General features: G+C 52.1%; 57 protein-coding genes (2 of these 57 running past the window's edge). 28 read left to right on the top strand and 29 right to left on the bottom strand.

Annotated elements, in window-relative coordinates; translation table 11 throughout:
• Positions 1–290, top strand: the final stretch of a protein-coding gene (gene doeB, locus J7J49_RS09475) for a N(2)-acetyl-L-2,4-diaminobutanoate deacetylase DoeB (RefSeq protein WP_215092058.1). The gene continues 727 nt to the left of window position 1, outside the view; only the last 290 of its 1017 coding nucleotides appear in the window; its start codon lies off the left edge, out of view; the stop codon is at positions 288–290.
• Positions 291–298: 8 nt separating this feature from the next.
• A complete protein-coding gene (locus J7J49_RS09470) occupies positions 299–775 on the top strand; it encodes an Lrp/AsnC family transcriptional regulator (RefSeq protein ID WP_064234287.1) in 477 nt (158 codons plus the stop codon).
• 35 nt (positions 776–810) lie between these two features.
• Here J7J49_RS09470 and J7J49_RS09465 read toward each other — a convergent pair whose 3' ends face one another.
• From J7J49_RS09465 to J7J49_RS09445, 5 genes are all read right to left on the bottom strand, one after another.
• Positions 811–1458 carry a DUF1523 family protein gene (locus J7J49_RS09465; RefSeq protein ID WP_215092055.1) on the bottom strand — a complete coding sequence of 216 codons (648 nt, stop codon included), beginning with the start codon at positions 1456–1458 and terminating at the stop codon, positions 811–813.
• A 316-nt stretch (positions 1459–1774) separates the two neighbouring features.
• A complete protein-coding gene (locus J7J49_RS09460) occupies positions 1775–3040 on the bottom strand; it encodes a DUF6638 family protein (protein WP_215092053.1) in 1266 nt (421 codons plus the stop codon).
• Positions 3037–4983 (bottom strand): AAA family ATPase, encoded by a 1947-nt coding sequence (locus J7J49_RS09455; RefSeq protein ID WP_064234444.1) that lies wholly within the window; start codon positions 4981–4983, stop codon positions 3037–3039. The genes J7J49_RS09460 and J7J49_RS09455 overlap by 4 nt, the downstream gene beginning before the upstream one ends.
• 117 nt (positions 4984–5100) lie before the next feature.
• A complete protein-coding gene (locus tag J7J49_RS09450; RefSeq protein ID WP_215092051.1) occupies positions 5101–6222 on the bottom strand; it encodes a hypothetical protein in 1122 nt (373 codons plus the stop codon).
• 143 nt (positions 6223–6365) lie between these two features.
• Positions 6366–7448 (bottom strand): coiled-coil domain-containing protein, encoded by a 1083-nt coding sequence (locus J7J49_RS09445; RefSeq protein ID WP_064234291.1) that lies wholly within the window; start codon positions 7446–7448, stop codon positions 6366–6368.
• A gap of 367 nt (positions 7449–7815) precedes the next feature.
• Here J7J49_RS09445 and J7J49_RS09440 point away from each other — a divergent pair, with 367 nt between their 5' ends.
• From J7J49_RS09440 to J7J49_RS09395, 10 genes are all read left to right on the top strand, one after another.
• Positions 7816–9312, top strand: coding sequence for an NAD-dependent succinate-semialdehyde dehydrogenase (locus J7J49_RS09440; RefSeq protein WP_215092049.1), 1497 nt, complete (start codon positions 7816–7818; stop codon positions 9310–9312).
• Positions 9313–9396: 84 nt separating this feature from the next.
• Positions 9397–10830 (top strand): aspartate aminotransferase family protein, encoded by a 1434-nt coding sequence (locus J7J49_RS09435; protein WP_215092047.1) that lies wholly within the window; start codon positions 9397–9399, stop codon positions 10828–10830.
• A gap of 131 nt (positions 10831–10961) precedes the next feature.
• Positions 10962–11639 carry a haloacid dehalogenase type II gene (locus J7J49_RS09430; RefSeq protein ID WP_215092045.1) on the top strand — a complete coding sequence of 226 codons (678 nt, stop codon included), beginning with the start codon at positions 10962–10964 and terminating at the stop codon, positions 11637–11639.
• Positions 11640–11700: 61 nt separating this feature from the next.
• The gene (locus J7J49_RS09425; RefSeq protein WP_022522330.1) at positions 11701–12048 is read left to right on the top strand and encodes a putative quinol monooxygenase; all 348 of its coding nucleotides are present in this window, start codon (positions 11701–11703) and stop codon (positions 12046–12048) included.
• A gap of 17 nt (positions 12049–12065) precedes the next feature.
• On the top strand, positions 12066–12533 hold the full coding sequence (locus J7J49_RS09420; RefSeq protein WP_007113703.1) for an S-ribosylhomocysteine lyase: 468 nt from the start codon (positions 12066–12068) through the stop codon (positions 12531–12533).
• Positions 12534–12693: 160 nt separating this feature from the next.
• Positions 12694–13305, top strand: a complete 612-nt coding sequence (locus J7J49_RS09415; RefSeq protein ID WP_215092043.1) for a LysE family translocator — start codon at positions 12694–12696, stop codon at positions 13303–13305.
• Positions 13306–13668: 363 nt separating this feature from the next.
• Positions 13669–16005, top strand: coding sequence for a TonB-dependent receptor (locus tag J7J49_RS09410; protein WP_215092041.1), 2337 nt, complete (start codon positions 13669–13671; stop codon positions 16003–16005).
• 26 nt (positions 16006–16031) lie between these two features.
• The gene (locus J7J49_RS09405) at positions 16032–16712 is read left to right on the top strand and encodes a Fe2+-dependent dioxygenase (protein ID WP_215092039.1); all 681 of its coding nucleotides are present in this window, start codon (positions 16032–16034) and stop codon (positions 16710–16712) included.
• Between the two features lie 136 nt (positions 16713–16848).
• Positions 16849–17886, top strand: a complete 1038-nt coding sequence (locus J7J49_RS09400; protein ID WP_064234297.1) for a CNNM domain-containing protein — start codon at positions 16849–16851, stop codon at positions 17884–17886.
• 227 nt (positions 17887–18113) lie between these two features.
• On the top strand, positions 18114–18764 hold the full coding sequence (locus J7J49_RS09395; RefSeq protein ID WP_215092037.1) for a peroxiredoxin: 651 nt from the start codon (positions 18114–18116) through the stop codon (positions 18762–18764).
• Between the two features lie 60 nt (positions 18765–18824).
• On the opposite strand, the gene J7J49_RS09390 is transcribed toward J7J49_RS09395, so the two are convergent.
• The 3 genes from J7J49_RS09390 to J7J49_RS09380 form a co-directional block, all read right to left on the bottom strand.
• Positions 18825–20093 (bottom strand): methyl-accepting chemotaxis protein, encoded by a 1269-nt coding sequence (locus J7J49_RS09390; RefSeq protein WP_215092036.1) that lies wholly within the window; start codon positions 20091–20093, stop codon positions 18825–18827.
• 422 nt (positions 20094–20515) lie between these two features.
• Positions 20516–20719, bottom strand: a complete 204-nt coding sequence (locus tag J7J49_RS09385; protein ID WP_215092034.1) for a zf-HC2 domain-containing protein — start codon at positions 20717–20719, stop codon at positions 20516–20518.
• 17 nt (positions 20720–20736) lie between these two features.
• A complete protein-coding gene (locus J7J49_RS09380; RefSeq protein WP_215092031.1) occupies positions 20737–21306 on the bottom strand; it encodes a sigma-70 family RNA polymerase sigma factor in 570 nt (189 codons plus the stop codon).
• A 380-nt stretch (positions 21307–21686) separates the two neighbouring features.
• Between J7J49_RS09380 and J7J49_RS09375 the strand changes: the two genes are divergently transcribed.
• Entirely contained in the window at positions 21687–21989 is a 303-nt protein-coding gene (locus tag J7J49_RS09375; protein ID WP_215092029.1) for a hypothetical protein, read from the top strand.
• Positions 21990–22148: 159 nt separating this feature from the next.
• Here the strand turns inward: J7J49_RS09375 and J7J49_RS09370 are convergent, their stop codons facing one another.
• The 6 genes from J7J49_RS09370 to J7J49_RS09345 form a co-directional block, all read right to left on the bottom strand.
• Positions 22149–22832 (bottom strand): DUF3047 domain-containing protein, encoded by a 684-nt coding sequence (locus J7J49_RS09370; protein ID WP_251048223.1) that lies wholly within the window; start codon positions 22830–22832, stop codon positions 22149–22151.
• Positions 22819–23025, bottom strand: a complete 207-nt coding sequence (locus J7J49_RS09365; RefSeq protein WP_285222422.1) for a zf-HC2 domain-containing protein — start codon at positions 23023–23025, stop codon at positions 22819–22821. Before J7J49_RS09365 ends, J7J49_RS09370 begins: the two co-directional genes overlap by 14 nt.
• 162 nt (positions 23026–23187) lie before the next feature.
• Complete coding sequence (locus J7J49_RS09360) at positions 23188–23658, bottom strand: thioredoxin domain-containing protein (protein ID WP_215092025.1); 471 nt, start codon at positions 23656–23658, stop codon at positions 23188–23190.
• A gap of 1 nt (position 23659) precedes the next feature.
• On the bottom strand, positions 23660–24226 hold the full coding sequence (locus tag J7J49_RS09355) for a sigma-70 family RNA polymerase sigma factor (protein ID WP_215092022.1): 567 nt from the start codon (positions 24224–24226) through the stop codon (positions 23660–23662).
• Between the two features lie 61 nt (positions 24227–24287).
• Positions 24288–24596, bottom strand: coding sequence for an EthD family reductase (locus tag J7J49_RS09350; RefSeq protein ID WP_215092020.1), 309 nt, complete (start codon positions 24594–24596; stop codon positions 24288–24290).
• 58 nt (positions 24597–24654) lie between these two features.
• Entirely contained in the window at positions 24655–25212 is a 558-nt protein-coding gene (locus tag J7J49_RS09345) for a carboxymuconolactone decarboxylase family protein (protein WP_215092018.1), read from the bottom strand.
• A 208-nt stretch (positions 25213–25420) separates the two neighbouring features.
• Here J7J49_RS09345 and J7J49_RS09340 point away from each other — a divergent pair, with 208 nt between their 5' ends.
• The 5 genes from J7J49_RS09340 to J7J49_RS09320 all read left to right on the top strand — a co-directional run bounded on the left by J7J49_RS09340 (position 25421) and on the right by J7J49_RS09320 (position 29486).
• Positions 25421–26197: a YiiX/YebB-like N1pC/P60 family cysteine hydrolase gene (locus J7J49_RS09340; RefSeq protein ID WP_215092016.1), complete on the top strand. Its 777-nt coding sequence runs from the start codon at positions 25421–25423 to the stop codon at positions 26195–26197.
• Positions 26198–26337: 140 nt separating this feature from the next.
• Positions 26338–27063, top strand: coding sequence for a c-type cytochrome (locus J7J49_RS09335; protein ID WP_215092014.1), 726 nt, complete (start codon positions 26338–26340; stop codon positions 27061–27063).
• Positions 27064–27238: 175 nt separating this feature from the next.
• Positions 27239–27544 (top strand): hypothetical protein, encoded by a 306-nt coding sequence (locus J7J49_RS09330; RefSeq protein WP_215092012.1) that lies wholly within the window; start codon positions 27239–27241, stop codon positions 27542–27544.
• Positions 27545–27633: 89 nt separating this feature from the next.
• Positions 27634–28431, top strand: coding sequence for a prolipoprotein diacylglyceryl transferase (gene lgt / locus J7J49_RS09325; protein ID WP_215092010.1), 798 nt, complete (start codon positions 27634–27636; stop codon positions 28429–28431).
• The gene (locus J7J49_RS09320) at positions 28428–29486 is read left to right on the top strand and encodes a L,D-transpeptidase family protein (RefSeq protein WP_215092008.1); all 1059 of its coding nucleotides are present in this window, start codon (positions 28428–28430) and stop codon (positions 29484–29486) included. The genes lgt and J7J49_RS09320 overlap by 4 nt, the downstream gene beginning before the upstream one ends.
• 207 nt (positions 29487–29693) lie before the next feature.
• Here J7J49_RS09320 and J7J49_RS09315 read toward each other — a convergent pair whose 3' ends face one another.
• The 3 genes from J7J49_RS09315 to J7J49_RS09305 all read right to left on the bottom strand — a co-directional run bounded on the left by J7J49_RS09315 (position 29694) and on the right by J7J49_RS09305 (position 32932).
• Entirely contained in the window at positions 29694–30257 is a 564-nt protein-coding gene (locus J7J49_RS09315) for a hypothetical protein (protein ID WP_215092005.1), read from the bottom strand.
• Between the two features lie 77 nt (positions 30258–30334).
• Positions 30335–30607 (bottom strand): hypothetical protein, encoded by a 273-nt coding sequence (locus J7J49_RS09310; protein WP_215092002.1) that lies wholly within the window; start codon positions 30605–30607, stop codon positions 30335–30337.
• Positions 30608–30664: 57 nt separating this feature from the next.
• Complete coding sequence (locus J7J49_RS09305; RefSeq protein WP_215092000.1) at positions 30665–32932, bottom strand: PqqD family peptide modification chaperone; 2268 nt, start codon at positions 32930–32932, stop codon at positions 30665–30667.
• Between the two features lie 260 nt (positions 32933–33192).
• Between J7J49_RS09305 and J7J49_RS09300 the strand changes: the two genes are divergently transcribed.
• The 3 genes from J7J49_RS09300 to J7J49_RS09290 all read left to right on the top strand — a co-directional run bounded on the left by J7J49_RS09300 (position 33193) and on the right by J7J49_RS09290 (position 35675).
• Positions 33193–34164 (top strand): sulfurtransferase, encoded by a 972-nt coding sequence (locus tag J7J49_RS09300; RefSeq protein WP_215091998.1) that lies wholly within the window; start codon positions 33193–33195, stop codon positions 34162–34164.
• Positions 34165–34268: 104 nt separating this feature from the next.
• The gene (locus tag J7J49_RS09295) at positions 34269–34856 is read left to right on the top strand and encodes a TetR/AcrR family transcriptional regulator (RefSeq protein ID WP_215091996.1); all 588 of its coding nucleotides are present in this window, start codon (positions 34269–34271) and stop codon (positions 34854–34856) included.
• 42 nt (positions 34857–34898) lie between these two features.
• A complete protein-coding gene (locus J7J49_RS09290; protein ID WP_064234446.1) occupies positions 34899–35675 on the top strand; it encodes a ZIP family metal transporter in 777 nt (258 codons plus the stop codon).
• A gap of 17 nt (positions 35676–35692) precedes the next feature.
• Here the strand turns inward: J7J49_RS09290 and J7J49_RS09285 are convergent, their stop codons facing one another.
• Positions 35693–36172, bottom strand: a complete 480-nt coding sequence (locus tag J7J49_RS09285; protein WP_215091994.1) for a MerR family transcriptional regulator — start codon at positions 36170–36172, stop codon at positions 35693–35695.
• Positions 36173–36240: 68 nt separating this feature from the next.
• Here J7J49_RS09285 and J7J49_RS09280 point away from each other — a divergent pair, with 68 nt between their 5' ends.
• Positions 36241–38424, top strand: a complete 2184-nt coding sequence (locus J7J49_RS09280) for a heavy metal translocating P-type ATPase (protein WP_215091992.1) — start codon at positions 36241–36243, stop codon at positions 38422–38424.
• Between the two features lie 44 nt (positions 38425–38468).
• Here J7J49_RS09280 and J7J49_RS09275 read toward each other — a convergent pair whose 3' ends face one another.
• Entirely contained in the window at positions 38469–39482 is a 1014-nt protein-coding gene (locus tag J7J49_RS09275) for an isocitrate dehydrogenase (RefSeq protein WP_215091990.1), read from the bottom strand.
• Between the two features lie 640 nt (positions 39483–40122).
• On the opposite strand from J7J49_RS09275, the gene J7J49_RS09270 reads away from it, so the two are divergent.
• The 3 genes from J7J49_RS09270 to J7J49_RS09260 all read left to right on the top strand — a co-directional run bounded on the left by J7J49_RS09270 (position 40123) and on the right by J7J49_RS09260 (position 43060).
• Positions 40123–41613: a SulP family inorganic anion transporter gene (locus tag J7J49_RS09270; protein WP_215091988.1), complete on the top strand. Its 1491-nt coding sequence runs from the start codon at positions 40123–40125 to the stop codon at positions 41611–41613.
• 19 nt (positions 41614–41632) lie between these two features.
• On the top strand, positions 41633–42490 hold the full coding sequence (locus tag J7J49_RS09265) for a universal stress protein (protein ID WP_064234306.1): 858 nt from the start codon (positions 41633–41635) through the stop codon (positions 42488–42490).
• Positions 42491–42598: 108 nt separating this feature from the next.
• The gene (locus J7J49_RS09260; protein WP_215091986.1) at positions 42599–43060 is read left to right on the top strand and encodes a hypothetical protein; all 462 of its coding nucleotides are present in this window, start codon (positions 42599–42601) and stop codon (positions 43058–43060) included.
• A gap of 16 nt (positions 43061–43076) precedes the next feature.
• Here the strand turns inward: J7J49_RS09260 and J7J49_RS09255 are convergent, their stop codons facing one another.
• From J7J49_RS09255 to cfa (J7J49_RS09235), 5 genes are all read right to left on the bottom strand, one after another.
• Positions 43077–45182: a HelD family protein gene (locus J7J49_RS09255; protein ID WP_215091984.1), complete on the bottom strand. Its 2106-nt coding sequence runs from the start codon at positions 45180–45182 to the stop codon at positions 43077–43079.
• 61 nt (positions 45183–45243) lie between these two features.
• On the bottom strand, positions 45244–45477 hold the full coding sequence (locus J7J49_RS09250) for a hypothetical protein (RefSeq protein WP_007113691.1): 234 nt from the start codon (positions 45475–45477) through the stop codon (positions 45244–45246).
• Positions 45478–45825: 348 nt separating this feature from the next.
• Entirely contained in the window at positions 45826–46293 is a 468-nt protein-coding gene (locus J7J49_RS09245) for an S-ribosylhomocysteine lyase (protein ID WP_215091982.1), read from the bottom strand.
• A gap of 99 nt (positions 46294–46392) precedes the next feature.
• Positions 46393–47616, bottom strand: coding sequence for a methionine adenosyltransferase (metK, locus tag J7J49_RS09240; protein ID WP_215091980.1), 1224 nt, complete (start codon positions 47614–47616; stop codon positions 46393–46395).
• 63 nt (positions 47617–47679) lie between these two features.
• A complete protein-coding gene (gene cfa, locus J7J49_RS09235; protein ID WP_251048221.1) occupies positions 47680–48837 on the bottom strand; it encodes a cyclopropane fatty acyl phospholipid synthase in 1158 nt (385 codons plus the stop codon).
• A 574-nt stretch (positions 48838–49411) separates the two neighbouring features.
• Here cfa (J7J49_RS09235) and cfa (J7J49_RS09230) point away from each other — a divergent pair.
• On the top strand, positions 49412–50572 hold the full coding sequence (gene cfa, locus J7J49_RS09230) for a cyclopropane fatty acyl phospholipid synthase (RefSeq protein ID WP_502793509.1): 1161 nt from the start codon (positions 49412–49414) through the stop codon (positions 50570–50572).
• 27 nt (positions 50573–50599) lie between these two features.
• Here cfa (J7J49_RS09230) and J7J49_RS09225 read toward each other — a convergent pair whose 3' ends face one another.
• Genes J7J49_RS09225 through crcB (J7J49_RS09215) form a run of 3 tightly spaced genes read right to left on the bottom strand, consistent with a single transcriptional unit; the run spans position 50600 to position 52358 of the window.
• On the bottom strand, positions 50600–51556 hold the full coding sequence (locus tag J7J49_RS09225; RefSeq protein ID WP_215091978.1) for an arsenic resistance protein: 957 nt from the start codon (positions 51554–51556) through the stop codon (positions 50600–50602).
• A gap of 29 nt (positions 51557–51585) precedes the next feature.
• Entirely contained in the window at positions 51586–51972 is a 387-nt protein-coding gene (crcB, locus tag J7J49_RS09220) for a fluoride efflux transporter CrcB (RefSeq protein WP_215091976.1), read from the bottom strand.
• Positions 51969–52358, bottom strand: a complete 390-nt coding sequence (gene crcB / locus J7J49_RS09215; protein ID WP_215091969.1) for a fluoride efflux transporter CrcB — start codon at positions 52356–52358, stop codon at positions 51969–51971. The genes crcB (J7J49_RS09220) and crcB (J7J49_RS09215) overlap by 4 nt, the downstream gene beginning before the upstream one ends.
• 236 nt (positions 52359–52594) lie before the next feature.
• Here crcB (J7J49_RS09215) and J7J49_RS09210 point away from each other — a divergent pair, with 236 nt between their 5' ends.
• A complete protein-coding gene (locus J7J49_RS09210) occupies positions 52595–53449 on the top strand; it encodes a universal stress protein (RefSeq protein WP_215091967.1) in 855 nt (284 codons plus the stop codon).
• Positions 53450–53460: 11 nt separating this feature from the next.
• Here the strand turns inward: J7J49_RS09210 and J7J49_RS09205 are convergent, their stop codons facing one another.
• Positions 53461–54657 carry an MFS transporter gene (locus J7J49_RS09205; protein ID WP_215091965.1) on the bottom strand — a complete coding sequence of 399 codons (1197 nt, stop codon included), beginning with the start codon at positions 54655–54657 and terminating at the stop codon, positions 53461–53463.
• Between the two features lie 79 nt (positions 54658–54736).
• Between J7J49_RS09205 and J7J49_RS09200 the strand changes: the two genes are divergently transcribed.
• Positions 54737–55078: a TraR/DksA family transcriptional regulator gene (locus J7J49_RS09200; protein ID WP_215091963.1), complete on the top strand. Its 342-nt coding sequence runs from the start codon at positions 54737–54739 to the stop codon at positions 55076–55078.
• A 102-nt stretch (positions 55079–55180) separates the two neighbouring features.
• On the opposite strand, the gene J7J49_RS09195 is transcribed toward J7J49_RS09200, so the two are convergent.
• Positions 55181–56256, bottom strand: partial view of a 2-isopropylmalate synthase gene (locus tag J7J49_RS09195; protein ID WP_064234316.1) — the 3' portion only. The gene runs 610 nt beyond the window's last position; only the last 1076 of its 1686 coding nucleotides appear in the window; its start codon lies off the right edge, out of view; its stop codon occupies positions 55181–55183.

The following is a 56256-nucleotide window of genomic DNA, read 5'->3' as shown; positions in this document are numbered from 1 at the left end:
AATTGGAAATGCCCGCAGGTGGGCAGATGTACCTCGATATGCCGGATGCCAGCTGCTACGTGCAGAGCCAACACTCTGGTGTTTTAGAACTGTTAGTGGCGTTAGGTGACGAAGTCAAAAAAGGCCAAACCATCGCCTACGTGTACGACATGACCCGTAGCGGCACCGATCCGGTCGCTTACAAAGCGGAGCGCGATGGCATTCTAATGGCTCGGCGCGCGCCCTCGCTGATCAATATGGGGGATACCCTGGCGGTGATTGCCGATGTTGTTGAACGCCTGGAGGCGTAGCCCTCGGCATGATGAAACTTGACCGTTACGATCTGAAAATTCTCGACATCCTCTCCCGCGATGGGCGAATCACCAAGTCGAAGCTGGCCGAGGCGATCAACCTCTCGGTCAGCCCCTGCTGGGAGCGGGTAAAGCGGCTGGAAAAAGCTGGGGTGATCCAAGGCTATAGCGCACGCATCAATACCGATGTGCTGGTGCCCCGCAACCCTGTATGGGTGCAAATCGAGCTCAAACAGCACAACGCCGAAAGCTTCACCCGCTTTGAAGCCCTGGTGATGCAAACCCCGGAAGTTACCGAGTGTGTGGCGGTAGGGGGAGGGGTGGATTACCTGGTGAAATTTGAAGCGCGCACCATCGATAGTTATCAGCGTTTGATGGATAAATGGCTGGTCTCCGAGGCTGGTATAGAACGTTATTTCACCTATATCGTGACGAAGACCGTTAAGCAGGAGCCGTTGGGAATTGAAACCGACGGCTCTATGTAGGTCTTTAAACCTCAGTAAGCTTTAATGCTAAGTGTCTATTTCTTTGTTTTCCAGGTATCCAGCCATGCTTGGAAGCGGTTTCGTTTTCTGGAGATGGCGTCGCCTGCAGCGCTAAAGTTATCGCTGACCCCATCAAAAGCGGGCGATAAGCGGTCACGGCGAAAGCGTCTCCAGCGGTAGTAGCCGTATCCAAATAGGCCGCCAAAGGTGACCAGAAAAAGTGTCGAGAACCAGTTAAAGGGCTTATCTTCAGGGCCATCAACGGGCGTAATTGAAATGGCGTTGGGGAAAATAGAAAAGAAGATGCTTCTCCAGCCAAAGTATCTGACAGCAACCCACTGGGGATCTGTTTTGGTGGAGACTAGGTCGTTGGCCTCGGTGTAAAGGTTCGCCGTATCGAATTTGAAATAGGGTGGCCAGCCCCAGCCGGTATCCTCATTGCGGTACACAATGGTACGACCGTTACTCCGTACACCCTGAATAAATTGCACGTCACGGTTCATCAGCCGCTTCGACTGGGCGGTTGGGTCAGACCAAAAAATCCGTGTCCAATCATCCAGGTCGATACGCTCTTCGTGGGTGTTGACGATACGCACCACATCATATTTGGGTAAGCTGTAGTCTAAAAAGGCAGCGAAAAGTGTCCAGAAGACAAGCAAAACAAACCATTTAACATAGACCATCGGGTCTCCTCACATGTAATTGGTAACGTAGAGGGTAAGCAAGATGGCACTTGGCGGTATAACGTAGACCAAGTGGATCAGCTTGCGTCGTAAAGAGCGGTCGTACTGCTGCATGCCTTGGCGTATAAAGTTGGCACGACATGTGTTTGAAGCTTTTCGCTCCCAACGCTTTTGTAGTGCTAAGCGATGCCTGAAGCGCATATAGACGGCGAGTGCGTTATACAGAAGCGCCAGTGTCAAAATGAACGTCAGAACAAGTCGCATAAAGGGCAACACCGAGTGCTCCTCCGTAGAGCTTGTAAACGGAGGCGCAACATCATTCGTCTGCACCGAAAAGGTATGCACGTGCGCCGGCCTTATCAGGTGCATACTCGCGCGAGAGAAAGTCGCAGCAGTAGGCTTGTTTCGCCTCAGGCCAAGTGCGGTATTGACGGTAAAATTCGTTTTTATGGCAGATGAACAGCTGGCGGGTATCAAGGGGCGATAGCTCGGCTAGCAGCATATTGACGAGGTCTTTGTTCGCCGTGTTCGTCGCACGCATCAAGTAGAAATAGCTGGGGTGTTCCATCTCGATTCTGGGTTTGGCGCCGCGTGTTTCGGCCCACCGCATCATAGCCGCTAGGCCATCGTACTCATGGGGTAACTCGCTTGCATAGCGTGAGGCGCGGCGCCGCATATCAGTATACGAAAGGCCCGTGACGTCCATTCCCTTTTGCGTCAGGATTTCTGCCAGTATAAAGGTGATTTTTTGGCGCAGGATATCGACTTCCTGGGTATCTCGCCCTTTGATAATGGGCTCGGCAAGCTGATTGTCTTGTAAAAATTGCCCTATCTTCTTGCGCTCATCCAGGCTCATTATTTGCTTAACTGGAAATTTCCCTAACGGTTTTTCGGTGCTGGCGATTAAAGCCGTGCTATCGATATCTTGAAAGAGATAAAGGCCGCCGAAATGTGCCGTCCAGAAATTCTTTTGCTCAAATGCCGCATGTTCCAGTCGCACTGGGTTGCGTGAAATGTTGCCCGTACGCTTGACGGTATCGACCATATCGTCAATCAGGCCGTTATCGAACCAGCTGTCCTCTTCCTCCATAAAGCGATCGATTAGGGACTCCAAGCGCTCAGCTTCTGCGATGGTGCCCGTGGTCGTGTCGGCCTCAATGACGATGCGTCGAATATCAAATAGCCGTTCTGGTATAGCAACATCCAGCACAGAGTTTTCCAGCTCGCCCGCCACCGCATCGGTTGCTGTTAAGGCAAAAAGCTGCTGTTCGTTAGCATCGATAAAACGGCGCAGTATGTCTCGGTTGGTAGAGAACTTGGCGTTGAGAAGTGGGCAATACTTCTGCTCGATCGAGAGCAGGATAAACTGCCGATTGACGCCGCCGTGATTCAAATAGTAATGATCTTCTAGCTCATCACCGATCTCCGGCGAATAGCCGGAGATGTCGATATGGAACTCTGTCAGCGCAGTGGTTCTCCCGGTGAGATGCTGCAGTGCACGGCCATAACGCTCGACCAGCGCTTGCGAACTGACATGAAAGAGGTTGCCAAACATCAGCCCCTTTTCGATCAAGCGTTTCATGTTTGCTGCTCCTCCAGGTAGCGCCGACGCGCCGCTTCCTGAAGACCTAGGTCGCGAACCATGGTGTCGATGGCAGCAGCATCGGATTTACCTGCATAACGGAATTCGCTGTCGGCGTAACGGTTGATCTCCTGTAGCACCATATCGGTGGTAATAGGAACCCTCAGCTCGGTAATCATGTTGGATTTTGTATCGTAATCTTTAAACAGGAAAAGCTCTGGGTTCTCCATCCATTCGTCCGGGAGCTCGAAATCCATCGAGCGCACCTTGACGGCATCAGTGATGTTCTTGATAGCGCGTCCGGTGAAGCGCTCGTCGGCCTCCTGAATGGCTTTCAGGTACGTGCCGAGCTTGGCGATGGTATCAAGCTCGCCGACTTGCGAATGAACACGATCAAATACCGCCAGCAGTGCCTCTTCTTGAGGGCGGCTATGGGCTTGAAAAGAGTTGGCCACTGCCTTCTGGATCTCCTGGGCAGCGTAAAGCGCGTGCTCGCCCAGCGGTATCTGGTGATCCTTACCTAGCAGGAGGTGTAGAACATCGATGTAATCTTCGCGGGTTTGCGGGCCATCGACCAAAAAGCGCGCACCGGAACGTTGGCGCAAGGCATCGTCGACGTTTTCGGGGTAGTTAGAAAACATGCCGAAGGAACAGTTGCCGCGCACGACCGTGTTAGCGCCCGCAAAGGCATCCATCAACACAGCAGTCACTTCCTGTTGGCCTGCGGAAGATTGACGATCTCCACGTTTTCCCGCGATCTGGTCGATATCATCGACGGTGCCGAAGCCGATAACACCTGGATCCATCAGGTTGCTGATGAATGCCTTAGCGTTTTGGCCGGATTTCCCCTGATAGCTGTCAATGTTGTCGATACCGAAATTTTGATAACGAAACGGATACCCAGCCGCCTGGCAGTAGTCGTTTAGTAACCCTGCCATCATCTGAATCAAAGTGGTTTTACCTGTCCCTGGCTTACCGTCACCCATAAACGTGAAGATAAAACCACCCATCTCGGCGAAGGGGTTTAAGCGGCGCTCGAAATCGTAAGCCATCAACATTTTGGCGAGCCGCAGCGACTGGTATTTGGCGATATGGTTGCCCACCACCTCATGAGGCTTTTTGAAGGTCATGGTTAGCGTGGTGGATTTAGCTTTGGTGGCAGGCTCAAACCCACGCAGCGTCAGGTCATCGGCCTCTACACGCCAAACTGCGTCGCTAAACGGTGAGAGTCGCGGTGCACTTTGTGCGCGCAGCGCAACTTTTTCCATGCACTGCTCTGCAAAGGCACTGAGCGCTGCTGGCAGTTGGCTCTCATCGGTGGCATGCAGCGTAAGCTTTTGGTCGAGTTCCCAGAGCGTTCCGTTCAGGGCGAGGGGCGCATTGTCAGTTAGTAGCTCCGCTACCTCACCAATTTCGACGCTGGTCTCGTTAGTATGAGGTGCCATCAGGAAGGCCGTGGCATTGGCAAATACGTGCACGACAGCAAGTGCTTCGCCTGCCAGTAGCTGCGTAAATTCAGTTTTACGTGCGGTGTCCAGGGTGCCTGCCAAATTAGCCCGCTTAAGTTCGCTAAGGCCTGATGAATCAGCGTAGGCTTCGCCCACCGCCAATGCGATAGCCAATGCCCGTCTCAGTTGATGGAGAGCGGTGGCTTGGAGCGGTGAAACAAAAGGATCGTCTGTTTCGACCCCTTCGATGCGTGCGCGCAGATGTACGCCATCGGGGCGGGCGGTTGAACGGGTCACCAAGCCAGGCGTGGTTGAGCGCAAACGGCGAGTCTGACCGATACCGGGTGAGCGCTCTGGCGCTGCTGTTTGTTCTGAGGCCTGGGGTTTGGCCAACCGTGGCGTGTGGTCTATTCCTTCTAGCATCGTGGTGGCGGTGCCGTAATGCTTGCGAATATCCTCTTCTCGAAGTTCCATCTGGTCGCTGGTAAAACTCATGACATCCTCGGTTATAGGGCTATCCTGCCCTAATGACATTGCTTCAATACCGTTAGCGCGCAACATTGCTGCTTGTATCTGTGGGCGCCAGAGTCGGTAATTTTGATTTGCGGTGATTTAGTAACCCAGTACTTGCCCCTTCGGGCTAACCACAAACTTGCGCACATCTAGAAAGCCAGGGGGATCAAGCTCGGCAAGCACCTGAAAAGGGTGCTGCGGCAATATAATGGCGCGCTCTGTGCGCGTGGCACCGGTATCAACTCCTCGACTGCCGAAGGGGTCAAGGGCAAAAACTTCGCGCTCTACTTTGCTGAACCAACCAGCGCGCTCCTCGCGCACCTGTTCGCTATTTAATTCTTCAAGCGTCCAAGCGAGCGCCCAGTCTTGGCCCTCCTGGGTAGCTGCCTGTTCAAGCACTTGATGCAAGGGGCCTGACTGCTCGGTATAAGCCGACGAGTACATCGGGCCTAGGTGGTAGCGGCTCAACTGTTTGGGGTGAAGGTCACTGAAATCCTTATCGAAGCCCTGCGCGATAGTAAGTAGCTTCAAACCCACTAAAGATTGCGACATAAGATGTGACTGCACCTGGGGCCATCGGCTTTGATCCTGGGGCAGGGGCGTCTTGCCACTATCTTCCAGCTCTACCAAATAGATGACGGGTAGGTTGACTTGGCTGTCGTAAACCGCCCAATGGATAAGGAATTGGCGGCGGCCATTGTCGCTGGTGCCCTGCCAAACAAGGCTTGGATCATTGCGTGCCCAAAATAGGCCGCCTTTCGTCAGCGTCTCATAGTAAAGACGCTGCGACAGCGCAAACTGTAGCTTGGTGGGTGTTTGTCGTTCAGTAAGAATGGTGTGAAGCATTTGCTTCTTCAGGGACTTCTCAGAAGGCAGGTTGGCAAGATGAAGCGCCGCTTGCTGAACATCATTGCCCATGGTTAACAGTTCGGATGCCACCGGGAAGCCGCTGTCCCGCTTATCCATCGTCAGGCTATCCATCGGAGGGCCTTGCTCATTGCCGACGAGTAGATATTTCATGCTCAATGCCTTAAAAGTACGGTTCAGTCTAATTAGATAGTCCGTTAATACCTTGGCATTGGTTTTGGTAAGCCTTCCTTCTGCCTGCAGCGTGACCGCAGTTCTAGCGAGGTAATGGATAATATGCTCGAACTTGCGAAAATAACGACGCGAGGCAAACGGGTCTGCCAAGTCAGTATGATCGCGGCTAAGCTCTGTCATTGGTTTCCCTCTCGAGAACAGGCGTGTTCTCGATCATCCTTTCGTTGACTTAGAGCGCCAATCGGCGCACTGGGTGGTATTCACCCAATGCTGATTGATCACTCTGTTAATAAGCTGTGTTGGGGGCAAAGATTGGGCGAAGATTAGCCCCCGTACAGGTTCTTATCATGCTTCTCAACGATGGCGGAGAAACGACGGGCAAAACGGTCGTCGGCTTTGGCTTTTTTCTCAATAATGTCGCGAGCAAATACCATGCTGTCTTCATGCGCTTCCATCATGTCGGCCATGCGCTGATTTGTAGCTGCACCAATACCCGCCATCGCTGTTTGTGCTTCCTTGTCGGTCTCAACACCGATTTCGTTGATGCGGTGGGCGACTTCCTGTTGCTGGGCCGTTTTGAGCGACTTCGTCAGTGCGTCATAAAGCACAACGCGCTGCTGGGTATCCGTCTGTAGTTTATTGATTAGCACCATTTGGGTAGCCGCTTGGTTTTGCAAGCTATCGACCCAGGTTTTACCCTTTTCGACATAGCGCTCAAGCGTCTGAGATTTCGCGATTTTGACCTGCTCTAGCTGTACCAGCGCATTATATTTTTCGTTCAGACCGGCCAATTCAGATTCAAGCTGGGTGCGTGAAGTAGCATCCTGCTCTACAGAGATTTTGTTTTCCAACTCAACAATTGCTGGGTCAAGTTTCACTAACTCAGCGCGAGCGGCTTCAAGCTCGTGTACCGTCGCCTCGCGGTCGTCAAGAGTGGAAGTGAGGTTTTGTTGAACTTTTTCCTGCTGTTCTTGTAATGTTTCTAGCTGGTCTTTTAATAGGCTGACAATAATGTCTGATTTAGAAATCAGGTCTTGCAGCTTATCGTCGATATTTGCACCACGAATACGCTCTTGACGCAGTGATTCAGACTTTCCTTTACTGAAAATACCGACAAAGTTTTCCCAGCTTGATTTCGAACGCATGCCGTCAAAATCTTTCGAAAATGCCGCGGTGGTATCGTCCAAACCCATAATAAGTTCGGCGATGTTGGCGTTCATCAGATCAGCGTGAGCCTGCACATCATCAAGAGTGGCATTCTCGATATCAAGACCAATATCTTCACCAGCCTCAATTTTTTCTCGCGCGGTGTCCAATTGCGATGTCACTGCAGATATCTTGGCTTTGGAAGCCTTAACAGTATCTTGCGAGTCCTGGATCATTTTGTCGAATTGAGATGCACTCATGATTTCGTCCTTAATGAAGTATGGTGAAGATCCTTATAAAAGAGGCTTTATAGGTGATTTTAGTTTCACATGTCAATGTTATACAGCTTAAAAGGTCGATGAAATCCGGGCAATTAGTTGCCCGGCAATGAAGCAATAAGCGTATATCCGTAATAATAAAGGCGTGGAGTAACGGCAGAAAAAAAGTCTGTTTATACTTCGTTTACAAAAAAAAATGCAATTTTACGCAGTCTTTTCAAAAACACTTCGTGGCTCCTCTCCGTTAACCTGGGGGCATTCGAGGGCAAGGCTAATGAGCGCTTGCTAGCAATGCCACACAGTTTCTGCAGCGCTAGGTTAGCCTGACTGCATTTAAGGAGAGGTTCCCATGACCACACTTTCGACCACGCTCGCCAAGCGCCTGGAAGATCCGCGCCTGTTCCGGCAGTACGCCTACGTGAACGGCAAGTGGACCCACGGTGAAGGCGGTCGCGAAGAGGCGGTGTACGACCCCGCTACCAATGAAGTGATTGGCCATATCCCGCTTTTAGAAGCCGAGCAGATTACCGCTGCGGTCGATGCCGCGGAAGACGCATTTGTGCAGTGGCGGGCACTGCGCGCGGATGAGCGTTGCGAGAAACTGTTGGCGTGGTACGACTTGATTCAAGCCAACCGCGAAGACCTGGCTACCATTATGACGCTGGAGCAGGGCAAGCCGCTGCCCGATGCCCGTGGTGAGGTCGAGTACGGTGCCAGCTTCGTGCGCTGGTTCGCTGAAGAAGGTAAGCGTACTTACGGCGAAACTATTCCTAGCCATATCCCCAACGCATCACTCGGTACCATTAAAGAGCCGGTCGGCATTGCGGCGATGATTACGCCGTGGAACTTCCCGCTGGCGATGATTACCCGTAAAGCCGCTGCGGCGCTGGCGGCGGGCTGCCCGGTGATCGTCAAACCCGCCAATGAAACGCCATATTCTGCTTTAGCGCTGGCGGAGTTGGCCGAGCGTGCGGGGATTCCAGCGGGGATTTTCAACGTGGTGCTGGGCGACCCGGCGGAAGTCTCGAAGATTCTCTGCGCTGAATCGCGCATTCGGGCGTTGTCATTCACCGGTTCCACCCGAGTCGGTCGCCTGCTCATTGAGCAGAGCGCCAACACCGTCAAGCGGCTCTCCCTGGAGTTAGGTGGCAACGCGCCCTTTATCGTGGGGCCAGATATGGATCCTAAAGAGGCGGCCTTCGCAGCAATCGATGCTAAGTTCCAAACCGCGGGGCAGGACTGCTTGGCCGCCAACCGTATTCTGGTGCACGAATCCATCCATGATGAATTTGTCGAGTATTTCAGCGAGCGTATGCTGGCGCTAACCTTGGGCAACGGGTTGCAGAGTGAGATTGATCTTGGCCCGCTGATTCACCGCCAGGCGGTGGAAAAAGCGGCCGCGATTGTCGATGACGCTGTTTCCAAGGGTGCCACTATGATCGGTGGTGATCAAAGCCAGGCGCCCGGTGAGAACTTCTTTATGCCGGTGATGCTGACCGGTGTGACGGCGCAGATGAAAGTATGGCGGGAAGAGAACTTCGCGCCTGTGGCTGGTATCACCGCCTATAGCACCGACGACGAAGTGATTGAGATGGCCAACGACACCGAGTACGGCCTCGCTGCGTACATCTACACCCACGATATCCGCCGCATCTGGAAGCTAATGCGCGCGCTGGAATACGGCATGGTCAGCGTCAACTCCGTTAAGATGACCGGCCCGCCAGTGCCGTTTGGCGGCGTAAAGCAGTCTGGCCTTGGCCGTGAAGGCGGCGCTACCGGCATCGATGAGTATCTGGAAACGAAGTATTACTGCCTGGGCGCGCTGGGTTCCGTCTCCGGTAGCTAGCGGCGCTTTTATTCCCAGCCGTAAGCAAACCTTTAAAATGCCCTCCCCAAACATTGGGGAGGTTTACTGTATAGAGAGAACGCTATGAGCTTGCATCAGGATTTAATCGAACGCGACCGTAAAGTCACTTTTCACGCCTCTACCCACCTGCGTGATTTCGCCCATGGCGATTCGCCGGGCCGCGTAATTACCGGCGGTAAAGGCATCAATATCGTGGATAAAGATGGCCGTGAATTTATCGACGGCTTCGCCGGGCTTTACTGCGTTAATATCGGCTACGGGCGCACCGAAGTCGCCGAGGCAATCTACAAGCAAGCGTTGGAACTCTCTTACTACCACACCTATGTGGGCCACTCTAACGAGCCGCAGATCGAGCTTTCCGAGCGCATCCTGAAAATCGCCGGGATGAATATGTCCAAGGTCTACTACGGTATGTCTGGCTCGGATGCCAACGAAACTCAGCTCAAGATCGTGCGCTACTACAACAACGTGCTGGGTCGCCCGCAGAAGAAAAAGGTCATCTCACGCATGCGCGGTTACCACGGTTCCGGAATCGCCTCGGGTTCGTTAACCGGCCTAAAAGCGTTCCACGACCACTTCGATCTGCCGATTGATACCATTCGTCATACCGAAGCGCCGCACTACTACCTGCGCGCCGCCGAACAGCACGGTATGACGGAGCTCGAGTTCTCCGCCTACTGCGCCGAGAAACTGGAAGCCATGATTCTGGAAGAAGGCCCGGATACCGTGGCCGCCTTTATCGGCGAGCCGGTGCTGGGTACTGGCGGTATCGTACCGCCGCCGGAAGGCTACTGGGATGCGATCCAAGCCGTGCTGGTGAAGTACGACGTGCTGCTAATTGCCGATGAAGTGGTGTGTGGTTTTGGCCGTACTGGCTCTGATTTCGGCAGCCACCACTACAATATGAAGCCTGATCTGGTCACTATCGCCAAAGGCCTCACCAGCGCCTATCAGCCGCTTTCTGGCGTGATTGTCGGTGAGAAAGTCTGGCAGGTACTTGAACAGGGCACCGGTGAATACGGTCCCATCGGCCATGGCTGGACTTACTCCGGTCACGCCTTGGGCTGCGCAGCGGGCCTTGCCAACCTGGATATCATTGAACGTGAAAATCTGGTCGGTAACGCGGCAGAAACCGGCAGTTACTTCCAGCAGCAGCTAAAGGCTAACTTCGAAGGTCACCCGCTGCTAGGCGACGTACGTGGCGTTGGCCTAATGGCAGCGTTGGAATTCTCGCCAGATGCCAAGCAGCGCCTGCATTTCGACCCGGCCCTCAAAGTCGGCCCCCGAGTTGCCGCTGCCGCCATGGAAGAGAATCTGATTGCTCGTGCCATGCCCCAGGGCGATATTCTCGGTTTCGCACCGCCGCTGACCATCAACCGTGATGAAGTGGACGAGATGATTGGCCGTGCCAAGCGTGCCATCGACCGGGTGACCGATGAACTGGTTCGTTCCGGAGATCTGAAAACTGGCCAGCAAGAGGCGGCATTTACCGTTTAATAACAGCTTGAAGCCTTATGAGCGCCGCTGCCTGTGCAGCGGCGTTTCTGTTTTTGAAAGGGGCAGCTATGCTTAATGGCATGACGCTTGAGAGCGTTATAAGCCATTTAATAGTTAAGGAGTAGCCACTGATGCAGCCGGTCTTAGCCTTCGATGTATACGGTACGCTGATTGATACTCAGGGCGTTACGGTTGAACTGGAGCGCCGCCTAACGGATGCTTCCAAAGCAGTTGACTTTGCCCGCCGCTGGCGGGAAAAACAGCTGGAATACAGCTTTCGTCATGGCCTGATGGGCGCCTACGTGCCGTTTTCGGAGTGTACCCGCGAAGCGCTGGTGTTTGTCGACCGCGCCCTGCAAACAGGGCTTTCGGATAACGATCATGACCATCTGATGGCGGTGTACGGTGAACTGCCCGCTTTTGGTGATGTAATACCTGCGCTCGATCAGCTTCGTGATGCGGGCATACGCTGCGTGGCATTTTCGAACGGCACCGCAGAAGCCGTGTCCAAACTGCTAACGCGTGCGGGCGTTGAGAGTCATATGGACGATGTGATCAGCGCCGATGAGGTAAAACGCTTTAAGCCAGACCCAGCGGTTTACTCTCATCTGCGTAGTCGCTTAGAGACGCGCCCCGAGCACACATGGCTAGTGTCCAGTAACTCCTTTGATGTGATTGGCGCCGCCCATGCAGGGTTACGCAGTGCCTGGATACGCCGCAGCTCAGATGCCCCCTTCGACCCATGGGGAGTCGAGCCGGATATGACGGTTACCGATCTAGAGACATTGGCGGAACGCATCATCCGCTAGGTTGTTAACTTACGTCGACAAGCCGCATAATGACGCACGCTTAACGACTTAGGAGATGAGCATGTCAGAAAAAATTTACTGTGTTGCCGGTTTTAAACCCAAACCGGGTAAAGAAGAAGCGGTATTCAAAGCGCTTCAGTCGTTAGAGCCGAATACCCACCGTGAAGACGCGTGCATTCACTACACCGTGACCCGGCAGATCGATAATCCCTTCGCCCAGGGCACCAGTTACCCGATTGTTTTTCATGAAATCTGGGCCAGTCGTGAAGAGTTTGAAGCGCACTGCCAGCGCAAAGAGATTCAAGACTTCTTTGCCAAACACGTGGAAGCACCGGATGGCGATATCGAAGACGCCAATGTGTGCGTTTACACCGATGAGCCATGGAATTTTGACGCGCCCAAGGTATAAGCTAAAAAGGAGCTAACATGACCGATAAAAAGATGAACGTTGAGAGCTTTAACCTGGATCACACTAAGGTAAAAGCCCCGTACGTACGGTTAGCCGATATCAAGGAAGGCCAGAATGGCGATCGTATCCATAAATACGACCTGCGTATCTGCCAGCCCAACAAAGCGCATATGGATATGCCCGCGCTGCACTCCCTTGAGCACTTAATGGCTGAACTGTCGCGCAATCACACCGATAAAGTGGTTGATATAAGCCCCATGGGCTGCCAAACCGGCTTCTATATCGCGATGATCAACCACGACGACTACGACGGCGTGATCACCATCATCGAACAAACTCTGAACGATGTGCTAGAAGCCACCGAAGTACCTGCCTGCAATGAAATGCAGTGCGGTTGGGCTGCCAGTCACAGCTTGGAAGGCGCCCAGGAACTGGCCCGTAACCTGCTCGCCAAGCGCAGCGAGTGGACTGAAGTATTTGCTTAAGCGTTATGTGAAACTGCTAGCGTAGTCATCAAAACGCCTTCCTTGTGTCAGATATAGCAGGGGAGGCGTTTTTATTGTCTGGGCATTTACGAATGGATAACGCCCACCAACGGTGACATGCTGACACAAGGCACGCATTTTCCAAGGGTGAGGCACCAATATGTTGTTGGACACTTGGCTTTTATACCTAATTGCCTGCATTGGCCTGTCGCTTTCACCCGGGCCTAACGGTCTGCTGGCGCTGACCCACGGCGCCATGCATGGCAGCCGTAAAACCTTGTTTACCATCATCGGCGGCGCGACAGGGTTTATGCTAATTATTGTCCTGTGCATGTTTGGGATTGGGGCGCTGCTTAAGTCGTCGGTGGTATGGCTGACAGTGCTGAAGTGGGTCGGCGGGGCCTATCTTATTTGGCTGGGGATTCAGGTATGGCGCTCACCGCCGATTACTGGCGAGCTTGATATGAAGGCAGGCCAAGCAAGCGGCTGGCAGCTTTATCGCCAAGGCGTACTAGCATCGATTACCAATCCCAAAGTACTGCTGTTTTTCAGCGCTTTTCTATCTCAGTTTATCGACCCGCAACGCAGCTTGATGCTGCAATTTTTCCTGCTGGCCGGCACCTTTGTTGTTATCGAGTGCGTTGTAGAAGGTTTGCTCGCCAATATGGCCAACCGTATTCGTCACTGGTTAAAACGCGTGGGCCGTGGATTCAATCGCACCTGCGGTGGCATCTTCATCGCTATTGGCGCTGCGCTGCCGCTTAGGGCTTGAGGTTGAGAACACGCAATCGGTAAAAGCATCTATATAGAGTGCTCTTCTAATAAGCTCACGCTTCAATCTCCCCTTGCTGATTGGCCTCGTTAATATGCATTGTTGTTAACTAAGCTTTTACGCATATATATCCTTCAGCTATTTCTACACTTAATTAATTAGCTTGTTAATTAGCTACTTAGCTAAAGTATTAATTACGATTCCCTTATGTAAATATAAATTGTTTTTATTTACATAGTGATTACCTTTTGGTAGTTTTGCCGCAAATAAAACAACACGGCATTCCCTTTAGTGGAACAGCGGTGGAAACGTCTGGGTTGGCTCATCGACGTTAATAAGATTCATCTAAGGGAATAAAAAAGCATGCTAACTATTAAGAAAAAGGCGCTACCCTGCGCGATTGAAACGCTCGCTTCCAAGCCCCGCTATTTCTCGTTTAATCGTAAGCTGCTCGCCGCCAGTGCCTGCATGCTGACCGCGATGAGCGTCAATGCACAGGCGCAATCCGATGATGCCCCAGCGGCGGAGCTGAATACCGTAACGGTAACCGGCTACCGTGGCACCTTTATGGATAGTGTGAAGTATCAGCGGGATGTGCTGGAAACTCCCCGTATCGTTACAGTGCTGACGAGCGATCTACTCGAAGACCAGAACGTTACCGAGTTACGCGATGCGTTGCGCAACGTGTCGGGCATCAGCCTGCAGGCCGGGGAGGGCAATCCGCCCGGTGGAGACCAACTGAAGATTCGTGGCTTTAATGCCCGCGACGATATCAATGTGAACGGCTCGCGGGATTTGGGTAATTATTTCCGCGATCCGTTCTATGTTGATCAAATCGAAGTGATTAAAGGGCCTAACTCTGCGTTCTCTGGCCGTGGTTCTGCGGGTGGTACGATTAACTTCGTCACTAAACAGCCTTTGATGGAAGACCGCAACCGTTTGGAAACCTCCGTTGGGTCTGATGAGTTGTTTCGTGTCACCGGTGATTTTAACCGGCGTATCGACGATAACAGCGCGCTGCGTCTGAATGTGATGAGCCACACGCAAGACAATCCTGGCCGGGACGTGGTGGATCAAGAGCGACAGGGTGTTTACGCCGCCTATGTCTGGGGCCTTGAAAGCGATACCCAGGTTGAAGTCGACTTTTTACATACTCGGCAAAACAATACACCCGACCAAGGTATCCCCATTGATCGGGAAGGGTTTAGTGGCGACACCAGTCAGTTGGGCTCCAATGGGCGTACCTCGGGCGGCCAGCGTGCCAGCGACGGCTACTATACGGGAGCATTGCCGCCAGGCATTGATTACAGCGACTATTTTGGCCATGTCGATGACTACCAAGATATCGATGTTAACCAGCTAGGGCTTGCCGTTGAACACCGCTTTAGCGATAGCCTGAGTCTGCGTAACCAACTGCGGGTAAGTCGGGTCGAAAATGATTCATTAACCTCGTCGCCGCGTTTAATTGTTCCTGAAGCAGCCTTTGGCAGCGGTGATTTTTCCCAGGTTCAGGTGCGCGGCGATTTAAAACCACGCGACCAAACGGATACGTCGTTCTTCAACCAAACGGACTTAATCGTCAACTTCGATACAGGCTCGCTGAAGCATGATTTAGTGCTGGGTGCGGAAGTTGGCTATGTCGATATTGAAAACCGTCGCCGCCCCGACGTTAGAGGCCCAGCCACTAATCTTTATAACCCCACACGCCGTACCCGGCCGGAAGTGCCCTATGATGGCACCCGTCACCGCTTGGAGTCTGAGCAGCTTGGCCTTTATGCATTAGATACCATCGCCTTTTCGCCGCAGTGGGATTTACATGCCGGGGTGCGCTGGGATCACGTTGAATCAACCGCGACGGATTACGGCTGGGAAGACCCAATAGGCCCAATTTCGCGTACCGACAGTGAATGGAGCGGTAATCTTGGCCTGGTGTTCAAACCCACCGATAACGGCACGCTGTATGCCTCGGTAGGGACGTCGTTTGATGTCACCGGTACTTTTGACCGAGGTCTTGTCCAGCTTGCCGGGGGTGGCAGCGCCCTAACCGGTAACCGAGAAGACATTGTCGATCTCGATGCTTTCAATACCGACCCCGAGCAAACGGTGGCTTATGAGTTGGGCACCAAGTGGAACGTTGCGGATAACCTGTTAGTCAGCGCGGCACTGTTTCGCACCGATAAAACCAATGCGCGCACCCCCGCTGTGGGTGGCGGTGACCTGCTCAACGTACTGGATGGCGAGCAGCGTGTAGAAGGCTTTGAAATTGGTGCCATGGGTAGCCTGACGCCCGAATGGAAACTATATACCAGCTATACCTTTATGGACTCCGAGGTGCTTAGCTCTAATAACCCATGGGAAGTAGGTTCACGCCTAGGCGGTACGCCTGAGCATACGTTTAACCTGTGGAGCGATTACGCCGTTACCTCTCAGTGGAGCATCGGTGGGGGCATGGAGTACGTCGCTGATCAGGTCAATAACGTCGCGTCTGAGCCGGGAGCACGCCGTCGGCAGGTGGAAATTGATAGCTACACGTTGCTCCATGCGTCGACCGCATACCGCTTTAATGAGGAGCTACAGCTGCGTATTAATGGCTTTAACCTAGCGGATAAAGAGTATATCTCCCAGTTGGCGGAAGGCGGTGCTCAAGGCATCCCCGGGCCGGGCCGTCATGTTATTGCCACGCTACGCTACGACTTTTAAGCATTAGCGTTTAATCAGGTGACATTATGATTGTCAGTTTTGAAAATATTCTGACACCTGAAGAACTGGCGGCGGTGCGCCGCCAGTTGCACAGTGCCGAGTGGGCGCGTGGAATCAGTGCCGGCCCGCAGGCCAAACAGGTGAAAAAGAATCTGCAAATGCCTGAAGGCTCTGAGGTGCTTAGAGAGCTGCGCGTACTTGTGATGCGAGCGCTTAACCGTACTCCTGAGCTGATGAGCGCGGTGATGCCGTTTAAGATCATCCCGCCCAACTTTAACCGTTACACCGTGGACGACAGCCACTACGGTAAACATATCGACAGTACGCTGCGCTCGCTGCCTGATGGCAGCTACCTGCGTACCGATGTGTCGGCCACGCTGTTTTTGTCAGAACCGGATGAATACGAAGGCGGTGAGTTAAAAATCATCGACACCTTTGGTGAACAAACGGTGAAATTACCCGCAGGCAGCCTGGTGGCATATCCATCAGGCTCGCTGCATGAAGTCACCCCGGTGACCAAAGGGGAGCGCTTGGGCTGCTACATGTTTATGCAGAGTCTGATCCGCGACACGGAACAGCGCAGACTACTTTATGAGATGGATACATCGCTGCGTAAGCTGCGTGCTCAATATGGCGAGCAGAGCACCGAGCTTGTGCAACTAACAGGTACTTATAATAACTTGGTTAGAATGTGGTCTGAGTGCTGATGTAAAGGTGTTAACTGTTTCTATCTCTTGGCCAGCAAATAGACGTGCTGGCTCTTTTATTGCGATTAAAAACATTTATTGACAAAGATTAGCCATGCTCCTATAAACGCCTTATAACCCATCACACTAGGCGACCATGTTCCTCCTGATCTCGATTGCTACACTAGCGATTGCCCTGTCTTTTTTGTGTTCCATACTCGAAGCAGCTCTTCTCTCTATAACGCCCAGCTATATTGCGAAGCTAAAAGAAGATAACCCCAAGCTACACGCCTCGCTGACCAAGCTGAAAACCAATATCGACCGGCCGCTTGCGGCTATTTTGACGCTTAATACGATTGCCCATACCGTGGGGGCTACAGCGGTAGGTGCTCAGGCCGCGATCGTGTTTGGTGAAGCCTCTATTGCCATTGTCTCAGCAGTAATGACGATGCTGATTTTGATACTGTCGGAAATTATCCCAAAGACTATTGGCGCGACTTACTGGCGCGGTTTATCACCGTTTCTGCCACGTTTTTTAAAGCCGATGATTATAGGCCTGCTGCCTTTTATCTGGATGTCGGAGCAGATCACTCGCCGACTAGGTAAGTCGGAGCACGATGTTGATCTCCGCGATGAAATTAAAGTACTGGCCCGCGTCGGACTAGAAGAGAAGGTGCTGGATGCGGACGAGTCGCGCACCATTATAAATATGCTAAACCTGCACGATATCGTGGTTAGCAAAGCGATGACCCCGCGCACGGTATGTGAAACCGTGCTACCGGACATGACCGTGAAAACGTTCGATGAACAGTATGGCAAAGCGCCGTTCACGCGTTTCCCGGTGATGGACAACGGTGAGCAAGCCTTTGGCTATGTACATAAAGCGGATATGTACCACGCCGACGATGCCAAAACGATGCGCGAGCTGATGCATCCGATCGGCAGCGTGGACGTCTCACATAACGTTGAGCAGGTATTCACTTCTATGCTGAAAGATCACCTGCACATGCGGGTGGTCTACGACGAGCACGGTACCTTTGTAGGTTTAATCACGTTAGAAGACATTATCGAAACCATTTTGGGACAAGATATTGTCGATGAGACCGACAACGTGGCCAATTTACGCCACTACGCAAAACAGCAGTGGATCAAGCGGGTTAAGCGGGAAGATAAAGACGCCACAGCAGAAGAGTAATCCCTAACAAGGGCCTCACTGTTTGTTGATCTAAAGCGGCGCCTTTGGGCGCCGTTCTGCTTTTTTACAGCTAGTTATATTCAGGCTTTGGCGCCGTTGGGCTACGCTTGGCTGAGCGATTGAACGTTGTGTTACGACTCGCTGTCTTAGCGCAAAATGATCTATAGTGAAGGTGCTGTAAGTCAATTAAGCTATTAGGGCACCCAATGCCCATTAAGGAGGAAAGCATGTCATTACGTATTAATGCCGTCGTGCCCGATTTCGAAGCGGAGACTAGCCAGGGGCCGATTCGTTTTCACGACTGGATTGGTGATAGCTGGGCGATCCTGTTTTCGCACCCGAAAGACTTTACCCCGGTCTGCACGACGGAATTCGGTGCCGTTGCGAAGCTGAGTGCTGAGTGGAAGAAACGTGGCACCAAAGTAATCGGTGTTTCTGTGGATGGCGTTGAAGACCACAAACGCTGGGGCAATGACATCCAAACCGTTAGCGGCAGTGAGGTCGATTTTCCGATCATCGCCGATGACGGCCTAACGGTGTCAAAACTCTATGACATGCTGCCGGAAGATGCTTACCTGCCCGATGGCCGTACGCCAGCCGACAGCGCAACGGTACGCTCGGTATTTATTATTGGGCCGGATAAGCAGCTGAAGCTATCCATGACCTATCCAATGACCGTAGGGCGCAACTTTGCGGAAATCCTACGTGCTCTGGATGCGCTGCAAACCACGTCGAAACACGGCGTTGCTACCCCGGCTGATTGGACAATAGGTCAGGACGTGATTATTCCGCCTAGCGTCTCTGACGCGGATGCCAAGCAAAAGTATGGCGATTACGAAACAGTTTTGCCCTACCTGCGTAAGACGCCGCTGCGTTAATCAAGAGTGGTATGAAAAGCGAAAAGCCAGCGCCGATGCGCTGGCTTTTGCATTGCGCCATCAAGCGGATTCGAGAGCCAGCTGCTCAATCGAGGTCGAAACACTGCGCGCCCCGGTGAGTATCTCATTGACGATAATTTCAATTTCACCAACGCTGACTTGGCTCGATTTGCCTTGTTCCACTACCTGTTGCATGGCCTGGGTAGTGCGTTCCACTAAGGCGCTGTTCTCTTTCAGTACCCGAGTAATATCCTCCACCGCTTCACTCGACCCTTTGGCCAAGCGGCGCACCTCGCTAGCGACCACCGCAAACCCGCGACCCTGTTCGCCTGCACGTGCGGCTTCTATCGCTGCATTGAGTGATAGAAGGTTGGTTTGATTGGCGATTTTGGCAATTGACTCGGTAATGCTATTGATACTCTGTGCCTGCTTGTTAAGCGCAGCGATTAGCTGCTGCGCTTCTGCCAAGGTTAGCGCCGCCTGCTCAGAGTCACGTACCACCCGCTGTAGGTGGCTAAGACCGTTTTGGGCGATCTGCTCTGTTTGCGAAGAGGTGCTTTGGGCGGCAGTGACGGCGCGAGTGGCGGATTCAGCTGCCTGAACGGAACGGGTAATATCGGTGGCGAACTTGACCACTTTTACTACGTTTCCATTGCTATCTTGAATTGGATTATAAGTCGCCTCTAGCCACACGCTGGTGCCACGAGAATCCAAACGCTCGAACTTACCCTGCATGTATTCGCCTTGAGCAAGCCGTTCCCAGAAACGCGGGTTGGCTTGAGAGAAGTTGGCGGGACAAAACATTCGGTGGTGTGCACCCACTAATTCATCATTTCGATACCCCATCGCCTGCTCAAAATTTGAATTCGCATTGAGAATCTCACCGCTGGGGGTAAATTCAATCACCGCCATGGAGCTATTTAACGCGTCTAGCACAGCGTTTTTGCGTTCCGCCTCTTGGTGGGCAGCGGTAATGTCATTGGCAATTTTGAGCACCTCGACAACCTTACCGCGCCGATTACTGATCGGTATGTAGGTGGCCTCTAACCAGATTTCCTCTCCCAGGGCATCCGAACGCCGAAAGCGGCCATGCTGACTATGCCCTGCTGCCAGTACTTGCCAAAACGCACGGTACTCTTGGCTATTGCTCTCTTCAGGAAAGCAGAATACCCGGTGGTGTTGGCCCTTCACTTGGTCAAGGGTGTAACCGACGACGTTTAGGAATTGCTCACTTGCCTTCTTGATAACCCCTTCAGGTGTAAAAGAGATACAAGCGGTATGTTGGTACAGTGCACTGTGTAAACCATTAGAAGCGAGGCGCGTGAACATTGCTAATCCTGTCAAAAAGGCTATTTGAGTCATTTGTACAAGGTTAGAGCAGTCCCGGTTTGTAAGCATCATTTTGTATCTGTATGACACAAAATGTTGCAATTGTGGGTTTTTAGGTGTCTTTTAACATGAGTTTCGGCTAATCATCAGGGCATCTAGCCAGACTGATCATGATAAATAGCGTTAGCTGATGTCACCTGAAAAGCTGCTTGTTCGAGCAATTTGGAAAAAGCAGTGGAGGCCAACCGTTTCTTTTAACTTCTTGTACAGTATGTGTATAATTTTAATTGTAGAGAAAATTATAAACAAAAGCACTTCAATGTATAGATTTTGTATAATTTTTTTGTTGGGCGCACGCAAGATTCTGCTGATGGGAAGCGTAAGAGGGGCGTGAGGTGGTTTGCAGTGACTGGTTGAAGGGGCTAATCGTCTAACGTTTGGCGAGAATTATACTGGCAGGCCGGATGATGTTTGCCAGCTTGATGCAACAGGTCGAATTGGTGGGCGCAGGTGCGGCAGGCCTGGCACATCGACAGATGAATACGCAGCGCCATCTTTTCACGTAACGTTAGGGTTTTGTCCTGCTTTAAGGACATCAACGCCGTGGCTTCGCGGCACATAAGCATATCAGGCTCCTTTTCAACTAATTTAACCAACCATGATCCAAGCACTCTCTTAGCCGCAAACGCGCACGGTGTAAGATAACCCAGCAGTTGGTTTCAGTAATGCCGGTTTCCTTACAGATATCAGCGGTGGAAAGCCCCATGAGTTCACGAAGGGTAAATACCCGTGCAATGCTTTCCGGTAAGGCGATTAGGCAGGCATCAAATACTTGCCAAAAACGCTGGTTTTCTAATACCTGCTCAGGCTCGCCCCAGTGGCTAGGGTGGGCAGCGCTCTGCCAGTGACCATCCTGTTGAAATAGACGATCAAGGGTATCGTCGTCTAAGTCCTGGTCTAGCGGTTGCCAAGTCCCTTGACGGCGCTGCTGACGCAGTTGATCCAGAATTTTGTACTTTAAAATGCCAAATACCCACGTCTCGAACTCGGAGCGACCTTCAAAGGTAGCGCTTTTCTCAAAGGCGGTGAGCAAGGTTTCCTGTACGGCATCTTCAGCGGCGGTTGTATCACGTAGCTGCAACCGCGCAAAGGCCACTAAGCGAGGTCGTAGCTGGGTAAAGTGGGCGGCGGCTAAGGTAGCGGAAAGAGGCATTCAATTCCTTTGAATAAATATTATCCGCTGTGCATGCTGCGAGTGGGGCGGATCACAGCATTTCGCTGTATGGTAAAACTAGGTGCCGCTGAATTGGCTGCCACAATAAATTATTATATATATAAACCTATAATCATCAGGCTTTAAAAGTCAACAGGCCTTGAGCGCTTGTATTGAAAATGTGAAAAGTCCTGTATCAGCATACGGAGATGGTTTTCTTTACCCAACAAGCCTAACGTTCCAGAAATTTTATATAAAGAGTGTAATGATTGTGCATTTCAGAGCACAGAATAGCGTAAGTCAAACAGACGCTGGAAATTTACGTTACTGTGACGTTTTAAAAGTAAGGCGGCTATCTGTAATAAAATAAGGAGATAGACATGTTGTTTAATAATCTAGCGAAAAAAATGTGCGTAATGGGGCTCTGTATGGGCATCGCTGCAAGCCCGCTAGCCTTCGCCAATAACTCGATTGGGCTAAACAAAGATCGCTCTGCAGGCCATGAGGTAATTGTAAAACCACAATCCCATGCTACGTTAAGAACCGATACGTTCACCAAAAATGACCTTTTATATGACAAAGGAGATCGTCAAACAGACCAAAAGTTCATGACTAAAAAGAGCGAGTATTCAGTGAAAGGAACGACTACCTTGGAGCCTGCGGATCTAGTTCTTCAAAGATAATTAGGGTGCGCGTTGATAATATGTATTTTAATTATACTTGGGTCATTTTTAAAATGATCCAGGTGCTTTTTTATAACAATATATTTGGGGTGTTGAAATAATAATGTTTTGCTCTTTCTTAATGTCTGTATAAATCTTGAGGATTTTGACTGGTGACAGCTATTTCGGGCAGATGGGGGTATCTTTTGTGCTTGAAAAGCCAACATGAGTAAACCAAGCCGTTACATTACCTCCTGCATTATCGCCATCGCTCATTAAAGCAACGCCATTAATCAGGTCAGGGGAGCTGCCGAAGAGCGCAGCAAAGTCTGCACGTACATCGCGGACCTCAGCGACCCATTCCCTAACGCGAGATGAGCCTCCTTGCAGTGCGATTAGTTCGGCACGGTCGGTAAATGCGTTGCTCCAGGTGCTTCCAACCTCTTGAGTGGACGACCAAACATAGTTCACCGATTCCACCTGCCAAGGCAATAGCCCGGTTTTACGTGCAACATAAACACGAGCGGGGTAGTCATCGCCCGCTTTAGTCGTTTCGTCCAATCCAGGGTAGGTATTGCTAACTTGCCAGCACCAGTGCAGATAGGGCGTTTCGTTTAAATCAATATCACGTTCAAGATAGCGGGCAGACGCTTGCCCTTGGGATTTTGCTTCCAGTACCCGTCGTCCCGATTTTTCGACAATTGTGTACTGGGTTTCACCTTCAAAACTGCGCGTAGGCCAGGTCATGATTTGGTTAGGGGTAAAATGCACTTCCTGCGCGAGCGTGATGCCTACCATCAAAGGTGCACTGCATAAACTACTCACTATCATCAACACCACTTTCATGCGCTTAACGAGTGTCATGATAGCTATCTTTATTGAATGATGTGCTCAGGGTGGGGTGGTGATGAACGATCTGGTGGAGCAGGTCGAATTGACGCGTGCAGGCACGGCATGCTCCGCACATTGAAAGATGAAACCGGAGGGCGGTGTTTTCTCGAAATGTCAGTGTTCTATCCTGTTTGAGCGACATTAAGCGCGTTGCTTCACGACACATAATCATAGTGTAACCTCTTACGAATAACGATAGGCGCCCGGAATGGGGCTCATAGAAGATACGCCCGTGGCATTTCATCGCTTAACGTTTAGTGCCTTTTAAGCCAAATGCTTTACAAATTTAAGTGTTAGTAAAACATATAATGAAGGTGATTGGTTAGGCTTAGCGGCGTGAAGCTACCAACTGTTCAAATGCGTCGCGCAATGCGTTAACACTCGTGACCCCTTGGATCGTTTCTTGGCGATTGCCTTGGGCATCAAAGAGTAAAATCGTGACGTGGCCGACACCCTGTTGATTGGCGAAATCAGCACCTTTGGTTGTATTGATATCCACAACGCGCCAAGCTGGTGGCTCGTTTATCTGCGCCAGTGCATCTTCGGCATTGGCTTTTAAGCGTTGGCAAAGTGGGCAACTATGATCATGAATTTGCACGGCGACCGGCGTTCCGCTGCCAATAACGCTAAGATCTGATTCTGTACGCACGTTATGTTCGTTAGCTATTAGCCAAGCAATCGGAACGGCTAGAAACGCAAGTGCAATAAGTATTTTTCTAAACATTGACGTTATTTTTTTTGCAGGATTGCTCGGTGCTTTTTTTTGCCTAGGAGGTAAAGTTTTACGGGTTTTCTTCATATTACGTTAACCAACCTTTTTCAATACAGGCACGTAGCCGCAAGCGTGCACGGTGCAAAATCACCCAGCAGTTTGCCTCGCTTAACGTTAACGCTTCGCAAATTTCCTGGGTGGTTAGCCCCATTAATTCGCGCATAGTAAAAACCCGCGCAATATTGTCGGGCAGCACCATCAAGCAAGTGTCGAGCAAACGCCAAAACGCCGCGTTTTCGAGTACTTGTTCGGGTTCCCCCCAGGGCGTAGGTTTGCTGGCGGCTTGCCAACGCCCATTGTCTTTGAACAGGTTTTCAAATGAATCTTCATCGCTCAGCTCATCGTCTTGCCAAGAAAGGTAACGTCGCTCATGACGGAATCGCTCAAGTATTTTATTTTTTAAAATACCAAACACCCATGTTTCAAAAGCCGAACGCCCTGAAAAAGTCTGGTGCTTCTCCAGGGCGGTGACCAGCGTGTCCTGCACAATATCCTCAGCAGCGGCATTGTCGCGCAACTGTAAAAGCGCAAAGGCAACAAGCTTGGGCCTCAGCGTAGCAATGTGCTCTTCAGTAGAAGGCGTGGCGGTCGTCACGGCAGTCCTCATGGGTAAAATAAGCTAGCAGCAATGTGTTTATTTATAGTTGTATGGCGATCTATGCAGGCGTATCAATAACTTCATTCACCTGCATGACGGGCTCTACGTTGGTGAAGTTGGCAATGTCGGCAAGCAGTTGGTCACCAATAGCGGCAAACGCGGATTCAAAGCGTTGTGCTGACTCAAACCCTAGGTGTGCTACCAAGTGATAAGTGGCTTGAGAGTCGATACAGTGATGTACGCGAAGGTAGCGCAGTCCGTGCTCAGCAAGCAATGAATTGACCAGCGGCGAGTGTTTTTCGATGTAATACGCATCGTCAAAAGCCAAGGTGTCGGAATTAGGGTAAGCGACCATAACGTCGATCATAACTGTCTCCAAATTAATTAAGCCTGTGACCGCATCGACGGCCACAGATAAGCATGGATTATGACGCAGGCGCTTCCCAAGCTAGCGGCTTAAGTTCTTCATTAAGCGGGGTGCCAGCAACATGATTAGTGTAGTTGGAAAGTGTTTTTAGTGCGCAAGCGATCACCAGCTCAAGTACCTGTTGCTGGGTAAAACCTACCTCAAGAAAAGCATCCAGCTCGGTTTGCTCAGCCCAACCACGTTGTGCATTTAGGTGCCGGGCGAAACGCGTAACGGCCGCCAGCTTGGCGTCGTTAGGCGTGTTGCGTGCGCGTAGATCTTTGATGATCTCGTCATCGGCACCGGCTTTCTTAATCCCACCTGTATGCGCTGCCACGCAGAATGCGCAGTGGTTATCAGCACTAATGGCGAGCAACGCTGCTTGTTGTTCAACAGGGCTTAGGCTGGTTTTAGCGAAGATGCCGTCGAGTGTTAGATAAGCCTCAAGCAGCGTGGGGGCTTCTGCCATTTTGGCAAAAAGATTAGGCAGGAAACCCATCTTTTTTGCAGCGACTTGAAGGTTCGCTTGAGCCTCTTTGGGTGCGCTCTCAACAGTATGTAAAGGGAAATCAGTCATTTCAAACTCCTTCTGATCAAAAGATGATCGTTTACGTTGTGCATTTAATTGGCCTGAATGATTATGGAACAATTGATCCATAAATGGCAATGGTGATGTCAAAAATACCCAAAACAAATGATATGTCTGCTTGTTTGATGATCAGACTGTAAAGATAGTGGACTGTTGAGCACCAACCTTTACAAGTGCTAGATAAGACGGGGGCGATATGAAAAACGTGTTGCAGAAAATTGGCTACATGATGAGTTGCTGGTTGTCGTGCCCTCGACATGAACAGCCGAGCGCGGGGCCAATTGAGGATCATATTGCCACTTTTTTAAAACCTGGTGATGTTTTATTGGTGGAGGGTTCGTCGCGGTTCAGTGTGGTTATTAAATATTTGACGCAGTCGTCCTGGTCTCATGCAGCGTTATACGTGGGGAGCGAAAATGCCCGACATTTTGGCGCTCAAGGCGGTGAGTGTTTTATCGAAGCCGACGTGGCAGAGGGTGTCCGTTTGGTCGGACTGAGTGAATTTAGCGGCTGTCATTTACGTATATGTCGGCCTGTGGGGCTACAGGTGAGTGAAGTTGAAGCGTTAGTTCAGTTTGTCGGTAGCCGCCTTGGGTATCGATATGACTTGCATAATATTATTGATTTGGCGCGTTACTTTTTTCCATTACCCCCCGTTCCCCAGCGTTGGCGTAAGCACTTTTTGACGCTAGGCAGCGGTGATCCCACACGAGCAATATGCTCAACTCTGATTGCACAAGCCTTTCAGTCGATTTATTACCCTATATTGCCTATCGCGGATGATACTCCAGCCATTAGCGCTGATTTCATAGCAAACAGTGATCTTTTACTAACCCAGCGCCACTACTCGTTATTTACGCCGCGTGATTTTGATTTGTCGCCTTACTTTGAAATCGTGAAGCCCAGATTAATGGGTGGGTTCGATGCCCATCAGTTGCACTGGCGGCAATCGACAGATTCACCCTCATTGTGATCTTGGCTTGTAAGGAAGTCATGCGTTCGATCACTGATTGAATGTTGTACCAAAAAAATCAAACAACTATTTATATGCTGGGTTGAGGCCGAGCAAGGCGCGGCCCTTCACAACAAGGCTGACTTCGAGAGGTGAACCCCATGTCGCTAACTAAAAAAACACACAGTGATTTGCTGAATAAACTTCGTCGCCAGGTTCGTTACACCGCACCTGTCTTGGTGCTTGTGGCAGGCGGCGTCGCGCTAGGCGTTTCGGCCAATGAGCAAAACGTATTTGCCAACGATCAATCCACTACCAGTGGACTAATGCTGGCAAGCCATCATGCAGAGGCAGAGGCGCAACCTGAAGGCGAGGCTAGCGCTGAGGGCGAAGCAGAGGCAGATGGCGAAGGTGAGGCAGAAGGCGAGGGCGAAGCGGAAGGAGAGGCTCAGTCCGAGGGGGCAGCGGAAGGAGGCGTACAGCCCAATGAGCGCACACAGTTAGTATCCCGACCCGAAGGTTATGTGCCCGGTTACGATGAAAATGGCGACAACCCTAAATCTTTGATTGAGCGTGGTGAAGCCCTGTTTAACGACACATCACTGAGCACGAATGGTCTTTCCTGCGCTAGCTGCCATGGCAGTGACGGCCAGCAGGGCTATCAGGCATCGTTCAATCAATCATTTCCTCATCCGGTTGCCATGGGCACCAATATGTTCGGCATGGAAACCGTCCATGCAGATGAAATGGTGCAGCTGTGTATGGTTGCCCCCATGGCGGCTGAACCTTTAGATTGGGAGTCAGAGGATTTAGCAGCCCTGGCGGCGTATGTGGTTAATGCCCGTCAGCGTTTCGCAGGGGAGGCAGACGGTCACTGTAATATGTAGACCAGCATGATTGAGAAGAGCAGGGCGGCTTTTGGTATCCAGATGAAAGCCGATTTTGGGACTGATTGTTCTTTTTGTGCTAAAACGCTTGCGTTTGCTGATACATGAAAGAGGGGTGGGATGTTTGCTGAAATAGCGAAAGATGCATAATTTGATTGCCAGGCAACTGACTGTTATGTTGCTGGTGGTTTTGGTGACGCTTTCAGGCGCTGGCTTTAGTAGCGCCGTAAAAGGAAGCTGCCTAGTTGATGCGCCTGTCTCGGCGACTGTTAGCATGGATAGCCATTGCCTCACTCCCTCGCTGTTAGAGCAAGCCGGAGAGCATGCGGATGCTTCCTGTTCACCCTATGCGCCTGCAGGCACTAGCGCCATTTCAGGCACTATTTTGACGTCTTCCCCTCAGTGGTTGAAGTATGTGCCTTACCCCCAATCGCACCCCGAGCGTTTAGAAAAACCTCCCCGCCTTTCATTGCATTTCTGAAGACCTACACGCGTTTTCATACCGCTTTTTAATCATGAGTGCACCTCATGAGCTGACGGTATGTCTGTAAGACATGAATGGAGAAAGCAATGGAATACCCTGCGATTGAACCTATTGCCGTGGCGATTGGGCCACTGGTTATTCATTGGTACGGATTAATGTATGTGGTGGGCTTTGTGTCCGCTTGGCTGCTGGGTCGTTGGCGTGCTGACTACCTTGGCCTCAATAAAGAAGACATCAGTGACCTGATTTTTTATAGCGCCGTTGGCGTCGTTATTGGTGGTCGATTGGGCTACGCCATTTTCTATGGCATGGAGCAGTGGTTAAGTCACCCATTGTGGGTCTTTCAGGTGTGGGACGGAGGCATGAGCTTCCATGGTGGTCTAGTGGGCGTCGTCGCTGCGATACTATTTTTCGCACGCAAAAAGCGTATCGCTTTTATCGATATGGCTGATTTTATTGCTCCTCTAGCCCCTATTGGCTTAGGCGCTGGTCGGTTGGGTAACTTTATTAATCAAGAGCTGCCTGGTCGTATCACCGATGTGCCGTGGGCGCTGATATTCCCGCAGGTAGGGCCTGAGCCACGCCACCCTTCAGCGCTATACGAGATGTTTTTGGAAGGGGCTTTACTGTTCGTCGTGCTCTACTGGCTATCACGACGCCCCCGCAGTAGAGGCCTGTTATCCGGCGTCTTCTTACTGGGTTATGGCCTCCTTCGATTTGCTGTGGAGTTTGTACGCATGCCAGATGCCCACCAAGGGTTTGTCGCCTTCGACTGGGTCACCATGGGCCACGTGCTTACAGTGCCCATGATAGTAGGCGGTGTGGGGTTACTTATATGGTCACGCTACCAGCCCGCGGCCAACGTACAGGAGGCTAAATCATGAAGCCTTACATGAACCGTATTGTGTTGAAAAACAGTGTGAAGGCTGTGCGAAAAGCGCCACTTGTGAGTGTGTTGATCTGGCCGATATGGGCCCATGCGAACATGTCCACAGTGCCTGATAACCATTATCCGTTGCCTGAAAGGGGGGATATCATTGGTCAGAACTATCAGGTGATTGCTAACCAAGAAGATACGCTGATTGATATTGCCCGCGTGCACAACGTTGGTTATGAAGAGATCAGGTCAGCCAATCCTGATGTGAGCCTCTGGGTCCCGGGGGAGGGAACCACGGTCACGATCCCCAGGCAACATATTCTGCCACACGTACCGCGCACGGGAATTGTCATTAACGTTGCGGAGTTAAGGCTTTATTACTACCCGGATGTATCTAACGATGAAACGCCATGGGTAGAAACGTATCCCATCGGTATTGGCCGTGAGGGCTATAATACGCCGTTGGGGATCACGGAAACGACCATTCGATTAGAGAATCCTGCTTGGTATCCCCCGCGCTCAATGCGTGAAGAGGCCGCCGCTCGTGGTGAACCCGCCCCAGCCGTCGTGCCACCCGGCCCTGAAAATCCGCTTGGTGATCATGCGATTTTGCTCGATATTCCCGGCTATTTAATCCATGGCACCAACCAGCCGGATGGCATTGGTATGCGCGCTAGCCGCGGCTGCATTAGGATGTACCCAGAAGATATTGAGTCTATCTTTTACAATATTCCAAGTGGCACTCAAGTCAATATCATCGATCAAGCAATTAAAGTTGGTGGTAATGAGGGTGGCGATGCATTTGTGCAAGTCTTCAAAACCGTTGACACTGAGCAGGCAAACATAGATTCGTTAAAAGCGATGTTGCTCTCCCAGTCACTTGCTGAAGAAGTTGAATTAGCGATGCTGGAAAACCAACGGTTAAATGATTTGTTTGAGCAGCCAGATGATCAAATTATTTCGTTATCAACATTTTATCAATCTCAAAACGAGAATGATGAAGAGGCAATAGATATGGATATCTATCAAATGATCACGCAGATTGATCAGCGTCATTGTTGATCTATTCATTGCTGCTTTTAACACCTTCATGGCACTGACTCGTTATGAAGGTGTTACAAAGAACTTCTTAATTTAGCTGTGTATTGCTTGGACATAGCCGATGAACCATCCAAGTTTCTGCTTTCTTAATCTTGATGAAGACATGTGATTAAAACGAGCTAATACCTACCGTTTAACTGCTTATCAGTTAAAACAAAGTGTGCGCTTTTAAGAAGCAAAGCGCTGCTGCGCCCAATAACGAAGCGTCGACGGGTGAACGCCAAAATGGGTTGGTAGCACGATATCAAGCTGTGCACAAAGAAGGCCTAGCAGCGCCATATGGTGGATGCTATGGCTAGTTAAAAATGCCAGCTCGCGGCCGAGGGTAGTGGGTAGCGGTAGCGCGTTATTCATTTCACTAATCGCCACACCTGTCTCAACCGGATAGCTGAGCGTTAATGGCGTATTGTGCGGCATGGCTGCCAGCGCACTTAGCCCAGCCTGTAATGCTTCAACACGACTTTGAGCGCAGCTAGGTTGGGTTTCTAATACCGCTTCTCGTTGACGCTGTTCATAGTCGAATGTTGCCGACTCGGGTGACGCAGCGCAGGCATCCAGCAAGGTTTGATAGTGTTCAATGATATGGCGAACGTGTTTACCCAGCGTTTGCGTAGCTTTTGCGCCGAGTGGGCGTTGATAGTCTTGAGTAGAGACGCTGCCTAACAATTGATTAAGCTGGTTCAATGTTTGCACGTTTTCGTCGATCAAGGGCGGTATTAATGATGCCGACATATAAGTTGGCCTCCCGTTAAAATGTGCCGGTGCGTACACCGGCACAGTGGTATTGACGTTAGCGTTAATACCTGGCGCTAACCGGCTTCGGCGCTGCCTTCACCTTCACCTTCACCTTCACCCTCGCCTTCCATCTCTTCTTCGCCTTCACTCTCTGCTCCGCCTTCAGCATTGTGGGCTTCGGCCAGCATTAGTGGCGCTTCTTGCATATTGGTGAACCCTTGGGTGGGCTCGTCGGCCTGGGCCTGAAAGGCAAGGCCGCTGGCTACCAGCGCAAGGGCAGGAGCGGTGTAGCCGAACTGACGGCTTAGACGGCTAAGTAAACGACGTTTAGCTTCGTGTTGAGACATGATGCTTCTCCTTAGTGTGTCACAAGCAAATGCGCCAAATGGCGCAACTTCCTGCCGCTATACCGCGGCCTGGGAAGAGGATAAAAGCGGTGTTTGGTTAAGCCACTGCGTGATCGCTTCGACCTCCGTGCTGGCAAGCCGTGTGCGCTGACTTAAATGCTGCAGTGCGTTTAACCCCGTATGACTTAGCCCGTGGTCGCCTTCCATCGCAAAGGGCAGTAGCGCGCCTAATAGCGTCAGCGACGATAGCGTTTCGGAGCTCTCGGGCTGATGCTCGTCAAACCATAAAAGCCCGCAACAGTGACTGCGCTCTTGAAACAAAAACGTAGTGCCTTCTAGAGGGAGGTTGAGCGGTTCCAAAATGTCGGGTGTATCCAACGAGAGGCGTGCCCCGCGTGTAAGGGCGAGCCCATGCTGCTTGGCGAGTGCTTGAAGCGTGGTCAACGCCTGCGCTGAAGAGTGAGCAGGAAGAACGCAGGCAATGTGCCCTTCCTGTCCACTTAGTAGAGCAATATCAACAACCAGATGTTGGTCAAGCGCGGCGCTAGACAAGCAGAATAGCGTGATGGCAGGTACTATCTCATCGAGATGAAGACGCGAGCTAATCACTCGGCTGTCGCTGGTCAGGCAGTAGCCGTTGGCGCCTTCCAGTACGTGCAGCGACGCGTGGGGGGCGTGGCCGTCGGCGTCGAGCAGAGGTGCCAGGGCGTCGGTTATGCGCTCTCCTACGGGGCCTTGGGGCGCGCTGATTGACCAGCGGCGACGATCAAAAAACAGCGTATTACGCCAGGTAGCGGGTTGCTCACGGGCGGGAAATGACGTGCCGGACGCTAAGATGTCGCGATCCTCGGGGGCGAGCAGCCCGTGCTGCCACCATAGCGAGAGCGTTGCCCACAGATCGTTGGCAAGGGTTTGGGTGTCGACCTGCCCGCCGCTTGCCGCTTGGAGGTGATCGATAACGGTCTCGATCGGCTCGCCTTCGCTGATCAGCAGCCAGATCAGAGCCGCGCTGTCGTTAAGCTGGAAGTAACGACCACTTGTGTGGTGGTAAAGCGCCAATTGCTCACCGTCGATAAGCTCACTGACCTCCTGACCATGAAACGATAACGACAGTGGGGTAAGCTCAGACGCCAAACGGTAATCTGCCAAACTGGGTAGGCCAATAAAGGGCAGGTAACGACCAATGTCCTGGTTTGGGTAGAGCGACATAAATCCACCGGCACGCTCACGCTCGGCAGCCAGCGCGGCGGCATCGAAAGATTGCGTATCGCGGGGTGGTTGATCCAGACCGGTCAAAGTAATCATATCTCTTACCAGTGCACCTTTGACGGCTTCCTCAACCACGCCGCCGTGCTCCGGCTTGGCGCAAATGCCTAGCGATGGGCTTAGGTTGCACTCCAATATCCACGCTTTGAGCTGATCGTCGACTAGGCAGTCCAGGCCGATTAGCTCGTAACAGCCGCGCGGGTCGGCCCCATCTTCCTGAGAGCGTGCACGCATCGCTTCGGCCCCGGAAAGAGCGGTCAGCGTGGCAAGGTCCTGCAACTGGTTAAACAGTGCCTGATCGTCGTGACCCTGCTCCCGTAACCAGTGGCGGTAGCGGTCAAGGTCGATAAATTCGACCGGAACCTCGGCGTCCAGATTGAGCGCGTTGATGTCGGGGTTGGTCAATTGGCTGAAGGGGTTGTCGATGTCATCGGGGCTCCACGGCGCTGAGGCCAGCTTGGCAAAGCCTTGGTCGTAGAGATACACCCGTAGCGGGTCGATGCTGGCAATTAGCATATAAAGCCGCAGCACGTATTTGTGCCCGCGGATGGTATGGGGGTTGGTAATGTACTCTTGCACCAGCCAGTTAGGAACTAGTGGCGCGGTCGTCGGGTCGCGCAGCACCTGCACCCCCTGACCTTTGGAGGCATTGGTGGGCTTTAATATCCAGCGTTTTTCAGGATGCGCTGCTGCGTCTTCAAGTAGCGCCGGATAGTCATGAGGCATCTCATAAGCGAGAGGGAAGAAGTTAAGCCGCTGGGTATGGGGGTGGCTGGCACCGTAGTGGCGCTGGGTTCGTTCGCGAAGCGCGCTGAGACCCGAGTGCAGGCGGCTTTTTACCGTGAGCGCTGCGTTCCCTGGAATATGGTTCATCACGCGGCCTGGTGAGGTTACCTTGAACGCTGCCTTGGGCGGCATGCCGGTCACCCAGGCGGCTTCCCAGTGTTGTTCATCACCTTCTTGCCATCCCTGAGCTTCCAGCGTTTGGCGGAAAAAATGATCTTGCTCGGCATGGCGTTTGCCGCTTAGCCAAAAGCGTAGTGGTGAATGCGCGCTCATCGTAGGCTCCTTATCGGGTCATTAATGGTGAGTGACAGATCAACGCGATTGCTTACACTATTTTTAGTGATCGTTAACAGGCTGCCTTGCACTGATTTCACAAACGTTGGGACGCTTTGCTATCTAGTCGTGTTGAAAAATCACTTTAATAGTGAGGCAGTATCACTCATTATGAGATTAATGTACCAATCGTTCCTTGTCTTGCTGCTATGAACAACGATGCTCAATCCCCAACACGAAAAAGCCCTCTAGGAGGTTTTATGTCTCGTTTACTATTCGCCTTGATTGGCGCGCTGGGGTTTTCTACCCAAGCACTAGCGCTTGAAACCACACAATTTGAAACTACGCCGCTTGTGGATGCGCAGTGGTTAAATGACCATCTCGACCAAGATGAATTGGTGGTATTAGATGTGCGTTCTGCTATTGATAATGGCGGGGATGCTGAGAGCTTTGCCGAAGCACGAATCTCTGGTAGCCGCTATTCCAGTTATACCGATGATGGTTGGCGTGAAACCCGCGACAGCGTAGCGGGATTGATGCCCGAAGTGAGTGAGTTGGAAACGCTAATTGGCAACTTAGGGATCGATAAAGATAGCGCGGTAGTGATTGTACCTGCCGGTACTGGCGCGACCGATTTTGGCAGTGCGGCGCGAGTTTACTGGACGTTTAAAGTTCTCGGTCACGACGAGGTAGCTATCCTCAACGGCGGCTTTGCGGGCTGGCAGCAGCAGGGGTTTGAGATAGTAAGCGGCGAGCCTGATCGTTACGATGCCGCCGAGTTTGATGCCACCCTGCGCGAGGCGTTAGTAGCCTCCACCGAAGATGTCGAGGCCGCACGGGAAAGCCAGGCACAGCTAGTCGATGCTCGTCCCACCGACTATTTTACGGGTGATGAAAAATCCTCGGCGGCGCGGGTGGCTGGGACGATTCCGGGCGCGCGGAGCCTGCCTCACCAGTCGCATCTGAATGATCAGAACGGCGCTTACTATCTAGATGTTGATGGCCTGCAGTCACGTATTAATGCAGCTGAACTGGATAGTAGCGTGCGGACGATCGCCTTCTGTAACACTGGCCACTGGGCTGCGACCGATTGGTTCGTGTTGAGTGAAGTAGCGGGTTTCGAAAATATCGCTATGTACGATGGCTCAATGGCCGCCTGGACCATCAGCGATTCTCGCCCGGTGCAGCTCGCCCGTGAAGGTATTAAACAAGTCAGGGAGCTGCTTAATTAACTTGGCTAACCAGCAGTGTAGTTATCCTTCAGCGAAGCAGTTGGTGGATGCTTTGCGTCGGCTAACGCTATCTCGTAATATGCTACCTTTTTTGGGATTTCGTAATGAGCCTCGGCAGACCTTTACAGCACCATCCAGAGACGGCGCTGAAAGCCGCTGTTTACGCCTTTTGGCGCTCGGGCTATCACCATACGTCAATGCGTGATTTGCTTGAGGCGATGGAGCTATCCCGCAGCAGCTTGTATCAAGCCTACGGCAATAAAGAGGCGCTTTTTTTACTGGCGTTAACACGTTATAGAGAAGAGCTGCTTGCCTCTCTGGATATGTCTTTTGGCCAAGAAGCTAGCGCATGGCAGTTCATTGAGCACTTGCTGCAACGCATGGCGCAACAGGCCGAGAGCGAACAAGCAGCGCTAGGCTGTCTGATTTTTAATTCAGCTACTGAACTAGGCAATAGCGGCTCGCAAGTGTCGGATGCCGCCGTACAAAGTGTGCAGGCTATTACCCACTTTTTTATGAAGGTTATTGAACAGGCGCAGCAAGAGGGAAGTATTTGCCAAGAGCGTGATGTACAGAGCTCAGCATATTTCTTAACCCTTTCAATATCGGGTCTGCGCATGCTGCTAAAAAGCGGTGCGACTCAGCAGCAGGCCGAACAATTGGTGGAAAATATTTTGCGTGGATTGCGCTGAGCCAAAGGGCTTATTCAGCATGATGTGTCTCAAGGCTCAAGAATGGAAAATACATTGTTACTGGGGTTTTTGGGCAGCTTAATTGCCGGATTGTTGACGGCGGTGGGCGCACTACCGGTGCTGCTAGGTAAAACGCCTAGTCGAGGCTTTCGCGATTTAGCGCTGGGCTTTGCGGCGGGGGTAATGCTGGCGGCGTCATTTTTCTCACTGATTATCCCCGCCCTGGACGCTGCAGAAATCTACTATGCCGGTGGCCCCGTGCCCGCTGCAATTGTCTGTGCGGCTATTTTGCTGGGCATGGGCGCCATTGCGTTGCTTAACGAGCACCTTCCTCATGAGCATTTTGCCCAAGGCCGTGAGGGTCCTGAGGCCGCCTCATTGCGCCGTGTCTGGCTGTTTGTATTTGCCATTACTATCCACAATCTGCCGGAAGGAATGGCAGTGGGGGTCGGCTTTGGCGCCAATGGTTTAGAAGGCGGCATGCCGCTGGCGATCGGTATTGGGCTACAGAACATGCCGGAAGGCCTGGCCGTAGCGGTCGCTTTGATGGGAGAGGGCTACTCGAAATGGCGCTCCTGGTCGATTGCCGCTCTGACCGGACTTATAGAGCCCGTCGGTGGGCTGTTTGGCGCCAGTATTGTCAGCGTTTCGCAAATACTGTTGCCCTGGGGGCTGGCGTTTGCCGCCGGTGCCATGTTGTATGTCATCAGCCACGAAATCATCCCCGAAACCCACCGCTGCGGGCACCAGAAAAAAGCCACCTTCGGTTTGGCGATGGGGCTGGTGATTATGCTGTTTTTAGATGTGTGGCTGGGTTAATCCAGTTTAACTCACCCCTAGCCGATGACATCCGCGCCACCGTGAGGCTCCACTTGATGGCACAGCCGGTGGTCGCTGAGCACGTCAATGATATGGCACTGGCCAACACTGCCCCCTGCGCACTGGTTGATCATGCGTTGGAGCTCATCGCGCACCGCGGTGAGTCGCGCAAGACGTGCCTCGACTTCGGCAAGGTGACGCTTCGCCAGCGTATCCACCTCCTGGCAAGGCATCGCTGGGTGGTCGGCCATTTCCAGCAATTCCCTTACCGCTTCCACCGAAAAACCAAAGTCCCGTGCATGACGAATAAACGTCAAGCGGCGGATGGCGGCCTTGGTGTAGCGCCGCTGGTTACCTTCATTGCGCGGCGCTGAAGGTAGTAGCCCAATCTGTTCGTAATAGCGCACCGTTTCGGGCTTGCAGCCGGACTCCCGTGCCAGTTCGCCAATGCCAATATAATGCTCAGCAGTGGATGATGCTGGTTTTTGCTCTTTCATTACTTGAACCTCTAGTAACTACAGGTATTACGCTGTTCCTAAGATAGACGAACTTGGAGCACCGTGCGATGAGTAACTCAAAATCCGCTACGACGACCACCCTGCGTGTGCAGGGCATGGACTGCGGCGGCTGCGAACGTAAAGTCGAATCAGCGCTAAAGCGCTTAAACCACGTTGATCAAGTCTCCGCGAGTTCACTGGCGGGGTCGGTACAACTCACCCCATCGCCAGGGCAATCGCTGGCACGCACTGAAATTGAGGCGACGATTAGCGCTCTCGGTTACCGGGTGTTAGATGAGTCGGCGGACACGGCTGAATCGAAAAAATCGCCTTCTTGGTGGCAATCGCCAAAAGGGCGACTGGTGATAGTCAGTGGCGCATTGCTGGCGCTTGCCTGGGGGCTTAAATTTGCCTGGCCTGCGCTGGGCAGTTGGCCCTTTATCGCGGCGACGCTGGTTGGCCTGGTGCCGATTATTCAGCATGCCTGGCAAGCGCTCAAATTGGGCAACCCCTTCACCATTGAAATGCTGATGAGCATTGCCGCCGTGGGGGCGCTGGCCATTAACGCCGCAGCTGAAGCGGCGGTGGTGGTGTTTCTGTTTGCCGTGGGTGAGCTGCTGGAGGGTGTTGCTGCTGCTCAAGCCCGGCGCAGTATCTCGGCACTTTCCAAGCTGACACCCTCCACCGCGCGATTACTCGATCAGGGCGAAGTGCGCGAAATAGCCGCTGCTTCGCTTCAGCCGGGGCAACGGGTACAGGTACGCCCCGGGGACAGGCTGCCCTGCGATGGGCAAATTGCCGCCGGCCGCTCCTCAATCGATGAGTCGCCGGTCAACGGCGAGTCGGTGCCACGGGAGCGTGGCGAAGGCGATACGGTGTTTGCTGGCACCGTCAATCTAAACGGTGTGCTTGAAGTTGAGGTAACCCGCAGCGCTGAAAATAACACTATCGCCCGGGTGATTAAGCTGGTGGAGGAAGCCCAGGCAGCAAAAGCGCCGGTGGCGCGTTTTATTGACCGCTTTGCGTTTTACTATATGCCTGCGGTGGTGGGTGTGGCGTTGCTGGTGGCTATCGTGCCGCCGCTGGTGTCGTCGATGCTATGGTCAGAATCCATCTACCGCGCTTTAGCGCTGCTGCTGATTGCCTGCCCCTGTGCGCTGGTGATTTCGACGCCCGCGGCGATTGCGGCGGGGTTATCGGTGGGTGCCCGCAACGGCCTGTTAATGAAAGGTGGTGCGGTGTTAGAGCAGCTAGGCAAGCTCAAACGGGTTGCGTTGGATAAAACCGGCACGCTGACCGCGGGCAAGCCCATGGTAACGGATGTGGAGAGCTTTAATGGCGGCCTTGCTGTTAAAAACAGTAGCGATGAAATAGTGCGCCTGGCCGCCGCCCTGGAGCAGGGGTCAAGCCACCCCCTTGCCGTCGCTATTAGCGACTATTTTCATAAGGTCTGTTTTCAAAATAATGGCGCCCAGCAGCCAGAATCTATGTTGCCCAAAGTAGACGGTGGACGGGCGCTAGCGGGGCAGGGCGTAGCCGGGCAGGTGGAAGGGCGTGAGCTGATGCTCGTTAGCCCACGCTACTTGCAACGCTCAAGTAATTCAGCACATGAATGGAGCGCACGTATCGAGGCATTGGAAACTCAAGGTAAAAGCCTCGCGGTATTGGTAGAAAACGGGCGGCCTATTGGGTTGATCGCCCTGCGTGATGAGCCTCGTGAAGATGCACAAAAGGGTCTTCAAGCGTTAGCGCGCTTAGGTGTTCAAGCCGTTATGCTAAGCGGAGACAATGCCCGCACCGTAGCCGCTATAGGTGAACAGTTAGGCATTGAAGCGGAAGGCGAGTTAATGCCCGAAGACAAAGCTCAGCGCGTGCGCCAATGGCAAGCACAAGGACTGGGGCCAGTGGGCAAAGTAGGCGATGGTATTAACGATGCACCGGCGCTCGCCGCGGCAGAGGTGGGCATCGCCATGGGCAGTGGCACCGATGTGGCGCTTGAAACTGCCGATGCCGCGCTGCTTAAAAACCGGGTAGGCGGGATTGCCGAAATGATCGCGCTCTCCCGGGCCACCATGCGCAACGTCAAAACCAACGTGGCGTTGGCGCTTGGCTTTAAAGCGCTGTTTTTGGTCTCGACGGTGCTGGGGTTTACTGGGATGTGGGTCGCGGTAATGGCAGACACCGGGGCGACCGTGTTGGTCACCCTCAATGCGTTGTACCTACTGCGTTACCGCTTTAATGACATTAGTTAGAAAGTGATCGGCTAGAAAGAGGCGGACTAGTTGCTCTGTACGCCTTAGCCCTGAACGTATTCCACCAGCGCCTGGGCGAAGGAGTCGGTAGAGCCAGTGCCGCCCATATCGGGGGTGACCATATCGCGGCGAGTTTCCAGCACGGTACGAATACCCTGGCGGATAGCGGTACCTTTCTCCGCCATGCCCAGGTGATCAAGCATCTGGGCAGCGGCTAGCAGCAGCGCGCAAGGGTTGGCGATATTTTTGCCTTCGATATCCGGTGCTGAGCCGTGCACGGCCTCAAAGATCGCCGCCTTTTCGCCGATATTCGCCCCTGGGGCCAAGCCCAAACCGCCCACTAATCCAGCGCAAAGGTCAGAGAGAATATCGCCAAACAGGTTGGTGGTGACCACCACATCAAACTGATGCGGGTTCATTACCAGCTGCATGCAGGCGTTATCGACGATCATCTCTTGGAATTCGATCTCGGGGTACTCTTTGGCGATTTCGCGCGCCACGTCCAAAAACAGCCCTGAGCTGGTTTTGATGATATTGGCTTTATGCACCGCGGTGACTTTTTTGCGGCCATTGTTTTTAGCCAGCTCAAAGGCGTAACGCACAATACGCTCGGAGCCTTTGCGAGTGACTTTTATCACTGAAATGCCGGTGTCACCGTCGTCGATCATTTCCTGGCCGTCGGAAAGATACGCGCCTTCGGTGTTTTCGCGCACGGTGATCATATCAATGTCGTCGTAACGCGAACGGGTGCCGGGGAAGCTAATCGCCGGGCGCACGTTCGCGTAAAGATCAAAGTGACGGCGTAGCTGAACATTAATCGAAGAAAAACCCTTGCCAATCGGCGTGGTTAGCGGGCCCTTCAGAGCAATGCCGTACTTCTCAATGGCATCCAACGATTCATGAGGAATCAACGTGCCATGCTTTTCAAGCGCACCTAAGCCAGCGTCAATATGCTGGTAGGTTAAGCCGCAATCTAACGCGTCGAGTACTCGCAGCGTGGCGTCCATAATCTCGGGGCCGATGCCGTCGCCCTTGATGACTGCAATAGATTGGCTCATGTACTGCTCCTCTTTAATCTGCTTATCGGTGGGCGTGTCTAACAGCAACGCTGTTAGACAAAAACCGTGCCGCTTCAACGTGAATAGTTGGGAATCAATGTCTCTTTTAACGCCGCAATGGTACGTCAAAAGCAGTCCTAAGGTCACTCTGCCTAAAGTAGAGGATTATTTTGCTTAGCGATGGAACTAAATCAGCAACGTTAGACGTTAGGTGCAATGCAACACGATTGCTGGTAGGATACGCCACTTTGTCGCACCGTGCTTTCTGCAATGCTCTGTTCGCAACACTCTTTTGTAACAGGAAAGAATCTTGCCAATGACCATATTCACACAGCGTTTCTCTGGGTTGATGACTCCACCCTAGCCCTCCAAGCCCCCCTTTAAGGTGCTGATAGTGCTTTCACTGCTCTGTCATAGCTTTCTGGTACTTGTTTTTAGCGGCCAAAGTTCTTAACGGCTAGTTTTTAACGCTCAAATTTCAAGCACCTGAATTTAGCCGTACCTAACGCTAGCTCATCATTATTTAAAATAAAAAGCTGATCATCCCAGCGTGCCAATGTGTTGGCGGTGCTTCCTATAGTTGGCTGCGCTGTTCGACTGCTTTTGGCCTGTTATTAACCTAAAACCGTGGACCCCTCGCATGTACGAAAAGTTTAAACAATCTTGGCTCTCTAACCTCAAGGGCGACACCCTTGCGGGGATTGTCGTGGCGCTAGCGCTTATACCCGAGGCCATCGCGTTCTCGATTATCGCAGGCGTTGACCCCAAAGTAGGCCTTTACGCCTCATTCGCTATCTGTGTGGTTATTGCTTTTACCGGCGGCCGTTCTGGCATGGTGTCAGCGGCAACAGGCGCCATGGCGTTACTGATGATCACACTGGTGAAAGAGCACGGTTTGGAATACCTGCTGGCCACCACGATTTTAACCGGTGTGTTGCAGATTATTGCTGGCTATCTAAAGCTCGCTGAGTTGATGCGCTTTGTATCGCGCTCGGTGGTCACTGGCTTTGTCAACGCGTTGGCTATTCTAATCTTTATGGCCCAGTTGCCAGAATTAACCGACGTTACTTGGCACGTTTATGCCATGACCCTTGCAGGCTTAGCCATCATTTATGGCTTTCCTTATGTGCCGGTCGTCGGCAAAGCAATTCCTTCGCCACTGGTATGTATTGTTGTTCTTACCGTCGTGTACATGATGACCGGTATGGAGATTCGCAGCGTTGGCGATATGGGTGAATTGCCGGATAGCCTACCGATGTTTTTGTGGCCCGATGTGCCGCTAAATCTCGAAACCTTGATGATCATTCTACCGACCGCACTGATGCTAACCGTAGTGGGCCTGCTTGAGTCCATGATGACCGCAACAATCATTGATGACTTAACCGATACCAAAAGCGATAAAAACCGCGAGTGTAAAGGCCAGGGTATTGCCAACATCGGTTCAGGCTTAATTGGTGGTATGGCAGGCTGTGCCATGATTGGTCAGTCGGTGATCAATATTAAATCAGGTGGTCGTCGTCGTACCTCAACGTTAATTGCCGGTATTTCATTGTTATTGATGGTAGTTTTCCTGGCCGACTGGGTATCACAGATTCCCATGGCTGCTCTTGTAGCGGTAATGATTATGGTGGCGATCGGTACCTTTAGCTGGGAATCGATCCGCGATCTGAAGAAGCACCCCATGAGTACTAACTTTGTCATGGTGGCTACCGTTATCGTGACTGTCGGTACTCACAACTTGGCGATTGGCGTATTTGTTGGCGTGTTACTAGCGGCAATGTTCTTTGCCAACAAAGTTGGCAACATCATGTACATCGGCTCTAAAGAAATTGAGGCTGGTAAAGAACGTGAATACGATGTTGTGGGTCAAGTGTTCTTTGCTTCATCCGAGCGCTTTATCGCCGCCTTCGACTTTAAAGAGAGCATTGATAAAGTCACCATCAATCTTTCCCGTGCGCACTTCTGGGATATCACTGCCGTTCAGGCGCTGGATCGCGTGGTGATTAAATTCCGCCGTGAAGGTACCGAAGTAGAGATGGTGGGCTTGAGCGAAGCCAGCGCGACGGTGGTGGATCGCTACGCGGTACACAATGACCCCGAAGCGGTTGAAAAGTTAATGGGCGGCCACTAATCAAGACAAGGAGAGCGATATGTCAGAACAGGTATTAGCCGCCATTGACGGCTCCCAGTTTTCCGAAGGTGTGTGCGATTACGCCGCCTGGGCAAGCTTGGCCATGGATGCACCGTTAACCTTTGTGCATGTGGTCGACAACCACTCAGAAGTACCCGAAGAGCAGAACCTTTCCGGCAACCTGCGTTTCGGTGCCCGCGAACGGCTGATGAAAGAGCTTTCTGAGCTTGATGAGCAGCGCGCTAAGGTCAATCGCGAACAGGGCAAGCTGATGCTGGAAGCGGCCAAAGCGCGAGCTTTGGAAGATGGGATCAGTGATCCCATTACCCGCCAGCTCAACGGTACTCTGGTTGAAACGCTAGTAGAACTTGAAAAAGACGTACGGTTGCTGGTGGTGGGTAAGCGCGGAGAAACTGCACACCAGGCCAGTGGCCACCTCGGCTCTAATCTTGAGCGGGTAGTGCGTGAAATGCACCGCCCGATCCTCATGGTGCCGAAGACTTTCAAGCGTCCTGAAAAGATCCTGATGGCCTTTGACGGTAGCAAAACCGCCCGCAAGGGCGTTGAAATGCTGGCGCGTTCACCGCTATTTACAGGCACTGAATGCCACGTGCTCATCGTGGGAGCAGAGACGGCTGAACGCCGCTCTGAACTTGAGTGGGCGTTAAATACATTACGTGACGGCGGTCATCAAGCCGAAGGCGCGATTCGTGCCGGTGAAGTAGACGAAGCGCTACAGGCTTACGAAAAAGAGCACAGCATTGATCTACTGGTGATGGGGGCCTACGGGCACTCGCGTATTCGCCATTTATTAGTAGGTAGCACCACAACGGCCATGCTACGTGGTAGCCGCATACCGGTACTGATTTTGCGCTAAGGCTTAATAAGCCGCAGCGCATAACCGTTTAGCTCGCATTGCGTATTACCTTCGCAGCCGGCCCTCGCTTGTTGAGTGTGCCGGCTTTTTTATACTTAGGAGACGCTAATGAAGTCTTTTCAGCTTAATAAAACGGATATCACTATTAATGAGACAGATACCCATTTCTCAATAGAGAACGCTTATGTAAAGCCTGCTACCCGAGAGCATATAAACGCCTTGGGCAGCGGAGTGATTGGTGAAGCATGGATGATCTCGCAACCTTTTCAGGAAGGCCCTTCGATGATTAAATTTGCACCACCCCAAAGTAGTGATGTTAATACTAAAACGCTGGCTTTATGGGCCAAGTGCTATCGTAAAATTATTATTGTGTCAGAGCGCGAAGAACTTACTACGCTTTCTATTCCTCTTCCCGGCGCCAATTCTCATGTCCAAGGCGGTGAGGAGGCTGTACGGGAAGCTGTTTTCGCATTGAGTGATCAACTGCAACACGCGAAACACCTGCAACACTTACACCTTTATGCTTCCGATGAAGAGAGCGTATGGGCATTATTCAACTCGGCGTCTTAATCTAGCCGTCTAGGTATTACGCCGCTTGAAACTGTTGGCTTTCCAGCTCTTCGATAAACGACGAGGGCTGATCGTGGTAGGTAAGGTCAAGCTGGTGCATCGCCCGTGTACAGGCCACGTAGAGTAAGTTGCGCTCCATATCCGTTGCGTAATGGGTGGCCGTTACCTCGGGCACAATCACACGGTCAAATTCCAAGCCCTTCGCCATATGGGCAGTACAGATAATAATGCCTTGCCCAAAAGCAGTGCTTTGCTCAGTGAGTAACTGTAGCTTATCGAATTGTCCTTCTAACGCTTTAAAAACGAGACTGGCCTGCTTTTGGGTTTTGCACACAATACCTAAGGTGTTATGCGTTGAGGCTGTAAACTCATGGGCTAGTTGCTGAATGGCAGTGTGCGATTGCTTACGCGATGAGCAGCGGTGAATGGCAGGCGGTTTGCCATGGCGCTCAATCGGCTCTAGGTCGGGGTTATAGGCGATATGCTGGGCGAAGCGAGAGATCTCGATACTCGAGCGGTAGCTTTTATTCAGCGTCACGTACATGGACTGACGCAGCACCTGGCGTATCTGCTCGGCTTTCGAGGCGCTATAGGGGTTAACCGATTGGTAGCTATCGCCTAGCACGGTTTTTTTGCAACGAAACAGCTGACCAATCACCGCGTACTGGACTGGCGTATAGTCCTGCATTTCATCGATTAACAGATGCTTGGCATTCCGCCAGCGGGAGTGCACGCCCTCTAAGCGCATCTTTAGGTAGATCAGGGGGAATACATCGGCGTACTCAAGGCGCCCCCGGGAAGCCGTTTTGAACAGTTCGGGTTTTCCCAGCCAAGTGTAAAACTCCTTATAGGTCTCGCGCAGGGTTTTCTGTTTTAACATACCCTTAATGGTGGCTTTTAACGTCTTGCGCTCGTCGGGCTCTAAATCATAGTTATACTGATTGCCTATTTTTTGCTCTATTTCCCAGCTCACCTGCCTGAGTCGCTCATTGGTGGGTAGGTTGCGATGCTTTTTAAACACCTCCTCCAGTAACCAGCCAGGCACCAATCGCCGTGCAATCCAAATATCTTCAGCTTTAAAACGCGTTGCCTCTACTTCGGCTGCATAACGATCGAGTTCTTTAAGGAATTCTGGTGAGGCTTTGAAATGCAGGCGTGCTTTCATGGCCTCGCCATTCTTTTCCAGTAGCACCGTGGTTTGTTCAAAGAATGTCTCAAAAAGGTACTGACTGCTGAGAAGCTCATCGGCCAGGGTTTCCATACCCACCTGATTAACCGTCTCTTCCCCCAGTTCGGGCAGCACGTTGGCGATGTAGTCAGAAAACACCTGGTTGGGCGAGATTATTAATATATCTTCTGAAGTGAGCGTGTCTTTAAATCGATACAGCAGAAAAGCAATCCGGTGCAGCGCAATCGAGGTTTTTCCGGAGCCTGCTACCCCCTGAATAATCAAGGTATGGGCTTCGTCGTTACGGATAATCGCATTTTGATCACGCTGAATGGTGGCGACGATGTTCTTCATCGTGTCGTCAGAGGCTTGGCTCAGCGTGTCCTGAAGCACGTCATCGACCACATGCACATCGCTATCGATCATTAGCTCGATGTTGGCTTTTTTGATTCTGAATTGACGCTTAAGGGTGATGTGGCCACTAATCTCCCCCTTTGGGCTCTGATAGCTGGCGGGCCCGGTTTCGTAATCGTAAAACAGTGATGCAATAGGTGCCCGCCAGTCATGTACACGGCTGTGACCGGCCAAATCATCATAAAAGTGGTGAATGCCGATATAGATAGGCGTGGGAGCTGCGTCAGAAGTGCCTTGCCGGGAAAAATCGAAACGCCCAAAGTAGGGGGAATGTCTGAGTTTTTCGAGCTTATGGCGGCGTGCCAGCGCATTATCGCCGGTCATCACCGCCTGCTCAATGGACTCGCGCGCGGAGATCTTCTCGATGTGATCCATTTCATCCCGGCTTGTCCATAAATACTCTTTCTGGGCCTGTATATCCTCTGCATAAGCCGCTAAGCGCTGATTGATTTCTTCTATGTTAAGGTCAATGCGTTCAAGGGTGTGCATTAATTGGCGGTGTTCGGCGTCGCGTTGGGAGGTCTCAGTTTTAGTATCCATGGTGCCTGTTAAGTAAGAAAATAGTGATGTTGTACCGGACTAGAAAGGCCGTTAGAAAAGCTTATTCATCCATGTAACGCCAAGCCTGCACGCCGCGCACCAAGGCGCGGTTGGTAACGCTCAAAAACCGCCCGCGCTCTAAAATAGCCGATGTCACGCCAGCTCCATGGATATCGCGATAAACCACAAGCAGGGGTGCTTTGGCGTTGGTGGGTAAATAACTGTGCACGCTAGTCCACTCAGTGGATGTTGTTAATTCGTCGATGTTGGGGATAAAGGCGTTTTGTAATTGCATGGTCGCTCCACTCACAGGTCGTTTTGGCAAAGTCATTGCGTTTTGAAACGCAATGAATGCATAGCGTTGTCTGGATGGAGGAGCGCTAGGGTGGGGTAGGGCAGAAGCCGTTGTGTAACCGTGCCATTGAGTTGCCTCATGCAGTTACCAGCGACCTTAAACAAAGGTATCTGGTGTAGGTTGCAGCGAAATCTTACCACGATTGACCGCTAGTCAGGTTTGGTGTTCCGTAGGGTGTTTTTACCGCAAGGGTCGGCCAAGCGCTATGATGTGAATTCGTCAAGCGCTTGGCCCCGCATTAGTGATTCATAAACGGATCTATCTTGTAACGCTAAATGCAGACACGTTCTAGGCGAAGACCTGTGTCCATTCATCGCGCTTTTCAAGCAAATTACTAGCAAGCGCTTGCGCGCCTTTTAAACTATGGCTGGCAGCCCAGCCGCACTGCATTTCGTTGCAAGCCGGGACTTCGGTGGCTATCAAGATATCTTCCAACGTCTGCTCAATAATGGAGAGCACATCGTCGTAGTCATCGTGATTAATCATCGCGATATAGAATCCTGTCTGGCACCCCATCGGGCTGATATCCACGACCTTATCGGTATGATTACGCGAAAGTTCAGCCATCAGGTGTTCGAGTGAGTGCAGCGCAGGCATTTCCATATGGGCCTGGTTGGGTTGGCAAATGCGTAAGTCATATTTATGAATACGGTCGCCGTTCTGACCTTCTTTAATATCGGCTAGGCGCACATAAGGAGCTTTTACCTTGGTGTGATCCAGGTTGAAGCTCTCGACGTTCATCTTCTGTTCTGTCATCTGTGGATATCCTGTGGCTAATAGGTGCGTAGGCTGTGGCTTATTGGCAGGTTGACCAATAGAGCTCAGCCTACGGCACATTTACATGGTGAATTATCGTTAAAGCTGTGCCGCTTGGCGCAGTGCATCGGCTTTATCGATTTTTTCCCAAGGAAAAGCGGTAAACGTTTCTACCTGCGCTTGGCCTTTATCGTCGACCCAGTGGTAGCTATGCTCAAATGGCTCGCGCCCAAAGTGTCCGTAGGCGGCGGTGAGCTGATACATGGGGTGTAGCAAATCAAGCATAGTGGTAATAGCAAAGGGTCTAAGGTCAAAGTGCTCGCGAACAAGGGCCACGATCTTGGCATCGTCGATGGTGCCGGTGCCAAAGGTATCAATGGCCACAGACGTCGGTTCTGCGACACCGATAGCGTACGAAATTTGTATTTCACACTTATCGGCTAGCCCTGCAGCGACAATATTTTTAGCGACATAGCGGCCCGCGTAGGCAGCACTGCGGTCAACCTTTGAGGGGTCTTTCCCTGAGAAAGCACCACCGCCGTGGCGTGCCATGCCGCCGTAGGTATCAACGATGATTTTTCGGCCCGTGAGGCCACAATCACCGACCGGGCCGCCAATCACAAATTTACCCGTTGGATTAATATGGTACTGGGTGTGCTCATCTAGCCATTCGGCGGGGATGACCTGCTCAATCACTTCGTGCTTAATAATGCTGCGCAGCTCTTCCTGGTTAATGCTGGGGTCGTGCTGTGTGGATAGCACGACGGCATCGACTCCGCAGGGCATGCCTTCTGCGTTGTAGCGAAAGGTGACTTGGCTTTTGGCGTCGGGGCGTAGCCACGGTAATAATCCGTGCTGTCTGAGCTCAGCCTGACGCTCGACTAAGCGGTGTGAATAGTGGATCGGCGCTGGCATAAACGATTCGGTTTCGTTAGTGGCATAACCAAACATTAAGCCTTGGTCACCCGCACCTTGGTCTTCGGGTTTGGTGCGATCAACGCCTTGGGCAATATCAACGCTCTGTTTGCCGATTAGGTTCACCACACCGCAAGTGGCGCCATCAAAGCCAACATCTGAAGAGTTATAGCCAATGTTGGTAATGACGTCGCGAACCAGTGTTTCCAGATCCACCCATGCTGAGGTGGTGATTTCGCCCGCGATAATAGCCACACCGGTTTTCACCATGGTCTCGCAAGCCACCCGCGCCTGCTTGTCACGAGCGATGATGGCATCTAACACCGCATCAGAAATTTGGTCGGCAATTTTGTCAGGATGCCCTTCTGAAACGGATTCGGATGTAAATAGGGTAAAGGTGTTTTGCATCAAGTAGTCCAATGATCGAAATATGAGTCATGACGAATTTTTAGCGTAAGCATCAACAACAACTTAGCTAACGCGGTTATAGCCACCGATTACACCCTTTTTACTAAGCACAAACTGCCAAAGCTGTATGTCACGAGCACGAAATGCGCCAGCACAGCTCAGCAGGTAGTAACGCCACATACGGTAAAAACGCTCGCTGAATTGGTCTTTAAACTGGGGCCAATTGGCTTCAAAGTTATCGTGCCAAGCCATCAGTGTGCGATCGTAATCCGCCCCGAAGTTGTGAACATCCTCCACCACAAACAGCGATTCCGCTGCGTTAGTCACTTGGCTCAGGGCAGGGAGTTCGCCATTGGGGAAGATATATTTATCAATCCAGGGGTCGGGGGAGGTGTGGCGCACATTTTTGCCAATGGTATGCAGTAAGAAGAGACCGTCATCTTTTAAACAGCGGTTAGCGACTTTCATGTACTCACGGTAGTTTTTACGGCCCACATGCTCAAACATGCCGACGCTGACAATGCGGTCAAACTGCTCTGTCTCATCGCGATAATCTTTTAACCGGAACTCAACGGGAAGCCCGCTCTGCATTAGCTGTTTGCCGTACTCGGTTTGCTCTTTTGAAATTGTCAGGCCCACGCACTCAACGCCGTAATGTTCGGCGGCGTAAGCCATAAAGCTGCCCCAACCACAGCCAATATCCAGCACGCGCATACCGGGTTTTAGTTCGAGCTTGCGGCAAATTAGATCAAGCTTTGCTTCCTGGGCTTCGTCGAGTGTCTTGGCATCTTTCCAGTAGCCGCAGGTATAGGTCATGCGCTTATCGAGCATGGCAGCGTAAAACTCGTTGCCAAGGTCGTAATGCGCTTCACCTACTTGAAACGCACGTTTAGCGGTTTGTAAGTTAACTAAACGTGTTTTTAGGTGGTGAAACACCAATTTGCTGTGATTGACCTGATCTGGCAGCCGTGCACGCATCAGTTTGAAAAAGAACTTATCAAGCTGTGCAGCGTCCCAATCACCGTCCATATAACGCTCGCCGAGGCCGAGATTGCCCCTTGCTAAGGCGTCTTCTATCACCCCATGGGCATTTAGCTGCATATCCCAGGGACGATCACCATTGATCTGAATATCTGCTTTTTCAAGCAGGCTAGCTACAAACCGCTGGGAGGAGGAGGTTTCGTCGAAGAATGCCGTATGGGGGATGGGTAAATTTTGCAATTCGATAGCCTTGTTTGAAGATTAAAAAACTTACCAATCAATGGGTAAGCACTTTTAGTCTGAGTGGTCAAACAAAGCTTAGGGAGGGTCAGTAGTCATCATTGCCAGCACTTATTGCATTTGCCAATAAATAACTGATTGTTTTTCATGTGATTAGACATGAGAAGCAATCAAGCGGAGTGCATAAATGTCAGGCAATCAGCTAGGGTGGAGTCATCAACCCTGAGAGTAGGTGGGGCATGTTTTATGGTCCTGTTGATGTTCAATCGACAGCGAAAAATCTTCGCTAAAGAAGCCTGTTAGCCAGGAACCGCGACGATAATGTTAGCAGAATAAAGATCCGTTGGCACCCTGGGGTCGCTTAAGTATAGGTACCATAGTGATGTGCTGGCAGTCACTTACTGGGTAGCTAGCCAGGGGAAGCCAGCATGCAAGCGCTGCGTTAAAAGACATCGCTTAGAGCTTGTAGGGTGTCAGTCGTCTCCATCAAAAAATGCTTATATTGCAATGCGCTTCTATGCTGATAGACAGGTTGTGATCTATTCACTCACAGGAATAGCGCGAGGAGCCTGCTGTGAACATGCCTATGTTGGAAAAACCACCTGTTGGCTTCGATGGAGCCTCGACTTCTCACCGTTTTGTTGCCGATTTGTTGGCCCAAGCTGATATTCAGTTCGATGGCAATCGCCCTTGGGATATGCAGTTGAAAGCGCCCGGCGTTATCGATAGCGTCCTTTCGCGAGGTAATCTTGGGCTTGGCGAAAGCTACATGAAGGGGGAGTGGGACGCGGAGCAACTAGACGACCTATTTTACCGGTTAATGCGTGCTCAACTCGGGCAGCGCATCAAGCCTACCCAGTTGGTTTATCACTCGCTGCGGTCGCGCCTGCTGAATCGTCAAACGGCTAAGCGCGCCTGGGAAGTGGGCGAAAAGCATTACGATCTTGGCAATGACTTCTACGCTGCCATGCTAGACCAGCGCATGACCTATACCTGTGGCTACTGGAAACATGCTCAAACCCTGGACGAGGCTCAGGAAGCCAAACTCGACCTGGTCTGCCGTAAATTGCAATTAAAGCCTGGCATGCAAGTGTTGGATATCGGCTGCGGCTGGGGGAGTTTTATGGCCTACGCTGCTGAGCATTATGGTGTTGAGTGCGTGGGCCTGACTATCTCCAAAGAACAAGCGGAGTTCGGGCAACGGCTGATCAAAAAAGGGCTGCCGGTAGCGTTTCGCTTGCAGGATTACCGTAATGAAAGCGAGCAGTTTGACCGTATCGTTAGTATCGGCATGTTCGAGCATGTGGGGCATAAAAACTACCGTGAATATATGAGCGTTGCTAACCGCTGCTTAAAAGATGAAGGGCTGTTTTTGCTGCATACCATCGGCAAGAACGTAAGCCACACGGTGACTGACCCATGGATTGATAAGTATATTTTCCCCAATGGTGAACTGCCCACCTTGGGGCAAATCACGGATGCCGCTGAAGCCTTGTTTGTGGTGGAGGATGTTCATAACTTTGGGACCGATTACGACCGCACCCTGATGGCGTGGCACCATAACTTTGAGAGGCACTGGCCATCATTTAAAGCCCAGTATGGCGAGCGTTTTTATCGCATGTGGCGCTACTACTTGCTTATGTGCGCAGGTGCTTTCCGGGCCAGGGAAATTCATCTTTGGCAGTTGGTGATGAGTAAGCAGGGTGTGCTGGGAGGATACACTCGCGTTAGCTAATGGCTATCTACCCATAAGATTTTCAAACTAGGGTTCCGGCAGTAACTTACTGGGCACCCAGCGTAAGAAGGCCACCATGCCAAATAGCTCCACCAATGATTGAAACACAATCACCACGACAGCGGCCTGCCAGGCGCTAGGTAGCGTCAGGGCGATAGGCAGCATCACAAAAGAGTTACGCGTACCAAAACTAAACGCCAGGGTTCGGGCGCTAGTGGTTGGCAGTTTAAACAACTTGCCAAGCCCCTTACCCAATAGTGCTGCAAAGACTAGAAAGCCGATAAAAATAAACACAACCTGAACTAATACCTGACTAAGTCCCAGCACTGTTTTAATTTGCGATGCAGCGATGATGAACACCACTAACGCCAATAAAGGTACCGGCAGTAACCCCAGTTTATGCACGATACGTTCAACTGCTTTATGTCGTTGGGCGGCGTATTCCGTTAACCAGGCTAGCGCTAAGGGCGTAAGGATAAGCCCCGCAAAAGCGCGAAGCAGCTCGGTTGAAAGCGTTAACTGAAACCATTCACTGCCTAAAAACAGCCACAGATAAACCGGGAGTGCGATCATCTGCACCAGTAGCAGTAGCGGAGTGGCAGCAACCGCCCGAGCGGTATCCCCTTTGCCTAAATGCGTGAAAGTAATAAACCAATCGGTGCAGGGCACCAGCAAGACCAGTAAAACGCCAGCCAAGACAGGAGGGGAGAGCGGTAGCCAAACAACTAAAAGCGCTAAAAAGGCTGGAATGGCGATAAAATTACCGACCATCAGCGCAGCCATAAAACGCTTATCTTTCATGCTCTGAGCAATATGCAGCAGGGGGATTTGGGTAAAGGTGGCGTAAAGCAGTAGGCCGAGTAATGGCCAAAGCAAGCGTTCGAGCTGCTCAGCGAATGCTGGTGCCCCGATGCCTAGCGCCAGGCCTAAACTGATGAACACTAGGTAGAGCCAAGACTGATGCTTTTCCATCTGTTCGCGCATGCGGACTAACCCTGTGGCTGACTGTTTGGCTAACGAAAAAGCGCAATGCGCTCACCCACGACGGCGGCGCCCAGCCAAAGGGGCAGGCTGACCACAATATAAATCAGCGCAACCCCAGGTTGGCCTAACTGCACCAGATGCAACGTCTCTAAGCTAAACAGCGAAAAAGTGGTAAAGCCACCGCAAAAGCCGGCGACCAGCAACGGTTGTAAAGGCGCTAGCTGGCCGTGAGGGAAGCGTGAAATGGTGGCCGCCAGCCAGCCAATCAAACAGGAGCCTAGCACGTTGACGATGAGTGTCCCCCAGGGGAAGTAACCCCCAAGTGCTGCCTGGGATAACATCGAAACGCCGTAACGCAGCACGCTGCCAAGTCCACTACCCACTCCTACGGCTAAATACGCTTTCCAGACGCTCATAGGGAGCCTCCAGTGACCAGCCAGCCTAATGTGACCATGGCTAAACCGAGCAGCAGGGTGGCGCTAACATTGAGCCCCGCACGCAGCGCTTGGCCGCTCTGCCATAGCTCAATGGTTTGTAGGCTAAAAGAAGAAACCGTGGTGTAGCCCCCTAGCAGCCCGACCACCATAAATAGCCAAAAAAGCGAAGGTTGCTCGCTGGGTATGCCCTGGCTGCCTAATAAACAGCCTGCGATAAAGGCACCGCTGGCGTTAACGACCAGTGTTCCCCAAGGAAAGGCTTTACCGCACCAGCGCGCCATCAGGTTAGAAATGCCAAATCGCCCCATGCCACCGAGTGCGCCGCCCAACGCCACTAGCAGTACGCTTATTAAGCCATGCCCCATGCTCGCCCCCCTTCGATCACTTAATGAATAGGTCACAATGAACAGGTCACTCAATGAATGAGTTACTCAGTTAATGGGCTGCTAAATTAATAGGCTGCTAAGTGTAGCATGCACGTTTTAGAGTGTCCGAACAGTACGAAAGAACGTTTTAGACTGTCGCTGGTCAATGAGTTCGTGTAGAAAAGGATGAGAATATAACAACAACGTTGATGCACCCGCTCAAGGAGAAGTAACTCATGTCAGATCGCGTATTGGCAGCTATTGATAGTTCTCAGTTTTCAGAAGGTGTGTGTGATTACGCAGTATGGGCTGCCAAAGCACTGGATGCACCGCTCAGTTTTATTCATACGGTAGATAACCATGTCCAGGTAGCCGAGCCCGATTTAACCGGTAATCTAGGCCTGGGTACCCGGGAACATCTGCTGGAAAAGCTCTCCGGCATTGAAGAGCAGCATGCCAAGGTTTCCCGTGAACGCGGTCGCCTGCTGTTGGATGCCGCCAAGGAGCGTGCGGCCAACGCCGGTATTGCTGACCTTTTATGCTTGCAGCGCAATGGCACCCTGGTGGAAACCCTGGTTGAGAACGAAAAAGAAGTGCGTTTGTTGGTGGTGGGCAAGCGCGGCGAGACGGCGCACCAAGCCAGCGGCCATTTAGGTTCCAACCTTGAGCGCGTGGTGCGGGAAATGCACCGGCCGATTCTTATGGTGCCCAAACAGTTCACTCAACCGCATAACGTGATGATGGCCTTCGACGGCAGTAACACGGCCCGTAAGGGCGTCGAAATGCTGGCCAAAAGCCCACTGTTTGAGGGTGCCACCTGCCATGTGGTGATTGTCGGTGCAGAAACCGCTGAAAACCGTTCGCAGCTTGCCTGGGCACTGGAAATCCTGCGTGAAGCTGGGCACACCGCGGAAGGAGCCATACGCGCAGGCGAGGTGGAAGAGACGCTGCGTACCTATAAGCAAGATCACGATATCGATATGCTGGTGATGGGGGCCTATGGTCACTCGCGGATTCGCCACCTGTTAGTTGGCAGTACCACCACCACGATGTTGCGTAAGGCGCAACTTCCGGTACTGATTTTGCGCTGATCGTTGCACTTTTATGGCTCAGCCGTGATATTGGAGGCTTCCCGAAGAACGCGCTGGGCCAGTAGCCAACCGGCGATAATAAACACCAGCATGCCCAATAGCAGCGCATGAAACGGAGCGCCCGCGCTGATGGCCAACCCTAGCACCGCAGGCGCGACGCCGGTGGAAAACACCATGGCAGCGCTAAGCGCGGAACGTACCCGACCCAGATGCTTAGCCCCCCATAGCTTAATCAACAGGCCAGAGGCAATCAGCTCCTGTGCACCCATGGCTAAGCCACCCCCGACCATTAGGGCCCAAATACTGATATTTCCGCCGATGGTTAACGCCATTAGCATGGCGATGGCGTAGGGCAGCAGGTACAAGCGCGCGAGCTTCACCGGGCCAAGTTTATCTACCCAGCGGCCGCCCAATAACGCCCCTGGGAGTTTGGCTATCCCCATGCCAGTTAGCGCCAGGGCATAAACGGCCAGCGAGCTATCGAGGGCTGCGGTTAATTGGGCCTGATAAATAAACAGCCCGGTCATGGTGATAGGCAGGGCCATGAGCAGCGGCATGAGCAGCCAAAAGCGTTTTTCCCGAAAGGGGCGAGGGCCGTGGGGCGTTTGTTTTGTCGGTTTAACGCCCGGTGCGCTGGGCCATGGCACTTTGAATAGTAGCCACAGCCACGGCAGGGCGATAACGCCACACATCAGCCACCAGAAGGTTTGCCAACTGCTCCAAATAAGCGCAGCAGCTACCAACGGAGGTAGTAGCGCTTCACCCAGTGGGATTCCCAGGTTAGCCAGCCCAATGGCGCGGCCGCGCATGGTGGAAAACTCACGCGCAGCTAGGGTATTGCCCAAGTGGGTCAACATACCCTGGCCACATAGCCGTACTATGCCAAGGCCGACTATCCCTAGCCACCACCAGGGCGATAAGGTAAGCAGCACAACGCCGGTTAATAGCAGGGTTAAAACGATGGCCGCAAAGCGCCGGGGGTTAATCCAGTCAATGGTAGGCCCAAAGCGCAGCATGCAGAACCCCGCTATTAGGGTAACCACGGCATAGGCAGTGCCGAACTGGCCAACGCTGAGCCCGAGGCTGTCTGAAAGGGGCGCTTGAAAAAGGCCAATAAAATAGCTCTGCCCAAGGCTAGAGCTAAACATTGCTAGAAAAGCGATACTGAGTACGCTGCGGTGATCGCGCAGCAGGGTGCGATAGCCCATCGTAACGTTCCCTTCGCGATCAAATAATTAGTAGGTTAACGATTGTTGGTTAATGATTGTAGGCTAACTGGAGGCGCAGATGAATCACCCTGAGGTGGATATAGCCGTTATCCGTGAGAAATTGCTGTCGCTAGATGCCACGCTTCGCGAGGAAAGCGCCAGCAGTGAAGACTCCCGGGATACGGTGATGTTGGATCAAACGTCGGTAGGGCGGCTGTCGCGGATGGATGCGATGCAGGGGCAGGCGATGGCTAAAGCAGGCGAGCAGCGCCGCCAGTTAAAGCTGAAGCAAATTGCCGCTGCCCTGCAACGCATTGACAGTGAAAGCTTTGGTGAGTGTATCGAGTGCGGCGAGTGGATTGGAGCCAAACGCCTCACCTGGGATCCGTTAGTGCTTAAGTGTATTGAGTGTGCTGATTAATCCTTAAAACTTAGTCCTCAAAACTTAGTCCTCAAAACTTGGTCCTTAAAACTTGGTTCTTAAAACTTGGTTCTTAAAACTTAGCCCTGAGACCTTAGCCGCCTAGGCTTCGGCAGCCGCTTCTTTATGCTGGCGCTTTTCCACTGTTAGGGCTGAGTTAATGCCTGACAGCAGCGCTTTGAGCGATGCGCTTACTGTGTCGCTATCCTCGGCCACCGCACAGAGCCGCTGGCCATCGATATTGAGCTGAACGAAGGCGATCGCATTGGCTTCGCTGCTGGCACCCAGCGAGTGCTCGCTGTAATCGATAATCCCCACGCTGCTGCCGGAGTGGCGCTGCCATGCATCGGTAAACGCGGACATGGCACCGTTCCCTTTGCCTGAGAGGCGCAGCGTTTCGTTACCCTGTTGCAGCGTGACCTCAATGCCTTCCTGCTGACCTTTGGAAAGCCGATAGTCGACAAGCGTGAGCGGCGCCTCTTGAGTGAAATTATCGAACATCACCTGGCGAATTATTTCGCTGGAAAGCTCGCTGGCGCGCTGTTCGCTCTCTTGCTGCACGTAAGGCGCCAAGGCGAGCATCATCCAGCGCGGGAGGTTGATGCCATAATCGCGCTCCAGCAGGAAAGCCATGCCGCCCTTGCCGGACTGACTGTTGACGCGAATCACCGCCTGGTAGTCGCGGCCGATGTCATGGGGATCGATGGGCAGATACGCCACTTGCCAGGGCTCGTCGGGCTTTTGATGCTTGAGGGACTTACGAATCGCATCCTGGTGGCTGCCCGAGAAGGCGGTATACACCATTTCACCTACCCAGGGGTGGCGCGGGTGCATGGTAATACCGGTGCACTCGTGAACCACCTGAATGATTTCATCGGGGTTGGAGAGATCCAGTTGCGGGTCGATGCCTTGGCTATAAAGGTTCATGGCCAGGGTGACGATATCCATATTGCCGGTACGCTCGCCGTTGCCCAGTAGGGTGCCTTCCACCCGCTCGGCACCCGCTAGCAGGGCGAGTTCAGCCGAGGCGACGGCGCCACCGCGGTCATTATGGGTGTGCACCGAGATAATTACGCTGTCGCGGCGGCTGATATGCTGGCAGAAGTACTCTATCTGATCGGCGTGATGGTGCGGCCCCGCCACCTCCACCGTGGTGGGCAGGTTGAGAATACACTTGT

This window comes from Halomonas sp. ISL-56, from assembly GCF_018612805.1.
In the GTDB taxonomy this organism is placed as follows: Bacteria; Pseudomonadota; Gammaproteobacteria; order Pseudomonadales; family Halomonadaceae; genus Vreelandella.
Note: the sequence above shows the minus strand (reverse complement) of the source record. Positions and strands in the feature narration are given on the sequence as shown.

Excerpts from the sequence above, each read along its gene's own strand:
- J7J49_RS09210 (WP_215091967.1), top strand. The coding sequence starts at position 52,595 with ATGTCAGATCGCGTATTGGCAGCTATTGATAGTTCTCAGTTTTCAGAA.
- J7J49_RS09425 (WP_022522330.1), top strand. The coding sequence starts at position 11,701 with ATGTCAGAAAAAATTTACTGTGTTGCCGGTTTTAAACCCAAACCGGGT.
- J7J49_RS09350 (WP_215092020.1), bottom strand. The coding sequence starts at position 24,596 with ATGATCGACGTTATGGTCGCTTACCCTAATTCCGACACCTTGGCTTTT.
- J7J49_RS09360 (WP_215092025.1), bottom strand. The coding sequence starts at position 23,658 with ATGAAGAAAACCCGTAAAACTTTACCTCCTAGGCAAAAAAAAGCACCG.
- J7J49_RS09275 (WP_215091990.1), bottom strand. The coding sequence starts at position 39,482 with ATGAGCCAATCTATTGCAGTCATCAAGGGCGACGGCATCGGCCCCGAG.
- J7J49_RS09255 (WP_215091984.1), bottom strand. The coding sequence starts at position 45,182 with ATGGATACTAAAACTGAGACCTCCCAACGCGACGCCGAACACCGCCAA.
- J7J49_RS09465 (WP_215092055.1), bottom strand. The coding sequence starts at position 1,458 with ATGGTCTATGTTAAATGGTTTGTTTTGCTTGTCTTCTGGACACTTTTC.
- J7J49_RS09315 (WP_215092005.1), bottom strand. The coding sequence starts at position 30,257 with ATGTCGGCATCATTAATACCGCCCTTGATCGACGAAAACGTGCAAACA.
- crcB (WP_215091969.1), bottom strand. The coding sequence starts at position 52,358 with ATGGGGCATGGCTTAATAAGCGTACTGCTAGTGGCGTTGGGCGGCGCA.
- J7J49_RS09415 (WP_215092043.1), top strand. The coding sequence starts at position 12,694 with ATGTTGTTGGACACTTGGCTTTTATACCTAATTGCCTGCATTGGCCTG.
- J7J49_RS09440 (WP_215092049.1), top strand. The coding sequence starts at position 7,816 with ATGACCACACTTTCGACCACGCTCGCCAAGCGCCTGGAAGATCCGCGC.
- J7J49_RS09290 (WP_064234446.1), top strand. The coding sequence starts at position 34,899 with ATGGAAAATACATTGTTACTGGGGTTTTTGGGCAGCTTAATTGCCGGA.
- J7J49_RS09260 (WP_215091986.1), top strand. The coding sequence starts at position 42,599 with ATGAAGTCTTTTCAGCTTAATAAAACGGATATCACTATTAATGAGACA.
- J7J49_RS09305 (WP_215092000.1), bottom strand. The coding sequence starts at position 32,932 with ATGAGCGCGCATTCACCACTACGCTTTTGGCTAAGCGGCAAACGCCAT.
- lgt (WP_215092010.1), top strand. The coding sequence starts at position 27,634 with ATGGAATACCCTGCGATTGAACCTATTGCCGTGGCGATTGGGCCACTG.
- J7J49_RS09450 (WP_215092051.1), bottom strand. The coding sequence starts at position 6,222 with ATGACAGAGCTTAGCCGCGATCATACTGACTTGGCAGACCCGTTTGCC.
- J7J49_RS09390 (WP_215092036.1), bottom strand. The coding sequence starts at position 20,093 with ATGTTCACGCGCCTCGCTTCTAATGGTTTACACAGTGCACTGTACCAA.
- J7J49_RS09205 (WP_215091965.1), bottom strand. The coding sequence starts at position 54,657 with ATGGGCTATCGCACCCTGCTGCGCGATCACCGCAGCGTACTCAGTATC.
- J7J49_RS09265 (WP_064234306.1), top strand. The coding sequence starts at position 41,633 with ATGTCAGAACAGGTATTAGCCGCCATTGACGGCTCCCAGTTTTCCGAA.
- J7J49_RS09335 (WP_215092014.1), top strand. The coding sequence starts at position 26,338 with ATGTCGCTAACTAAAAAAACACACAGTGATTTGCTGAATAAACTTCGT.
- J7J49_RS09200 (WP_215091963.1), top strand. The coding sequence starts at position 54,737 with ATGAATCACCCTGAGGTGGATATAGCCGTTATCCGTGAGAAATTGCTG.
- J7J49_RS09445 (WP_064234291.1), bottom strand. The coding sequence starts at position 7,448 with ATGAGTGCATCTCAATTCGACAAAATGATCCAGGACTCGCAAGATACT.
- J7J49_RS09430 (WP_215092045.1), top strand. The coding sequence starts at position 10,962 with ATGCAGCCGGTCTTAGCCTTCGATGTATACGGTACGCTGATTGATACT.
- J7J49_RS09285 (WP_215091994.1), bottom strand. The coding sequence starts at position 36,172 with ATGAAAGAGCAAAAACCAGCATCATCCACTGCTGAGCATTATATTGGC.
- J7J49_RS09375 (WP_215092029.1), top strand. The coding sequence starts at position 21,687 with ATGTTGTTTAATAATCTAGCGAAAAAAATGTGCGTAATGGGGCTCTGT.
- crcB (WP_215091976.1), bottom strand. The coding sequence starts at position 51,972 with ATGAGCGTCTGGAAAGCGTATTTAGCCGTAGGAGTGGGTAGTGGACTT.
- J7J49_RS09395 (WP_215092037.1), top strand. The coding sequence starts at position 18,114 with ATGTCATTACGTATTAATGCCGTCGTGCCCGATTTCGAAGCGGAGACT.
- J7J49_RS09250 (WP_007113691.1), bottom strand. The coding sequence starts at position 45,477 with ATGCAATTACAAAACGCCTTTATCCCCAACATCGACGAATTAACAACA.
- J7J49_RS09405 (WP_215092039.1), top strand. The coding sequence starts at position 16,032 with ATGATTGTCAGTTTTGAAAATATTCTGACACCTGAAGAACTGGCGGCG.
- J7J49_RS09345 (WP_215092018.1), bottom strand. The coding sequence starts at position 25,212 with ATGACTGATTTCCCTTTACATACTGTTGAGAGCGCACCCAAAGAGGCT.
- J7J49_RS09420 (WP_007113703.1), top strand. The coding sequence starts at position 12,066 with ATGACCGATAAAAAGATGAACGTTGAGAGCTTTAACCTGGATCACACT.
- J7J49_RS09300 (WP_215091998.1), top strand. The coding sequence starts at position 33,193 with ATGTCTCGTTTACTATTCGCCTTGATTGGCGCGCTGGGGTTTTCTACC.
- J7J49_RS09435 (WP_215092047.1), top strand. The coding sequence starts at position 9,397 with ATGAGCTTGCATCAGGATTTAATCGAACGCGACCGTAAAGTCACTTTT.
- J7J49_RS09310 (WP_215092002.1), bottom strand. The coding sequence starts at position 30,607 with ATGTCTCAACACGAAGCTAAACGTCGTTTACTTAGCCGTCTAAGCCGT.
- J7J49_RS09380 (WP_215092031.1), bottom strand. The coding sequence starts at position 21,306 with ATGCCTCTTTCCGCTACCTTAGCCGCCGCCCACTTTACCCAGCTACGA.
- J7J49_RS09225 (WP_215091978.1), bottom strand. The coding sequence starts at position 51,556 with ATGCGCGAACAGATGGAAAAGCATCAGTCTTGGCTCTACCTAGTGTTC.
- J7J49_RS09365 (WP_285222422.1), bottom strand. The coding sequence starts at position 23,025 with ATGTGTCGTGAAGCAACGCGCTTAATGTCGCTCAAACAGGATAGAACA.
- J7J49_RS09340 (WP_215092016.1), top strand. The coding sequence starts at position 25,421 with ATGAAAAACGTGTTGCAGAAAATTGGCTACATGATGAGTTGCTGGTTG.
- J7J49_RS09470 (WP_064234287.1), top strand. The coding sequence starts at position 299 with ATGATGAAACTTGACCGTTACGATCTGAAAATTCTCGACATCCTCTCC.
- J7J49_RS09295 (WP_215091996.1), top strand. The coding sequence starts at position 34,269 with ATGAGCCTCGGCAGACCTTTACAGCACCATCCAGAGACGGCGCTGAAA.
- J7J49_RS09245 (WP_215091982.1), bottom strand. The coding sequence starts at position 46,293 with ATGACAGAACAGAAGATGAACGTCGAGAGCTTCAACCTGGATCACACC.
- J7J49_RS09400 (WP_064234297.1), top strand. The coding sequence starts at position 16,849 with ATGTTCCTCCTGATCTCGATTGCTACACTAGCGATTGCCCTGTCTTTT.
- J7J49_RS09460 (WP_215092053.1), bottom strand. The coding sequence starts at position 3,040 with ATGAAACGCTTGATCGAAAAGGGGCTGATGTTTGGCAACCTCTTTCAT.
- J7J49_RS09320 (WP_215092008.1), top strand. The coding sequence starts at position 28,428 with ATGAAGCCTTACATGAACCGTATTGTGTTGAAAAACAGTGTGAAGGCT.
- J7J49_RS09330 (WP_215092012.1), top strand. The coding sequence starts at position 27,239 with ATGTTGCTGGTGGTTTTGGTGACGCTTTCAGGCGCTGGCTTTAGTAGC.
- J7J49_RS09370 (WP_251048223.1), bottom strand. The coding sequence starts at position 22,832 with ATGACACTCGTTAAGCGCATGAAAGTGGTGTTGATGATAGTGAGTAGT.
- J7J49_RS09410 (WP_215092041.1), top strand. The coding sequence starts at position 13,669 with ATGCTAACTATTAAGAAAAAGGCGCTACCCTGCGCGATTGAAACGCTC.
- J7J49_RS09280 (WP_215091992.1), top strand. The coding sequence starts at position 36,241 with ATGAGTAACTCAAAATCCGCTACGACGACCACCCTGCGTGTGCAGGGC.
- J7J49_RS09455 (WP_064234444.1), bottom strand. The coding sequence starts at position 4,983 with ATGAGTTTTACCAGCGACCAGATGGAACTTCGAGAAGAGGATATTCGC.
- metK (WP_215091980.1), bottom strand. The coding sequence starts at position 47,616 with ATGCAAAACACCTTTACCCTATTTACATCCGAATCCGTTTCAGAAGGG.
- J7J49_RS09385 (WP_215092034.1), bottom strand. The coding sequence starts at position 20,719 with ATGCTTATGTGCCGCGAAGCCACGGCGTTGATGTCCTTAAAGCAGGAC.
- J7J49_RS09270 (WP_215091988.1), top strand. The coding sequence starts at position 40,123 with ATGTACGAAAAGTTTAAACAATCTTGGCTCTCTAACCTCAAGGGCGAC.